Source organism: Motilimonas thetidivivens (assembly GCF_046452435.1).
GTDB lineage: Bacteria > Pseudomonadota > Gammaproteobacteria > Enterobacterales > CBDFNC01 > Motilimonas.
The window spans coordinates 1-57,671 of the sequence record NZ_JBKFDK010000001.1 but is presented as its reverse complement, the minus strand read 5'-3'; the positions used below and the strand labels follow the sequence as shown (position 1 = coordinate 57,671).

Annotated in this window: 57 protein-coding genes and 1 tRNA gene (1 of these 58 running past the window's edge); 16 read left to right on the top strand and 42 right to left on the bottom strand. The window is 43.7% G+C overall.

The window, feature by feature from the left end; all coding sequences use genetic code 11:
* The 21 genes from ACK8OT_RS00290 to ACK8OT_RS00190 form a co-directional block, all read right to left on the bottom strand.
* Window positions 1–171 carry the start of an FAD-dependent oxidoreductase gene (locus tag ACK8OT_RS00290; protein WP_410194511.1) on the bottom strand. 1,146 nt of this gene lie to the left of the window's left edge, so only the first 171 of its 1,317 coding nucleotides appear in the window; it begins with the start codon at window positions 169–171; its stop codon lies off the left edge, out of view.
* On the bottom strand, window positions 164–2,260 hold the full coding sequence (locus tag ACK8OT_RS00285) for a motility associated factor glycosyltransferase family protein (RefSeq protein WP_410194510.1): 2,097 nt from the start codon (window positions 2,258–2,260) through the stop codon (window positions 164–166). The genes ACK8OT_RS00290 and ACK8OT_RS00285 overlap by 8 nt, the downstream gene beginning before the upstream one ends.
* A 4-nt stretch (window positions 2,261–2,264) precedes the next feature.
* The gene (gene fliT, locus ACK8OT_RS00280; protein WP_410194509.1) at window positions 2,265–2,579 is read right to left on the bottom strand and encodes a flagellar protein FliT; all 315 of its coding nucleotides are present in this window, start codon (window positions 2,577–2,579) and stop codon (window positions 2,265–2,267) included.
* Complete coding sequence (fliS, locus tag ACK8OT_RS00275) at window positions 2,576–3,004, bottom strand: flagellar export chaperone FliS (RefSeq protein ID WP_410194508.1); 429 nt, start codon at window positions 3,002–3,004, stop codon at window positions 2,576–2,578. The genes fliT and fliS overlap by 4 nt, the downstream gene beginning before the upstream one ends.
* 20 nt (window positions 3,005–3,024) lie before the next feature.
* Window positions 3,025–4,407, bottom strand: a complete 1,383-nt coding sequence (fliD, locus tag ACK8OT_RS00270; protein ID WP_410194507.1) for a flagellar filament capping protein FliD — start codon at window positions 4,405–4,407, stop codon at window positions 3,025–3,027.
* Between the two features lie 33 nt (window positions 4,408–4,440).
* Window positions 4,441–4,884 carry a flagellar protein FlaG gene (locus tag ACK8OT_RS00265; RefSeq protein ID WP_410194506.1) on the bottom strand — a complete coding sequence of 148 codons (444 nt, stop codon included), beginning with the start codon at window positions 4,882–4,884 and terminating at the stop codon, window positions 4,441–4,443.
* 70 nt (window positions 4,885–4,954) lie between these two features.
* Window positions 4,955–5,770 (bottom strand): flagellin N-terminal helical domain-containing protein, encoded by an 816-nt coding sequence (locus ACK8OT_RS00260; protein ID WP_410194505.1) that lies wholly within the window; start codon window positions 5,768–5,770, stop codon window positions 4,955–4,957.
* 351 nt (window positions 5,771–6,121) lie between these two features.
* A complete protein-coding gene (locus ACK8OT_RS00255) occupies window positions 6,122–6,940 on the bottom strand; it encodes a flagellin N-terminal helical domain-containing protein (protein ID WP_410194504.1) in 819 nt (272 codons plus the stop codon).
* A gap of 58 nt (window positions 6,941–6,998) precedes the next feature.
* On the bottom strand, window positions 6,999–8,222 hold the full coding sequence (gene flgL / locus ACK8OT_RS00250) for a flagellar hook-associated protein FlgL (protein WP_410194503.1): 1,224 nt from the start codon (window positions 8,220–8,222) through the stop codon (window positions 6,999–7,001).
* A gap of 6 nt (window positions 8,223–8,228) precedes the next feature.
* Window positions 8,229–10,223 (bottom strand): flagellar hook-associated protein FlgK, encoded by a 1,995-nt coding sequence (gene flgK / locus ACK8OT_RS00245; protein WP_410194502.1) that lies wholly within the window; start codon window positions 10,221–10,223, stop codon window positions 8,229–8,231.
* A gap of 158 nt (window positions 10,224–10,381) precedes the next feature.
* Window positions 10,382–11,446: a flagellar assembly peptidoglycan hydrolase FlgJ gene (flgJ, locus tag ACK8OT_RS00240; protein ID WP_410194501.1), complete on the bottom strand. Its 1,065-nt coding sequence runs from the start codon at window positions 11,444–11,446 to the stop codon at window positions 10,382–10,384.
* Between the two features lie 10 nt (window positions 11,447–11,456).
* On the bottom strand, window positions 11,457–12,554 hold the full coding sequence (locus ACK8OT_RS00235) for a flagellar basal body P-ring protein FlgI (protein WP_410194500.1): 1,098 nt from the start codon (window positions 12,552–12,554) through the stop codon (window positions 11,457–11,459).
* A 15-nt stretch (window positions 12,555–12,569) separates the two neighbouring features.
* On the bottom strand, window positions 12,570–13,259 hold the full coding sequence (flgH, locus tag ACK8OT_RS00230) for a flagellar basal body L-ring protein FlgH (RefSeq protein ID WP_410194499.1): 690 nt from the start codon (window positions 13,257–13,259) through the stop codon (window positions 12,570–12,572).
* Window positions 13,260–13,269: 10 nt separating this feature from the next.
* On the bottom strand, window positions 13,270–14,058 hold the full coding sequence (gene flgG, locus ACK8OT_RS00225; RefSeq protein ID WP_410194498.1) for a flagellar basal-body rod protein FlgG: 789 nt from the start codon (window positions 14,056–14,058) through the stop codon (window positions 13,270–13,272).
* Between the two features lie 26 nt (window positions 14,059–14,084).
* Window positions 14,085–14,831: a flagellar basal-body rod protein FlgF gene (gene flgF / locus ACK8OT_RS00220; protein WP_410194497.1), complete on the bottom strand. Its 747-nt coding sequence runs from the start codon at window positions 14,829–14,831 to the stop codon at window positions 14,085–14,087.
* 138 nt (window positions 14,832–14,969) lie between these two features.
* Complete coding sequence (gene flgE, locus ACK8OT_RS00215; RefSeq protein ID WP_410194496.1) at window positions 14,970–16,313, bottom strand: flagellar hook protein FlgE; 1,344 nt, start codon at window positions 16,311–16,313, stop codon at window positions 14,970–14,972.
* 39 nt (window positions 16,314–16,352) lie between these two features.
* Window positions 16,353–17,141, bottom strand: a complete 789-nt coding sequence (locus ACK8OT_RS00210) for a flagellar hook assembly protein FlgD (RefSeq protein ID WP_410194495.1) — start codon at window positions 17,139–17,141, stop codon at window positions 16,353–16,355.
* Window positions 17,142–17,151: 10 nt separating this feature from the next.
* Window positions 17,152–17,574, bottom strand: a complete 423-nt coding sequence (gene flgC, locus ACK8OT_RS00205) for a flagellar basal body rod protein FlgC (RefSeq protein WP_410194494.1) — start codon at window positions 17,572–17,574, stop codon at window positions 17,152–17,154.
* A 2-nt stretch (window positions 17,575–17,576) separates the two neighbouring features.
* Window positions 17,577–17,972 (bottom strand): flagellar basal body rod protein FlgB, encoded by a 396-nt coding sequence (gene flgB / locus ACK8OT_RS00200; protein ID WP_410194493.1) that lies wholly within the window; start codon window positions 17,970–17,972, stop codon window positions 17,577–17,579.
* A 213-nt stretch (window positions 17,973–18,185) separates the two neighbouring features.
* Entirely contained in the window at window positions 18,186–19,040 is an 855-nt protein-coding gene (locus tag ACK8OT_RS00195; RefSeq protein ID WP_410194492.1) for a CheR family methyltransferase, read from the bottom strand.
* Window positions 19,041–19,057: 17 nt separating this feature from the next.
* Window positions 19,058–19,975, bottom strand: coding sequence for a chemotaxis protein CheV (locus tag ACK8OT_RS00190; protein ID WP_410194491.1), 918 nt, complete (start codon window positions 19,973–19,975; stop codon window positions 19,058–19,060).
* A 235-nt stretch (window positions 19,976–20,210) separates the two neighbouring features.
* Between ACK8OT_RS00190 and flgA the strand changes: the two genes are divergently transcribed.
* The 3 genes from flgA (at window position 20,211) to ACK8OT_RS00175 (ending at window position 21,719) form a co-directional block, all read left to right on the top strand.
* The gene (flgA, locus tag ACK8OT_RS00185; protein ID WP_410194490.1) at window positions 20,211–20,891 is read left to right on the top strand and encodes a flagellar basal body P-ring formation chaperone FlgA; all 681 of its coding nucleotides are present in this window, start codon (window positions 20,211–20,213) and stop codon (window positions 20,889–20,891) included.
* 73 nt (window positions 20,892–20,964) lie between these two features.
* Window positions 20,965–21,285: a flagellar biosynthesis anti-sigma factor FlgM gene (gene flgM / locus ACK8OT_RS00180; RefSeq protein WP_410194489.1), complete on the top strand. Its 321-nt coding sequence runs from the start codon at window positions 20,965–20,967 to the stop codon at window positions 21,283–21,285.
* Window positions 21,285–21,719 carry a flagella synthesis protein FlgN gene (locus ACK8OT_RS00175; RefSeq protein ID WP_410194488.1) on the top strand — a complete coding sequence of 145 codons (435 nt, stop codon included), beginning with the start codon at window positions 21,285–21,287 and terminating at the stop codon, window positions 21,717–21,719. The genes flgM and ACK8OT_RS00175 overlap by 1 nt, the downstream gene beginning before the upstream one ends.
* A 66-nt stretch (window positions 21,720–21,785) precedes the next feature.
* Here ACK8OT_RS00175 and ACK8OT_RS00170 read toward each other — a convergent pair.
* Window positions 21,786–21,862: transfer RNA gene (locus ACK8OT_RS00170), tRNA-Arg, on the bottom strand.
* Window positions 21,863–21,929: 67 nt separating this feature from the next.
* Window positions 21,930–23,090: a flagellar assembly protein T N-terminal domain-containing protein gene (locus tag ACK8OT_RS00165; protein ID WP_410194487.1), complete on the bottom strand. Its 1,161-nt coding sequence runs from the start codon at window positions 23,088–23,090 to the stop codon at window positions 21,930–21,932.
* A 339-nt stretch (window positions 23,091–23,429) separates the two neighbouring features.
* On the opposite strand from ACK8OT_RS00165, the gene ACK8OT_RS00160 reads away from it, so the two are divergent.
* Entirely contained in the window at window positions 23,430–24,230 is an 801-nt protein-coding gene (locus ACK8OT_RS00160) for a FlgO family outer membrane protein (protein ID WP_410194486.1), read from the top strand.
* A gap of 15 nt (window positions 24,231–24,245) precedes the next feature.
* On the top strand, window positions 24,246–24,698 hold the full coding sequence (locus tag ACK8OT_RS00155; RefSeq protein ID WP_410194485.1) for an LPP20 family lipoprotein: 453 nt from the start codon (window positions 24,246–24,248) through the stop codon (window positions 24,696–24,698).
* 159 nt (window positions 24,699–24,857) lie between these two features.
* Here the strand turns inward: ACK8OT_RS00155 and ACK8OT_RS00150 are convergent, their stop codons facing one another.
* Together ACK8OT_RS00150 and ACK8OT_RS00145 are read right to left on the bottom strand one after the other, a co-directional pair.
* A complete protein-coding gene (locus ACK8OT_RS00150; RefSeq protein WP_410194484.1) occupies window positions 24,858–25,718 on the bottom strand; it encodes a DUF2057 family protein in 861 nt (286 codons plus the stop codon).
* A 112-nt stretch (window positions 25,719–25,830) separates the two neighbouring features.
* Window positions 25,831–26,850, bottom strand: a complete 1,020-nt coding sequence (locus ACK8OT_RS00145) for a porin (RefSeq protein ID WP_410194483.1) — start codon at window positions 26,848–26,850, stop codon at window positions 25,831–25,833.
* Between the two features lie 566 nt (window positions 26,851–27,416).
* Here ACK8OT_RS00145 and ACK8OT_RS00140 point away from each other — a divergent pair.
* From ACK8OT_RS00140 to ACK8OT_RS00130, 3 genes are all read left to right on the top strand, one after another.
* Window positions 27,417–28,244, top strand: a complete 828-nt coding sequence (locus ACK8OT_RS00140) for an SDR family oxidoreductase (RefSeq protein WP_410194482.1) — start codon at window positions 27,417–27,419, stop codon at window positions 28,242–28,244.
* A 33-nt stretch (window positions 28,245–28,277) separates the two neighbouring features.
* Window positions 28,278–29,162 (top strand): TraB/GumN family protein, encoded by an 885-nt coding sequence (locus tag ACK8OT_RS00135; protein WP_410194481.1) that lies wholly within the window; start codon window positions 28,278–28,280, stop codon window positions 29,160–29,162.
* A gap of 118 nt (window positions 29,163–29,280) precedes the next feature.
* Window positions 29,281–29,484, top strand: coding sequence for a DUF3149 domain-containing protein (locus ACK8OT_RS00130; protein WP_410194480.1), 204 nt, complete (start codon window positions 29,281–29,283; stop codon window positions 29,482–29,484).
* A 103-nt stretch (window positions 29,485–29,587) separates the two neighbouring features.
* Here ACK8OT_RS00130 and cobC read toward each other — a convergent pair whose 3' ends face one another.
* The 6 genes from cobC to purL form a co-directional block, all read right to left on the bottom strand.
* A complete protein-coding gene (gene cobC / locus ACK8OT_RS00125; protein WP_410194479.1) occupies window positions 29,588–30,181 on the bottom strand; it encodes an alpha-ribazole phosphatase in 594 nt (197 codons plus the stop codon).
* On the bottom strand, window positions 30,163–30,951 hold the full coding sequence (cobS, locus tag ACK8OT_RS00120; protein ID WP_410194478.1) for an adenosylcobinamide-GDP ribazoletransferase: 789 nt from the start codon (window positions 30,949–30,951) through the stop codon (window positions 30,163–30,165). The genes cobC and cobS overlap by 19 nt, the downstream gene beginning before the upstream one ends.
* Window positions 30,944–31,975, bottom strand: a complete 1,032-nt coding sequence (cobT, locus tag ACK8OT_RS00115) for a nicotinate-nucleotide--dimethylbenzimidazole phosphoribosyltransferase (protein WP_410194477.1) — start codon at window positions 31,973–31,975, stop codon at window positions 30,944–30,946. The genes cobS and cobT overlap by 8 nt, the downstream gene beginning before the upstream one ends.
* Before the next feature lie 150 nt (window positions 31,976–32,125).
* Window positions 32,126–33,607, bottom strand: coding sequence for a cardiolipin synthase (gene cls / locus ACK8OT_RS00110; RefSeq protein WP_410194476.1), 1,482 nt, complete (start codon window positions 33,605–33,607; stop codon window positions 32,126–32,128).
* 124 nt (window positions 33,608–33,731) lie between these two features.
* Window positions 33,732–36,068, bottom strand: coding sequence for a putative bifunctional diguanylate cyclase/phosphodiesterase (locus ACK8OT_RS00105; protein ID WP_410194475.1), 2,337 nt, complete (start codon window positions 36,066–36,068; stop codon window positions 33,732–33,734).
* A gap of 459 nt (window positions 36,069–36,527) precedes the next feature.
* A complete protein-coding gene (purL, locus tag ACK8OT_RS00100) occupies window positions 36,528–40,415 on the bottom strand; it encodes a phosphoribosylformylglycinamidine synthase (protein WP_410194474.1) in 3,888 nt (1,295 codons plus the stop codon).
* Window positions 40,416–40,601: 186 nt separating this feature from the next.
* Between purL and mltF the strand changes: the two genes are divergently transcribed.
* Window positions 40,602–42,224, top strand: a complete 1,623-nt coding sequence (mltF, locus tag ACK8OT_RS00095) for a membrane-bound lytic murein transglycosylase MltF (protein ID WP_410194473.1) — start codon at window positions 40,602–40,604, stop codon at window positions 42,222–42,224.
* A gap of 19 nt (window positions 42,225–42,243) precedes the next feature.
* Here mltF and tadA read toward each other — a convergent pair whose 3' ends face one another.
* Window positions 42,244–42,762, bottom strand: a complete 519-nt coding sequence (tadA, locus tag ACK8OT_RS00090) for a tRNA adenosine(34) deaminase TadA (RefSeq protein ID WP_410194472.1) — start codon at window positions 42,760–42,762, stop codon at window positions 42,244–42,246.
* A gap of 158 nt (window positions 42,763–42,920) precedes the next feature.
* Between tadA and ACK8OT_RS00085 the strand changes: the two genes are divergently transcribed.
* The gene (locus tag ACK8OT_RS00085) at window positions 42,921–44,849 is read left to right on the top strand and encodes a methyl-accepting chemotaxis protein (RefSeq protein WP_410194471.1); all 1,929 of its coding nucleotides are present in this window, start codon (window positions 42,921–42,923) and stop codon (window positions 44,847–44,849) included.
* Window positions 44,850–44,986: 137 nt separating this feature from the next.
* On the opposite strand, the gene ACK8OT_RS00080 is transcribed toward ACK8OT_RS00085, so the two are convergent.
* From ACK8OT_RS00080 to ACK8OT_RS00065, 4 genes are all read right to left on the bottom strand, one after another.
* On the bottom strand, window positions 44,987–45,415 hold the full coding sequence (locus ACK8OT_RS00080; RefSeq protein WP_410194470.1) for a hypothetical protein: 429 nt from the start codon (window positions 45,413–45,415) through the stop codon (window positions 44,987–44,989).
* 48 nt (window positions 45,416–45,463) lie between these two features.
* Window positions 45,464–45,955, bottom strand: coding sequence for a hypothetical protein (locus ACK8OT_RS00075; RefSeq protein WP_410194469.1), 492 nt, complete (start codon window positions 45,953–45,955; stop codon window positions 45,464–45,466).
* Window positions 45,956–46,060: 105 nt separating this feature from the next.
* The gene (locus ACK8OT_RS00070; protein ID WP_410194468.1) at window positions 46,061–46,411 is read right to left on the bottom strand and encodes a hypothetical protein; all 351 of its coding nucleotides are present in this window, start codon (window positions 46,409–46,411) and stop codon (window positions 46,061–46,063) included.
* A 52-nt stretch (window positions 46,412–46,463) separates the two neighbouring features.
* Window positions 46,464–46,826: a hypothetical protein gene (locus ACK8OT_RS00065; RefSeq protein ID WP_410194467.1), complete on the bottom strand. Its 363-nt coding sequence runs from the start codon at window positions 46,824–46,826 to the stop codon at window positions 46,464–46,466.
* Between the two features lie 667 nt (window positions 46,827–47,493).
* Between ACK8OT_RS00065 and ACK8OT_RS00060 the strand changes: the two genes are divergently transcribed.
* Window positions 47,494–47,787: a type II toxin-antitoxin system Phd/YefM family antitoxin gene (locus tag ACK8OT_RS00060; RefSeq protein WP_410194466.1), complete on the top strand. Its 294-nt coding sequence runs from the start codon at window positions 47,494–47,496 to the stop codon at window positions 47,785–47,787.
* Window positions 47,784–48,194 carry a type II toxin-antitoxin system YafO family toxin gene (locus ACK8OT_RS00055; protein ID WP_410194465.1) on the top strand — a complete coding sequence of 137 codons (411 nt, stop codon included), beginning with the start codon at window positions 47,784–47,786 and terminating at the stop codon, window positions 48,192–48,194. Before ACK8OT_RS00060 ends, ACK8OT_RS00055 begins: the two co-directional genes overlap by 4 nt.
* Window positions 48,195–48,380: 186 nt before the next feature.
* On the opposite strand, the gene ACK8OT_RS00050 is transcribed toward ACK8OT_RS00055, so the two are convergent.
* Window positions 48,381–49,193: a GIY-YIG nuclease family protein gene (locus ACK8OT_RS00050; RefSeq protein WP_410194464.1), complete on the bottom strand. Its 813-nt coding sequence runs from the start codon at window positions 49,191–49,193 to the stop codon at window positions 48,381–48,383.
* A 116-nt stretch (window positions 49,194–49,309) separates the two neighbouring features.
* Window positions 49,310–50,437, bottom strand: coding sequence for a DUF3800 domain-containing protein (locus ACK8OT_RS00045; protein WP_410194463.1), 1,128 nt, complete (start codon window positions 50,435–50,437; stop codon window positions 49,310–49,312).
* Between the two features lie 679 nt (window positions 50,438–51,116).
* Here ACK8OT_RS00045 and ACK8OT_RS00040 point away from each other — a divergent pair.
* Window positions 51,117–51,476 (top strand): TraK family protein, encoded by a 360-nt coding sequence (locus ACK8OT_RS00040; RefSeq protein ID WP_410194462.1) that lies wholly within the window; start codon window positions 51,117–51,119, stop codon window positions 51,474–51,476.
* 242 nt (window positions 51,477–51,718) lie between these two features.
* Here ACK8OT_RS00040 and ACK8OT_RS00035 read toward each other — a convergent pair whose 3' ends face one another.
* Genes ACK8OT_RS00035 through ACK8OT_RS00025 form a run of 3 tightly spaced genes read right to left on the bottom strand, consistent with a single transcriptional unit; the run spans window position 51,719 to window position 53,551 of the window.
* Entirely contained in the window at window positions 51,719–52,471 is a 753-nt protein-coding gene (locus ACK8OT_RS00035) for an ABC transporter ATPase (RefSeq protein WP_410194461.1), read from the bottom strand.
* Window positions 52,461–53,309 carry a helicase RepA family protein gene (locus ACK8OT_RS00030; protein WP_410194460.1) on the bottom strand — a complete coding sequence of 283 codons (849 nt, stop codon included), beginning with the start codon at window positions 53,307–53,309 and terminating at the stop codon, window positions 52,461–52,463. Before ACK8OT_RS00030 ends, ACK8OT_RS00035 begins: the two co-directional genes overlap by 11 nt.
* A gap of 2 nt (window positions 53,310–53,311) precedes the next feature.
* Complete coding sequence (locus ACK8OT_RS00025) at window positions 53,312–53,551, bottom strand: helix-turn-helix transcriptional regulator (protein ID WP_410194459.1); 240 nt, start codon at window positions 53,549–53,551, stop codon at window positions 53,312–53,314.
* On the opposite strand from ACK8OT_RS00025, the gene ACK8OT_RS00020 reads away from it, so the two are divergent.
* From ACK8OT_RS00020 to ACK8OT_RS00010, 3 genes are all read left to right on the top strand, one after another.
* Window positions 53,529–54,827: a transcriptional regulator gene (locus tag ACK8OT_RS00020; RefSeq protein ID WP_410194458.1), complete on the top strand. Its 1,299-nt coding sequence runs from the start codon at window positions 53,529–53,531 to the stop codon at window positions 54,825–54,827. The two genes, ACK8OT_RS00025 and ACK8OT_RS00020, sit on opposite strands and share 23 nt — an antisense overlap.
* Window positions 54,828–55,383: 556 nt before the next feature.
* Window positions 55,384–56,643, top strand: a complete 1,260-nt coding sequence (locus ACK8OT_RS00015; RefSeq protein WP_410194457.1) for an AAA family ATPase — start codon at window positions 55,384–55,386, stop codon at window positions 56,641–56,643.
* Window positions 56,644–57,324, top strand: a complete 681-nt coding sequence (locus ACK8OT_RS00010) for an RloB family protein (RefSeq protein ID WP_410194456.1) — start codon at window positions 56,644–56,646, stop codon at window positions 57,322–57,324. It begins immediately after the preceding gene.
* A gap of 71 nt (window positions 57,325–57,395) precedes the next feature.
* Here ACK8OT_RS00010 and ACK8OT_RS00005 read toward each other — a convergent pair whose 3' ends face one another.
* Window positions 57,396–57,650, bottom strand: a complete 255-nt coding sequence (locus tag ACK8OT_RS00005) for a tyrosine-type recombinase/integrase (protein ID WP_486348271.1) — start codon at window positions 57,648–57,650, stop codon at window positions 57,396–57,398.
* Window positions 57,651–57,671 lie beyond the last annotated feature (21 nt).

Below are 57,671 nucleotides of genomic sequence, written 5' to 3'. Positions count from 1 at the left end.
GACATGGGTTCCATAATCAAAGTGACCAAACTCTGAAGGGATGCTTCTCAAAAGTCCGCCAGGGTGCTCATCGTTATCAACTAATGTCACCTGATGGCCGCGTTTGACCAAAGCATAAGCAGCGGTTAAACCGACAATGCCTGCACCAACAACTAAAATGTGATTATTCATCTTTAGTACTCATGTTAAATGTGGTTTGGCTTTCCCACTCTTTAGCCATCACAGTTTCATCTGGGACCAATAACGAATGCTGATATTTTTCTTTCATCCCCTCTAAATAGCGGCGAACAATTTCAAGCCCCTGCTGATGATAGGATAAAGCAATATCGGTATCCTCAGTGCTTTGTAACATACGGCTCAAAATAGTGTGCGTGTACAATATGCTGCCTCGGATCATGTCACGTAGGTACAAGCTTTCTTTTACTCCCCCCCCTTCAAGGTAGGCATATTGTTTATACAAGTTTTGGATTGCAGAAAAACGATCAGTCACAGGCTCATTTGTAATAGCAATAAGTTCGTTAATAAAATGCTCAAAATCCAGACTCTCTAGCTTTTCAAGAAACAAATCACTTACATGACGGCAATCCAAGCTGTAATGTGTAAAGCAGCGGTCTACAAGTTCAGATTTATCAAGCGATGGAGAGCTTATTGTGAGCTGATGTGGCTCTAATGGCTGAGCGCCCTTAATCAAAGCTCCATCACTCAGGTTAAAACAGCGAATATGTGGAGCCCGTGAGATGAAGGCAGTTATTGATTGAGCTGAATAACCAAACGCACTGCTGCTTCGTACTGTACCGCCAAAGTTGCCTTCTAATTCAATCGTGTCTTGACCTTTAATGTCAAACAAGGCGCGATCATCACCTCTGTCATCATAATAGACACTGTCTTTACTGTGGTGTTGCCCTGATGGAAACCCTAAATCAGTTCCAATAAAGTAAAATTCTCTAAAGCCTAATGCTTCTATTAGCGTCAGAGCACAGTTAGCAACCGTTGGATTACAATAAGCGACTCGCTTGATCTTCATCCCAACTTCACCCAGCTCTCGCGTTAATAAAGTAGAAGGTTCATCCGCTTTAAGCGCAAACATTCTCCGCTCAAATAGCTTGAATACCTCAGGGCTAATCGTGTTAATAGACAAAAAAGGAATTTTTTTGAGAATCTCTTTATCAACCGATAACAAGCGGTCATGAACTGGGCGGGTTCTTTCTTGCTCAACATGAAAGTCAGGTAATATACCATTACGCAATAATGTATCGATTGTGGTACCACAACTCACTACAAGCACTTGATGTTGATATTGCTTGATCAAGGCAATATTTTTATCTAAAGATGGACCATTACCACAGATAAAGACAGGAACATCTGCATTTTCCTTAAGGGGGAGTTTATTTTCTATTGCACTAGATGTGTCGAGATTGTGATAGTGATGAGCAACAGCCATTAACGCATCATCAAAAAAGCCGAAACCGTAGGCTAATTCATAAGACTTTTGTTCAAATAGGGTCAACGCTTTTTGAATAACGGGATCTTGATAATGCTCATAAATGAAGCTTTTAGAAATATCATAGCGACCTTTACGGAATAATTGATCTCCTAAATCAGCAAAAAACGCGTCTTCATTAGCACCAAGACAAAGATGAATAGATCCTCCGCGCTGGTCAATATGTTCAAGCATGCTACGCCAATCTATCAAATGCAGCGAAGCATAAAAGAAATCATGATTAGGTTCGTAAACATAAATACGATTTACATCGTGCTCAGACAATAGACGTTCAAGATAAAAGCCTGTTCCTAAGCCGAAACAAATCAGCATTCCAAGGGAATCAGGAAAAAAAGAACGTGCGCTTTGGTGTTTAGAGGATACTTTCTCTAGTTTTGCCAGCTCATCTAAATAAGTTAGATGAATGAAATTTTGACGATTTTCACCATCAGATTGTTTAACCACAAAGTTTGTTGCTTTCGGTGATTGCTTGTAATACTCAAAATCCATCAAACTAGTACGAAAGGCATCACCACCAAATACCAGAGTATCAGTCCCCATTATGGCAAGATCTACACTAAAATCCGTCGCCACTAGTTCAAATTGAGCAGGTTGATAGTCTCTAAATGCTTCAGCTATGTCTGGGATGTAGTCTTTAAAAGCAGCGATGTTTTCAGCAAAGACACGTTGATAGTCTTTGGCGATGTAAGGGATTTTTGCGATCCTTTCTTCAATCGAAGGGCTCACATCAGTGAAAGAGTCATTACACGATTCAACCATGGCTTTACCTAAATTTGTTTATCGCTATGTATTTTGACACCTTGGCACTGGCTAGCTTCCTTGCTTGCTCCTGTTGTTTTAATGCTCTTTTTCTTTCAGAAACTTGGCTTAGCTGCTCAGCATCTCGGGCCTGGATGGATAATAGAAATTCTTTAATTTCAGATGTTTTATCAGATTGTGAGGCGCTATTCCAGAGCCGTTCAATCAAGTTTTGACGTTGCGACAAAACTTGATTGAGCTCTTCGATATTATCCTCATGGATAAGTTGATTGGCTTGCTCGCTCAGATCATCAATTCGTTGGGTTAATTCCTCGATCATAAGGCTGTTGAGTTTTGTGCTGCGCGCATTTGTTCAGCTCTGGCTTTATCCGCTTCAGAAATACCTTCCCAAGCCTCTTTAATGGGGACGATCAATGAAACAACCTCATCAATTTGTTCACCCGTTTGATCGGCAGAAGCCTCACCAAGGCGTCTAATCATATAATCGTATAGTTGATAAAAGTTTTCACCGATCTCAGGGCTTTGCTTCATGTCGATACCATCTTGTAGACCAACAATGATGCCTATTGCTTTATTGAGGGATTTCGATTTTCCTTCAAAATCTTTCCTTAACAAACACCCCTTGGCGACAGCTAAAGAATCAACTAGCCCTTGCATGAGCATTTGAATAACGCGGTGCGGATCGGCTGCAAGCAACGAAGACTGGTGATTAGTATTATGATACTTTTTAAGATTAGCTCGCATTATGATTTACTCCTATACCTCTATTTCTTCTCCACAGGCTTCAACACACTTTCAATGTAGGCACTTGTGGCATTATATTGGGCAATAGTGACATCCAAAGCGGTATATTTTTGTCTCAGAGTAGCTTCGTAAGACTCAATATAACGACCCAGCTTATCCCTATCTTCTTGTACGCGAGTCAACGAGCTTTTCAAGGCCGCCTCACGCTCTTCCACCACACCACCAGTCTCTAAGTAGGTTGCTGTAAAATCACTCAGTTGCTTAGCGATGCCATCATCTCCTGCAAATAATGCGCCAAGATCTGACAAATTATTTGAAATAGCGTCTTCTAACCGCTGAGCGCCGCTTGGCTGTCCATTTTTCATGATGCTAGAAACTTCTAATTCTCCATCGGCATTCATGGTAATACCCGCGTCGTAAAGCATGGAGAGAGCACCAGAGGTACCACTGACAGGGGAGCCCGCTATCGACCTCAACTGCATTTCATAGCTTCGGATACTAGAATCAAATGCAAGAGGACCACTAACGGGATCAGATAGCGCACCTAGGGTACTTTGCAAACTGTTATAACCATCAATGAAGTCGTTAATCAGGTCATTAACACTTTCTGTATCAACACCTACGTTCAATGTCAGCTTTTCACCGGCTTGAGTCAAATTATTGACTTCTAGAGCAATCCCCGAGATAGCACTGGAAAACGAATTAGTCGATGACGTCACTGTTTGCCCGTCAATTTTAATTTCGGCATCCGTTGCGGTTTTAGCTGCTGTCATCCCAGTAGAGATAGCATCTAAACTGGCATTGTCATTAGTAACCGAGAGTTGGTTAGTGGAGCCGGTAACACTTGATGTATAGGTAAGGATGGGGCCTGCATCTGAATTAATAATATTGGCTTTAACACCAAAATTATCGCTCGCATCATTGATTTTCTTTTGAATATCTTCAAGAGTATCTGTGGCTTCAACTGTCACCTCGAAACCATTTGTACCAGCTCCGAAGATAAGTTTGCCCGCTCCGACCGTATCAGTGGATGCAGTAAAAGCGCCTGGGGACGAGTCAAGCCTTGAACCTTGAGCCAGCTTTAGCACTTCCACTTCAAACGTTCCACCCGTTACCACACCGTCTGTTGTCGCAGTTAAAATATCACTGCTATCGCCAGTTGTTCCTAAGTAGGAATATGTAGACTTGTTTTGATAAAAGGTATTGGGATCAGATAATTTTGCCAAGACATCTTGAAACTTGGATAGCGCAGCTTTAAGTGTGCCTACACCAGATAGTTCTTCGGTTGCATTTAACTCACGCTCATTAATCGAAGCTTCGCGAGTCCCCCGCTCGGCTTTGACAAACGTCGAAATAATGCTTTCAAGGTCAAGACCTGACCCAATACCTGCCAACGTTGCCATTTACAACCTCCAAACCTGATTACAAAATATTGATTAAGCCTTACTATCAATAAGTATACCAACTTTGTTGGTTAACTCTTGTTCTAGCTCTTTTATTTTTTCTGCAATCCTTAGCATTTCTTCACTGGGAAGCTGTCTCACTAATTCCTTTGTTTGAGTATCCGTTACTTTGATCACCGTTTTATCGGTAGAATCATCGATTGAAAAATTCACTCCGCGCTTATTACCATCTAAAAACCGCTGAACTAAGCTGACCGCTTCCTCTACCGACTCTTTTTCAACTTTCTCAGCTCTATTCCCTTGCGCAATTGATTCACTTTTTGAAAGCGCAGTATCATGTACTTTGAGGCTATTTCGGCTTTCATTTGTTACTAACGGGATATCACTATTGCTTTCACTTGGCTCTTCTTTCGGTAGTTTTACCGCAGAGTAAGATTCCAGGACAAAGGAAGCTGCTGTTGATTCATTCGCTTTCATAAAACCTCCTTATATCACAAAGCACCTATTAGATTATAGGTGCTTTATATGTGACCAGACCTAAAACTAATTATCCGATTAATGATAATGCAATTTGAGGCTGCTGATTAGCCTGGGCCAACATCGAACTTGCCGCTTGTTGCATTACTGTATTACGCGCCATGGCGGCCGATTCTGCAGCAAAGTCGGCATCCATAATACGTGATTTAGATGCTGACACGTTTTCAGCGATGTTAGTTAAGTTGCGGATAGTAGATGAAAAACGGTTTTGTTTCGCACCTAAGTCTGCACGTTTGTCGTTAACTGATGCTAGCGCAGAATCCAAATCAGCGATAGCAGTTTGGGCGAGCGCGGCTGTAGAAATCCCTGCGTCTACACCTAAGGTTGTCGCATCCATTGATGTCGATACACGAACGTCAATGGTTTGACTTTGGTCAGCACCTACTTGGAACGCTGCACTATAAGTACCGTCTAGCAACGTTACGCCACCAAACGTTGTGGTCGATGCAACACGGTTAATCTCATTTTGCAGCTCGGTGTATTCTTTGTTTAGCGCAGCGCGGTCAGCTGTAGTGTTTGAACCGTTTGCAGATTGTAGAGCCAATACACGCATACGTTGTAGCATGTTGGTGGTTTCGTCTAACGCACCTTCCGCAGTTTGCGCAAGAGAGATACCATCATTCGCGTTACGCGCACCTTGGTTTAGGCCATTAACTTGCGCTTGTAAACGTGAGCCGATTTGCATACCCGCTGCGTCATCTTTCGCACTGTTAACGCGTAAACCAGAAGACAAGCGTTGGAATGATTGCGCTAATGCATCTGTTGAGTTAGTAAGGTTGCGTTGTGAGTTCAATGATTGAACGTTAGTATTTACATAAAGAGCCATGGTATTTCTCCTATTAAGCCTTGGTATCCAGGGTCTGCTGCTTAAACTTGATGTTGCCACAGCCCTTTGTGTTTGTTTGCACCTTGTTTTTTGTGCTCATAAACTTTATCGGCGAATCAAACTTTTCCTTGAATATTTTTTCTATATTTTTCGCAAGAAAAATTTAAGACCATGAAATAAAAGGGTTAAATTGAAATTTTTGATACTAAAAAAAAACATTACAAGGTTAGTTAAAGTAAATAATGGAAGAAATAGCCCAGTAGAATGCTCAAGCTGAGGTAGGAGTTTAATAGTATTACGAGGAAAGATAAAAAGGGAGAAGCCCCAATAAATGGGGCTGAGGATTGCTCCTCACCCATTTAATAACGATAACGCAATTTGTGGCTGCTGATTAGCTTGAGATAGCATGGTACTTGCGGCCTGTTGCATAACCGTGTTTCTTGCCATCGCCGCAGACTCTTCTGCAAAATCTGCATCCATAATACGAGATTTAGAAGCCGAAACGTTTTCCGAAATGTTAGTTAAATTTCGAATGGTTGATGAGAATCGGTTTTGCTTCGCACCCAAATCTGCCCGCTGGTCGTTCACCGTCGCCAGTGCTGAACTTAAATCAGCAATCGCTGTTTGCGCGTTGGCTGCTGTAGATATACCCGCCGTAACACCCAAACTGGTTGCATCCATCGACAGACTGACTCGAACCGTGATGGTTTGGTTAGCATCTGGACCCACTTGGAATGCCGCGGTATATGTACCATCTAACAGCTTCACGCCACCAAAGGTTGTCGTTGAAGCAACACGGTTTATTTCATTTTGCAGCTCTGTGTATTCTTTATTTAGTGCAGCGCGGTCTGCTGTAGTATTTGAACCGTTTGCGGATTGCAGAGCAAGTACCCGCATACGCTGCAACATGTTAGTGGTTTCATCCAGAGCCCCTTCAGCTGTTTGCGCTAGAGAGATGCCGTCATTAGCGTTCCGTGCACCTTGGTTTAGGCCATTCACCTGTGTTTGCAAACGAGTACCGATTTGTAAACCCGCAGCATCGTCCTTCGCACTGTTGATTCGTAAGCCAGATGATAAGCGAGTAAACGAGGTACTTAGTTCGTTTGTCGCTCTGGTTAAGTTTCGTTGCGAATTAAGAGACGCAACGTTGGTATTTACATATAGTGCCATTTTTTTATCTCCATAATTTCCAACACTAATCAATTAGCAACATATGTGCCAATTATTTCTACACGTAATCAAACAGTGATAGGTTAGTGACTTTATTAAAGGTGGAATAAGCCACTTGCATGGCCATCTCTTGCTGCGCAAGCTTTGCCGACGCTTCTGCGTAATCGGTTTCCGACAGCCTAGCTCGCGCCTCTTGGTTCAAAATATCAAATGAGGCATTGGACGCTTCAACACGCTGCATAGTATTGATTCTTGAACCTATTTCACCGATCACACTGAGTGCAGAATCGGCTGTATTTTTTAACCCTACGGTGACATCTTTTAAGATTGGCTGAAGATCCGCTTGGTCAACGTTAGGATCCATTAGCGCGTTCTTAAAATCTTCTAAATGATTAAGCACATTTTCATTACTTGGTGGATCAAGGGAAATCACTGCCGTCGTTCCCGCTGCGCCATCAAGGGTTATGCTCATACCGGCAAACTCGATTGCCGCCCCTGGCACATAATTGCCAGTGACAGGAGGCACAAGGGGCAAGCCCCCACTATCACGGATCTCAAATGTATCGGGAACCCCTGCTGTTGTGATCACATTAAGTTGACTGGCTGCAGGGTTAGCAAAGTCATAATTAGCTTTGTGGTAGCTATCAAACTGATCTTGAGCCGTAATAGCTACCGATATATTTCCGGCAGAAGGCACCCCACTGGCGGTATAGCGCGCAGGCACTTTTTCAAATATATCTAAGCCTGAATCCCCTTGTTGCACAAATACACTGGGTGAAATCTGGATCTGATTGGTAAGGCCATCGCCTTGAAATACATAACGTCCCGTAGCGGCATCTTTAGCAAAAGACTGAACACTCGATTGACTACCAGAGAAAATGTAATCTCCACTGGCATTTCGTGCATTCATGAGATCGAATATTTCGTTTTGTAACCCTTCAACTTCGGTAGCAATGGATGCCCGCTCCTGAGACGATAAAGTACCGTTATTGACCGAAATAGCTAAGGTTCGGGCTCTGTCTATGGCAATCTGGATCTTATCCAGTGTCGATTCTTCGACACTCAAAGCGCCAGTCACCAGCGTCGAGTTTTTAATATATTGTTTATTTGACTCAATCACTTCTGATAGACGGTTGGTTTTGGCAAAGCCCGTTGGGTCTTCTGATGCCAGCTGATAGCGCTGCCCACTCGTCAATTGATGCTGAGTCTTAACTATGTTACTCGTGCTGCTAGCCATATTCGCGGTACTAGCATTAAAGATTTGGTTGGTTGAAATACGCATAATTTACTACCTCACCGAATTTAATAAGGTATCGAAAGTTGAACGAGCAGCACTGACAATTTGCGCGGCGGCACTATATGACTGTTGAAATTTCAGCAAGTTAGATGCCTCTTCATCCAGGTTTACCCCCGACACACTTTGATGCCAGTTGGTACTTTGATCCAGCTTGGCTTGGGCGGCTTGCGCAGCAACAATGGCATTACCTGTCCGCTCACCCACACTTGACTGCATCCGCGAAAAACCTTCATGAAAAGTCATTAAATTGTCGCCAGTGGCAATCACGTTTTTACGCATCAAGCTTTGGTTTTGTAAATCAGCCATGATCAAGCCGTTACTATTGTCAGCAAAACCATTGTCGTTAAAGGCGATTGAAAAGCTTTCACCATGCAGAGGCACACCAGTTAAGCTGATCTCATAGCCAGGATCTGTGATTGCAGGTACCGCATTTGCTAGTAAATTCTCGCCAGTACCCGGTGGGCTAGCCACGGAGCCCAATAAGTTCGGCGGGGCGTTACCGTCGTATATTTCATAAACCGTGTTGCCACCTGAGGTGTTAATGATGACTTGCTGCGGTGCCGCTGCAGTTAAACCCGTTGTGGCACCAAAAGCATAAGTGTCGGTGGCAGTTACGCCTTCTAGAGCAATCTTTGCTTTACTGGTATTGGTTGAATTGGCATCGACACGAATTGGCGAGGCTAATGCTAATTCCTCTGGACGTACCATACTGATATCGACTAAATCAGCGGCATCTAAGGTAGGCTGCACTAAGAATTTGTCACCCGCGACATATGGAGGCGGATCGAAGTCAAACTTCAAGCCATGGGACGGTATTTCAATGTTAGGAAATGTACCGCTTATCTCGGCTGCAGGGATTTGCGTGCGTTGGCCATTTTCAAGGGCGTAAACTTCAAATGTATTGGCACCTGTCATGATCACTTCGTAATCCGCCGCCGTTACCGAGCTCCCCAAGCCAGGCATAAAACTGCTGGTAATACCTTTTGCTGGATCGGAATTGTTGACGTAATTATGGGAAGTCGTCGTAGGCAACTTAAATATATCACCGCCGATGTTGCCATCTAAATCCATACCCAAGCGATTTTGAGTATTAAAAGCATCGGTAATAGCAATGGCCAACTGACCCATGCTATTGCGCACCTGCGCGATATTATCATCGCGAAAATCAAATAAAGCCCCCAATTTACCGCCGGTGGTAGTGCCATTAATGCCAACACTCACGCCTGCAATATTGTATTGAAGATCGCTTTTTCGACCATCAGGATTACCGGGTACAACGCTAAATTGAGAATATTCAATGCCGGTGACTAAGGGATCCCCGTTACGAAGCATCACTTGAACTGAACCACTCTTGCCATCAATGACCGTAATATCGACTTTTTCGGCCAATAGACGCACAGCTTCATCACGATGATCTAACAACGCACCAGAAGCGCCACCGGGTAAGTTATTGGCTTGCATAACTTCTTTATTTAATTCTCCCAAATTTCTGATTAACGCATTAATTTCAGAAACTTCGGTGCCAATCTCGTTATTAACGGTTTTTTGTTGCTCACTGTAGTTCTTAGCCAGCATGTTATAGGTGCTAACAAGGGACTTTAATTCCCCTAACATCAGTTGGCGGGTATCCAGTGAAGTCGCATCATCATTGGCGGTATGGACAGCTTGAAAGGTTGAGTCAAAAGCCGTACCAAGGTTATTGGCTTTATCACTCATCATGGCATCGGTGCGCTGCAGCTCAAAGCTCATCGCCTGAGCGTAGGCGTTAACACTACTATCTCGACGCATCTCGGCTTGAGCAAATTGGTCGAGTACTCGGCGATCGACAACCCGAGCAACCCCTGCATTAAATTGCTCAGAAACCGCAATATTGCGCTGACGGGTATAACCTTCAGTATTGATGTTTGAAATGTTATTACCTGTGGTGGCCAGCATACGCTGAAACGCATTAATGCCGGAGGTACCAATTTGTAATAAATCTGCCATAACAACCTCAGTATTCAATGGCAAGTGATCCACAATGACGTAAAACAATCACTTTTTAGGCACTTGCTAGGATATAAGAGGTTTAATGCATGAAGCGTGCCAAAAATTATTCGTGTCAATATGACGCACAAACACAGTGAGAACGGTAGGCTCTGAAGTTAAATATGGGACTCAACGCGTTTAAGCACGCTCATGACTTTATCGGCATAACGTGGATCGGTTGCATAGCCAGCTTTTTGCAGCTGACGCATAAAACGCTCAGGATCGGCGGTGGTTTTTAAGGCATGCTCATAGCGAGGGTTTTGCTGCAAGAAATGAACGTAATCAGAAAAACTTTGCTCAAAATCACGATAGACGCGAAACCGAGCGCGCTCGGTAACCGCAACACCATCATAATACTCTAAGGTATCCTTGTTAGTGTGTGCGCCTTGCCAGCGTCTATCGGCTTTAATATTAAATAAGTTAAAGCTAGAGTCCTGATTGCTGGTTTGAATGACTTTTTTACCCCAGCCTGTTTCAAGTGCCGCCTGCGCCACCAAGATAGCGGGATTGACGCCAAGGGCTTTAGCGGCTTTTTTAGCAAATGGCATTAAGGATTGCACAAACGATGCGGGACCATCAAATTGCACCGCCTTGCTCTGCTCAATTTTAGTCAAATCAGCTTGAGACAAGGCAGAGTTCAGTTCAGCGCTGGTGCCAGCAACAGGTAAGCGTTCGTTTGAATCCTCGGTACGACTAGGCTTAGGAAAGCTGCGTCTTAGAGGCACGCTGAATGCGTTTGTCTGCTCGACTGAGTCAGTTATTTGACGTTCAGACTCTGGCTGTCCCCCAGCAAAGGTCTGCAGCAAATCAAGACCACTAGGCATCTTCAACGGGCTGCCTTCTTCACGACGACTATGGCCATAACTGGGATCTAGCTGACGTGTTAATACTTCAGCTAGCCCCATAGTGCCAGATTGACTCAACTCCAAAGAAAGCTGTTGGTCTTGCATTTGGCGATAGAATTTAGTGTGACGATTATTAAATGGACTGTCGGTTTCAAACGCTTCGTTAGCTTCACGCATACTTTTAATCAGCATCCCTGTAAACATCGCCTCAAATTGTTTGGCGACGGCTGAGAGGGTACCCTTCTCGTCTTTTTGCGCAGCTTCACGCAACGAGTTAAGGCTTTGCACATCGTAGTATGCGTTGGCTTGTAGATTGGCTGCACCTAACTTGTCCATCATCTCACCATTAAATAATAATTAGCTCGCCTTGTAGCGCACCGGCTTGTTTTAGCGCCTCAAGAATGGCCATTAAGTCACCTGGCGCAAGCCCTACTTGGTTAACCGCTCTAACCAGTTGGTCTAAGCTCACGCCGGGGTCAAACTTAAACATCCTGCTGTCTTCTTGAGTAATATTTATCGTACTGTTGTCGGTAACCACAGTTTCACCACCCGCTAATGCATTAGGCTGCGAAACCGTTTGCGCCTCAGCAATCGTGACCGAAATGCCGCCATGGGTGATAGCCGTTGGCAGTAATTTCACATCTTTACCTACCACTATGGTGCCGGTGCGAGAGTTAACAATCACCTTGGCATTTTCAGCAGCAGGCTCAAAGTCTAAATTCTCAAGGGTCGCCAAATACGACACTCGCTGAGAAATGTCTCTCGGTGCATATACTTGTACCGAGGTAGCATCTATGGGCTTTGCAGTATTTGGGCCAACTAATTCGTTAATCCGATCAGCCATGCGTTTAGCTGTACTAAAATCAGGTCGGTTTAGGTTAAAGGTAAGATAATCCCCCTGACCAAAAGGTGACGCAATGGCGCGCTCAACAATCGCACCGTTTGAAATGCGTCCCACGGTAGGGGTATTGATGACCACTTTAGAGCCATCGGCACCTTCCGCGCCTAAACCACCAACGACTAAGCTACCTTGGGCTAAAGCGTATACGTTACCATCAACGCCTTTCAAAAAGGTTTGCAACAGCTCCCCACCGCGCAAGCTTTTAGCTTCACCAATAGCAGAAACCGTTACGTCAATTTTTTGACCGGGTTTAGTAAATGCGGGAAGCTCGGCTGTAATCGCAACGGGCGCGACATTTTTAATTTTTAATTTCACTCCCGTTGGCACATTAATGCCAAAGTTACGCAACATGGTGGCAAAAGACTGCTCTGAAAACGCACTGCTTTTTTCACCTGTGCCGGGCAAGCCCACAACGAGACCGTAACCCACCAGCTGGTTTGAGCGCACGCCTTGAACAGAAGAAACATCTTTAATTCGTACGCTATGCGCACTCATGCTAAATAGCAAAGCACCGCAAGCAATCAAAGCAAGTAAGCGTTTCATAATGCTGTCCTTAAATTACAGTGGCCAGTACGGGCCGTTAAAGAATTTGGTTAACCAACCTTGGCGCTGGGTATTGGCAAAATCACCCGTACCACCGTATTGAATACGGGCATTAGCAATGCGCATTGATGACACGGTGTTATCACTGGAAACATCTTGGGCGCGAACGATGCCTGTTAAACGAATAAACTCATCGCCATTATTTAACATGAGCCATTTTTCACCGCGCACCACTAGGTTACCGTTGCTCAGTACATCAACCACACTAACCGAGATATTACCGTTTAAGCTATTGCTCTGATCCGCTTGGCCTTGGCCACTGAAGCCGCTGGTTTGACCCATACCCAACTCAATGGGATTACCGCCAATTTTCGCCACCCCACCCGGAATGGTGAGTTGATCAAGGTTGAATTGATTGCTTTTGTCCAAATCAGACTTAGCCTTTTTCTTGGCCGAGGTTTGCTCTTCTAAATAGACCGTAATAATGTCACCAACGCGATGCGCTTTAATATCGGAATACAAGCTATTGGCATATTTCTCTTGAAATAGTGAGCCGGTTTGCACCACTTGCGTTTCTGTATCCGGTGGAATAACTGGCGCATAGGCCGGATCATTTTTAACCGGATCCGTTGGCAGTGACGAACAAGCCGCTAAGGATAATATCGCCAATGACAAACTAACTTGTTTAAATGTGCGCGTATTCATAATCATCTCCTTACAGCTGCTGACTCACGAACGACAACATTTCGTCAACGGATTTGATGACCTTAGAGTTCATCTCATAAACGCGCTGACTTTCAATCAAATTGACAAGCTCTTCGGTCACATTCACATTAGAGGTTTCAAGTGCGCCTTGAACGAGGGAGCCGATGCCATCATTGCCAGGCACACCTTGTAATGGAGCGCCACTAGAGCCCGTTTCTAAGTATAAATTTTGGCCGATGGGCTCAAGACCTGATGGATTAACAAAATCAGATAGGTTTAACTGACCGATAACTTGCGCTTCAGCCTGCCCAGGCACTTGCACCGATACCTCACCATCTTGTGAAATAGTGATAGATTGCGCATCTTGCGGCACTTGGATTTCAGGCTGTAATGGATAACCTGCCCCTGGGGTCACTATGGTGCCTTCATCATTGAGCATAAATTGGCCATTACGGGTATACGATGTCGTGCCATCTGGCATTAGGATTTCAAAAAATCCGCGACCATCTATCATCATGTCCAGGGAATTATCCGTGGTAAGGATATTTCCTTGGTCAAAATTTTTCTGGGTTGCCACCACTTTCGAGCCAGAGCCCACCATTAAACCCGAAGGCAAGCGTGTATCTTGCGAGGAACGACCGCCGGGTTGATTAATGGTTTGATAAAGCAAGTCTTCAAAAATAGCGCGGCTTTTCTTAAAACCAACCGTACTGGCGTTTGCCAAGTTATTGGATATCGTCGCGACATTGACTTGTTGCGAATCGAGTCCAGTTTTACTTATCCATAGAGCGGGATGCATAAGCGCCTCCGTTAAATTATCTGCGATTAAATGATGCGAAGCAGGCTATCTGACGCACGGTCAATATCTTCTGCTGTTTTCATCATTTTGATTTGCATTTCAAATTGACGCTGTAACGTCATCATATGGGTCATTTCTGAAGCGGCATTAACATTAGAGCCTTCAAGTGCACCTTGAACCAATTCAACCCCAAAAGCCGCAGCCTCAGGCTGTCCATCAGAGCGGCGAAAATAACCATCTTCACCGCGCATCAAATTTTTCACATCCGGTTTAACTGTTTTTATCGTCGCCAGTTCTTCCATGGCATTAGGGGGGGCCCCCTCTGGGCGAATTTCAACCATGCCATCACGACTGATTTCAATCTTCTCAACCGGCAGCGGGAAAATAATTGGTGTACCATTAATGCCAAGTACTGAATTGCCCTTCATATCCTTAAGCTCGCCAGTCACATCTATGGTTAACTTACCATTGCGAGTGAACATCTCCTCGCCAGAAGGACTTTGCACCGCAATCCAGCCTTGACCATCAACCGCGATATCCAAATTATTACCCGTGCGTTGCAATGGGCCAGCTTCAAAATTTTGCGAAGCTGTTTCGGTTAATGAAAACACGCGTGTAGGTAAACCTGGGCCAAAGGCTTGCATCGAGCGCGCTTGCTCTAAATCAGACTTAAAACCTGTTGTATTAACGTTAGCCAAATTGTTACCACGAACGGCAATCCCGTTCATATTTTCTTTAGCGCCCGACATGGCAATGTAGAGTAAATTGTCCATTTGCGTACCTTTAGTCAATTCTCTGGCAGTTAGCCGATAACCGAATTCATAAAGATAACGATGCAACCATGATGCCAACTTTTAAAAAGCATAAAAAAGGCCGCGGAATGCGGCCTAAAGGAGAGCGAAAAAAACGAATTATCGGATCTGAAGGATCGTCTGTTGCAAAGTACTGTTTACTTCTAAAGCCCTTGAGTTTGCTTGGAAGTTACGCTGAGCACTAATCAAGTCCACAAGCTCTCCCGATAGGTTAACGTTCGACTGTTCAATCGCAGAAGAGTTTATCTTACCAAAGGTACCATTGTTACCCTCACCCGCAATTGGCTCGCCCGAATTTTGCGTCGCTTGCCATGAGGTATCACCAATCTGCGCTAACCCTTGAGTATTATTAAACTTCGCCACAGCCACTTTACCCATGTAAACGGTCGAACCGTTACTAAAGGTTGCCTTCACTAAACCATCGGACGCAATATCTATACCCGTCAATTTACCGACAGTAGAACCGTTTTGCGATAAAGCAGACACCTCAAAAGGGGCACCATATTGCGTTGGGTTATTAAAGTTAAAAGTTAAGGTTTGCGTTGGATCAGCACCGTTTGTTGAACCCAGCGGAGCTGTCGTTATAGGTGACGGTGTTGGGTTAGTTGCTGGCGGAGTTGCTGGCGCAAGCTGACCATCAGTACCAAAAACCATTCGAGCCGAGGCAGGAATAGTTGGGTTTGGATTCCCTACACCTGGGGTATTAGCGGTACCACCGGTAATATCAACTGGCGCACCATCAACATAGGTTAAAATATCCCATGAATTCTCAGCTATGACAGGAGGGCCAACCGGATCAGGAATGCGTTTCACAAAGTAGGTTTGTGCCACATGAGGCTCACCTAAAGAGTCATAAACCGTTACCGAAGTCGATGAGGTATAGGTATCTGGATTAGTCGGGTCAAAATCTCCGATATCATGTTGGCTGCCGCCAGAAGGCAAGTTAAATGTCATATCCACTTGATCAGTTTTGGTTGGTGAGCCAACACTGGTACTGATTTGCAATGGGCGCGTTGCCGCCATACTAACCGAAGAAGGATTACCATTTTGATCAACTGGGTAAGCTTGTAAATATTGACCACTGGCATTTACCACATAATTGTCAGCATTAAGGTTAAAAGCCCCTGCGCGGGTATAGTTACGCGTCAAGGTCACGGTATCTTCAGCGGTAACAAAAAAGCCTTCACCCGTAATGGCCAAGTCAAGGGCGTTTTGGGTAAATTGCAAGCTACCCTGATGGAACTGCTGAGCAACTTGTGCGGTTTTTACACCATTACCCGAGTTGGTTTTGGCATTTGAGAAAATCGATGTAGCATAAACATCGGCAAATTCGGCTCGCGACTCTTTAAAACCAAAGGTATTGACGTTAGCTATGTTATTAGCGGTAACATCAAGGTCTTTTTGTGCCGCATTAATGCCGCTCAAAGCAATATTAAAAGACATAACTACTCTCCTATTTCAATCTTATCAAGCAAGCTAAGGTTAAATTCCCATTTGCGCTTTAAGCCGCGCAGCTGCTTGCTCAACAGTGTCACCTGAGTCAGTGTCAGGTGTTTCTGGTTTCGTAACTGGCTTGCTAGTCCCCACTTGAGACACCTCAAGCACATCACCAAGCAATACACTGCCAATACCTTGCAAGTTTAATACCACACCGTTTTTACCGCCGGCTAAACTGACACTTTCAACGTGACCATAGTTAGCCGTGGGTAAATCGACGCTTTCCCCATTCACTCTTGCATTTGCTTTAATTTTGTAATTGCCGGGCGGCATCATTTCGCCGGCCTCATTGGTGCCATCCCAGCTATATCGGACGTTTCCAGCTGGCTGATCGTTCATGCGAATAACTTTAACCAAGTTGCCTTTTTCATCTTCAACACGAACTGTCAGGTTTTGCATGGGTTGACCTGAAATCGCCACCCCTTCAAGGGTTTTACCTTCTGCAAGATGACCTTGCTCGGTAGGCACTAACACATTACGGCCAACCAAGCCCGAAGCTTGAAGTGCTTGCGTTGAGCTCATGATGGTGTTCATGTCCTCAAACTGTTTACCCATATCCGCAATACCTTCAGCGGTAGTAAACGAAGCCATTTGAGCAACCATTTGCGCGTTATCAACCGGTTTAAAAGGGTCTTGGTATGCAAGCTGCTGAGAGAGTAAGGAAAAGAAATCTTCTTGATCTAACTCTTTTTTGTTGGCTTCAGCAGCTTTATCGGAAATGCTCTTTTCTTCCCAATAAAGGCCATTGGCCGAGACATTATTAATCGTACTCATTTAATGCCCCCTACTGACTCTTACCCAATTGCAACGTTTTTGACAGCATTTGCTTTGCTGCATCCGCTATTTGCACATTGGTTTGATATGAACGTGATGCACTCATCATGTTGGCCATTTCTTCAACAACATTAACATTAGAGCGATAAATAAACCCATTATCATCTGCCATCGGATGCTCCGGCAGATACTCCTTAATCAGCGGTGCTTCACTCTCTACCACACCAAGCACTTTAACTTTCACGTTAGCACTTTGCTGACCTTGCGCCTTACTCAATTCTGCGGCAAAAACAGGGTGACGAGCCCGATAAGTTTTATCCACACTGCTGCTAACACTGTTGGCATTAGCCAAGTTACTGGCAGTGGTATTAAGTCTGACAGATTGTGCGCTCATCCCTGATGCGGAGACGTCTAATACTCTGAATAAGCTCATAATTATTGTCCTTTTATCGCTTTCTTGAGGGAGGCTATTTTACTGTTTAGAAAACTTAAACTGGCCTGGTATTCCATGGAGTTTTGCATAAAAAGGTTACGCTCAACTTGAACTTCAACCGTATTGCCATCCCCTGTATCAGGTTGAGTGGGGGTGCGAAATTTTATTCCCGGTTGGAGATTACTTTGCATAGAAAAATGACGCGTATTGGTTTTATCGAGTGAAAAACCGCCCCCTGATTTAGCTGCGGCAAGGGCATCAGCAAAATTAATGTCTCTTGCTTTGTAATTTGGCGTGTCTGCATTGGCAATATTACTGGCTAACATCTCAGAGCGCCTCGCACGAATGCCTAAGGTGTGCTGATGTATACCCAATGCTCTGTCAAAATTAATGGCCATAAGTCCTCCTGCCTAACTAACAAGAAACAAAGCAAACTGCGTGCCAAAAATACAAAGCACCTTTGATAAGGTATCCCCTTTGCAAATAATCAGAGTAAGCAATTGAAATAAAATGATTTACTAGCAGATGTGCATCTAAATAGCGGGATTGAAAAAATCGAGAGGAAAAGTGTTGCCATAAAAAAAGCGGCAATTTGCCGCTTTTACTTAGAGCTAGCGTCGAGGTGCTGGCTCCTTAAGTTTATAGACAATACCCGGATTACAGCGGATCATGTCATAACGATCTGTTAATCCGGTTAAAGACTCAGATGCCCCTAACATTAAATATCCGCCTGGGTTTAAAGCATTAGCAAATTGATTGAGGATCTTAGATTTAACCTCAGGCGAGAAATAGATAAGCACATTGCGACAGAAAATAATGTCAAACTTACCTAACAAGGTGTAGCTATCAAGTAAGTTGAACGACCGAAAGGACGCCAACTTTTTGACTTTATCTGATATCCGCATCCGTCCTGAGCCATCATTAATCGCCTCAAAAAATTGACGCTTACGCTCAGGCGAAAGCCCTCTAGCGAGCGCGAGAGAGTCATACTCGCCTTTCTTACAATGCTCTAGCATAGCACTCGATATATCCGTGCCAAGGATTTGAATACCATGGGGCATAGCGCCCGGCTTTTTCATTTGATATTCCAAAGTCGACATTGCAATCGAGTAAGGCTCTTGCCCAGACGATGACGCAGCCGACCAAATTTTAAGTGGTCGCTTATTGACGCTTAACTCCGGATATAATTTATCAACCAATAACTGAAATGGGTAAGTATCACGAAACCAAAGCGTTTCGTTTGTCGTCATTGCATCGATCACCGATGCTCTCAGGTCGCGCTCACGAAAGCTCATTGAACGCTGAATCAGCTCAGGGAGCGAATCCACCTTATATTGGCTTAATAGCGGAGATAAACGGCTCTTAACCAAGTACTGTTTATTTGCCCCTAAAACAATACCGCACTGAACTTCAAGAAAGTCAGAAAATTGTTTATATACTTCGTCAGACAACATTTTAGCAGTCAAATCAATGCCCTTAATTCTTAACTATTTACAGCTTCTTTCACAGCACTTGCTAATTCATCAGGATTAAACTTAGCGATAAAGTTGTTAGCTCCTACTTTGTTTACCATAGCTTGGTTGAACACCCCGCTTAATGAGGTATGTAAAATGATGTGCAAATCTTTGAGTGCGGGTGTTGCTCTAATCTCAGCGGTTAGGGTGTAGCCGTCCATTTCAGGCATTTCAATATCTGAGATGATAAGCGCAATTTGATCGGTAATCGGGCCATCTTTAGCCATTTCTTTCAGCATTACAAGGGCTTCTTTACCATCTTTAGCCAAAATGCACTCTACGCCTAATGAAGTAACCGCCTTCTTAACCTGATTACGCGCAACACTGGAGTCATCTGCAACTAAAATCTTACGCCCATGCACTTTTTCACTGGTATCCGGCGTCTTCAGCTCTTCGCTAACATCGGTATTAACCGGAGAGATTTGGTCTAGTATTTTTTCAACATCGATAATTTCAACCAGCTCATTATCGACTTCTGTTACCGCGGTTAAGTAACTAAAGCGCCCTGCGCCTTGCGGCGGAGGCATGATTGATTCCCAGTTCATATTAATAATGCGTTCAACTGAGTTAACTAAAAAGCCTTGCACTGAGCGGTTGTACTCAGAAATGATAATAAAGCATTTAGACAAATCTTCGATTGGGCGCCCGCCTGTCGCTAAACTCAAATCAATCACCGAGATGGTCTTGCCGCGAATATGAGCCACCCCACGAATAACCGGGTGTAACTTAGGCATGGAAGTCAACGGCGGGCATTGCAGAACTTCTTTTACCTTAAACACATTGATACCGTAACGCTGGCGTCCCATCAGCTTAAAAAGTAGTAACTCTAATCGGTTTTGCCCTACTAGCTGGGTCCGCTGGTTTACTGAATCAAGTAATCCTGCCATAACTGTCTCCGTTTATCATCCATCTGCATTGCAATCACTCACTATTGTGCGTACTGGCATCGAGTTTGCTTACATTCATTATTCAAGTACTAGCAAACTACTTCATTAATGAGTTTAGTTGCAAAGCACAATTTGCATGAGTTAAGTTTAAACCTTAAATCAAACCTAAGTTGAATTTTTCAGCCTAATTGACTGATTTTTTTATGTCTCAACCTATATCGACACCAGGAGTAAAATGCTAAAGCGATTATTTATTTTATTATGCAGTTTAGGTATTTATCAGGCTTTTGCTAGCCCAAACCCACATTTATTGATCGAAAAGATGGCAGAAGATGAAGTTGCCGCACAAATTCAGTCTCCCGCGAATGGAAAAGTAGACATTGTTGCATCACCTTTGGATTCAAGATTAAGCTTCACGCCTTGCCAACAGCCTCTCACTGCCGACATCGTCAATGACAAAATCAATAAGACCACGGTCGTTAAAGTAAGTTGTGATGACGCCTCGGCTTGGCATACTTATGTTCAGGTGAGAGTAAAGATAACAACGCCTGTGGTGATAGCCTCGCAACTGCTGGCGCCTGGTGCTGTTTTATCCGAACAAAACATTATTATTGATTTTGTCGAAGTACAAAATATCCGTGGTAATGTGATTGCCGATCCAACCCAACTTTATGGCGTCAAAGCAAAACGACGCATCCCGAAAGGCCGCATGATCAAAATGCGCGATGTTTGCTATATCTGCAAAGGAGATAATGTGATCATCAAAGCCAAAATAGATAACCTTGAGATCAAGACCAATGGCATTGCCATTTCAAGTGGCTCCCTAGGTCAAACTATCCGAGTCAAAAATGTGCAAACCAATAAAACAGTCGTCGGAAAAGTGACTGGTGTAAGCGAAATGGAAGTAAAGTTATAATTTCTGCTAAAGTTAATCCAGCATCTGCCGATATGGTATATTAGCGGCATCTTAATCTAGATAGGTTGTTATTATGGCTATAAATATGAACAATGTTGGCAGCAGGGCCAACTTGCAGGTTGAGCAAAAACAACAAAAACAAGAGCAATTAGCTAAGGCGACAGAACAAGCACCAAATCGACCAGCAACAGGCAAAGACTCGGTGTCACTCACGCCTCAAGCACAAGCTTTCAATAGCCTGAAAAAAGAATCGTCTGAAACCACGATCAATAGAGAGCGGGTCGAAACGCTGAAAAAAGCCATACTCAATGGTGAATACAAGATAGATGCAGACAAACTAGCCAAAAATATGACAGAATTTGAAGCTAAGTTTGGCCAATCACTTGGAATTTAATGAACGCATCTATTTTACAGCTACTTGAGCAGCAACTGGCTTACACCCAATCGTTAGTCGAGCTGATTAATGAGGAATACGAGACACTCATCAATCGTGATCCCGATCGCCTTGATCAGCTCGTTCATCAAAAACAGGTTTTGTTGCAACAAGTTGAAACCAATGATCAAGCCATACAAACTCACCCTGATTCGGCTCAATTAAGCGATGATTCCAACACAGAAATACAGACTTTAATGAGTGCAATCAAAACGGCATTTAGCACCTGCCAACAGCAAAATGCCGTTAATGGTGAAATCATTGAAATGAGCCTGCGCACAACCAAACATCTAACCAGTGTGTTAAATCAAGCTAAAGCAGCTAACTCCTTGACCTACAATGCAAAAGGAAAGACCCAAGGAGGTAATGCATTAGGAAAAGGCATCAAAGCGTAGTCGTACTTAATGAGTGTTATTGCACGTTAGAATGATTGGCAACTCGACTTTGTTGTAACAGAGAAATGGCGCTTCCTACAGGAATCGAACCTGTGACCTACCCCTTAGGAGGGGGTCGCTCTATCCTACTGAGCTAAGGAAGCGAAACTTGATTATATACAGTCGCTTAGCATATTTAAAGCGTTCAATTTTCTCCTCCCGCTAAACTAACTATTCCAGCAGAGCAAAGTCATTGAGCTGAATATTGCTGGCAGGCATTGAACCTTTAGCCTGCAAAACAGCCGAATCACGATACAACTCAACAACCTGAGTCGATATTGCACTTTGCTCTTGTCTAAATCTGGGGATACCAAACTGATCTGTGTAGCTTGAGTTGTGCGACAATTTAATCCGTTGGCCAATTTTCAAACCATTGTCACTGCCCAAGTTGATCTGAACTAGATCATCACGCACCGCGACAATTTTTGCCATCGGTTGCGCACATTCCAAGGATAAACTTGTATTGATAAGCACATCATCCATCACCTTAATCAAACGCTGACCATAAGCCGATGTCCAAAAATGCTTTGATGACAAATCTACTTGCTGCTGGCGAGAGTATTCCCATATAGCCTGCTCACGATAATGCTTAGTATCAAGTAACTCACCCGTCATGCCATCAAAAAGATAAGTCGTTAGAAAGAAGTTTCTTGGCGCTTGCTTTTCCGTTAGGTCAAAAACACTGGGCTTCTCACGCTCGATTGAGACATCTGAAATACTTCCCAACATAACAAACTGACTATCGGTACGACTGGCTATAGCCATTACCTGCTCTCTAACAGCTTGGTGACGAGCATCCAATAAATTAGGATCAAAATTAACGTTTTGATTGATATATTGACGAATATTGAAAGCCTGAGAATGAAGCTCGAGTAAATTATTCAACTTACCGGTGAATTCAACGTCTAACCCAAACAGGCCACCATCAATGGCCTGCTCACGATTTTGCAGCTTAAATCGAACCAAAGCCAAAGACTTGGCATATTTTTGTTCGGTGCAAGCTTGTTGTGTGTCAGGCATGACATCGACATGAATATCAACATAAAAATAACCATCCTCAATCCGCTCACTGGTCAATTTAATACCTTGAATTTCACCGCTACCCGTTAAAGCGACCTGCTGAGAAGCCAACACACCATTATCAATTTGCTGCAAACTACTGATGGAAGCGCCTGAATAGAGTAAAGCTTGACGGACTCCATCTTTGATAGCGTTATCTCTGGCTTGCTCTAAGTCACCATTAACGATAGGCGCTTGCCCTTGCGCTGCAAACCAAGCCCCCTGACAACCAAATGCCACCAATAATGCCAGCAACGCTATCATTTTTTTCATAATATCACCTCAGTTATCCTCATTACCGCCAGCGCTGTATGTCAGAATAAAAGCAAGTTTTAAGCCAACAAACGAGTATTTGTAAAAATAAGCACATAAGTTCGACTCAACATCAAGCTAATTGGTCTACATATTGCATATAAATTATTAATAGTCGCGTTAGGACAGGATCGGCCGCCATGATAACTTGGGCCATTCACTCAAGAATATGCTGTCAGGGCCGATACCTAAGTTATTAAGCACACTCACCCTGTATGCTTTGGCTAAATATACCTAAGCGTTTTTGAATTGGGAGTTAACATGTTGAAAAGTCGCGTATTCATATGCCCAACAAGCATAATGATTAGCAGTTTATATCTCACAGGTTGCGCAGCAACGAGCGATCAAACCGCGCTTGTGGTAGACCCAAACAAAACCCAAATGGTGATCGTTGCTGACAATCGGCAAAATGCTGCCACCGGGCAACCGCAAGTGTTCTATACCAATCAAAACCGTGGTGAAAATGCCAGTGCAACAGCCGCTAATCCGGCTACGAGCCAATATTATGGCGGGTTTGTGTCGCCTGGCTATCGCAGCTGGAAACAAGAGCCCAAACGACGTGAAGCTATGCCTGGTGACAGGGCATTAGAGTTAGATTACATCATTCGCGGTCTCGCTGATCAGCTGGCTTTAAATCGTGACCCGAATGCGAGTAAAACCCCTATCGCTGTCACCTCAATCACCAACATGGATGATCTGCAAAATACTAACTGGCTTGGCCAAGCCATTTCGGAAGCATTCATTCATGAACTGCATATTCGAGAATTACCTGTGATTGACTTTAAAACAACCGGAAAGATCAAGGTAACACCTGAGGGCGATTTTGTTTTCAGTCGCGAATGGGATCAATTGCGCAGTAAAATCCCTGTTTATAGGGTCTTCACCGGCACCATGTCACGAAATGACGAAGGGGTCATAGTTAATGTAAGAACCATCAACATGCAATCACTACTGGTTGAGTCAACTGGCAGAGCCTTTATTCCAAACCGCTTGCTGGTTGGGGCCCATAACAGCTTAAACCCCGCAAAAAATGATGCCTATATCCAGCGTCATAGCGTACCAACAGGCGTCGAAGGGCGCACGGTTGAATTTGTTAAATAACACGGAGAGCAGATAATGATAAAACAACTCCCAATCCTTATATCACTGCTCGTAACCGGATGCTCTAATGTGGCAAACACTCACATCGAGTATGAAGCAGCGAAACCAGAGCAATTTCCCACCCTCATCGCCGTAGGATATGCGCCAATTGAACTGCAGCCTGGTGCCAATAAGCAGCAAAAGATGTTAAATGCAATAAGAGCCTCGAAAATTGATGCTTACCGCGAGCTTGCAGAGCAAGTGTATGGTTTAAAAATTAGCAGCGGAAACAGCCTTAACAGTTTTGTTTTAGGCTCAGATAAAGTTAAAGCTCAAGTCGATGGACTAATAAAAGGCGCAAGAGTGGTACAAAGTTACCCGGTTGGCGAAATGTATGCCACAGAGTTAGAGTTAAACACAGAGCAATTATTTTACCTGAATCAACTTCAAACCCCAGCGCAAAAAATCAAGAAAGTGACTTATTATTAACCGATTTAATTTAAAGCTAGCTAGAAATATGGTTTTGGAAATTATGTAGCATTATCATTATCTGTAAAATAGCTTATGCTGGTTAAATAATATAATACACCAGCATAAGCTATCAGATAAATTTAACTACCACTTTTACCAAGTAATAGTAAAATGATTTTAATTAATGTTTTCTACTGTCCAAGTTAACAGTTCAGCTCTTTCCGCTTCCGTCGCTTCATTAAACCAATAGGCTAACATTTCCATCTCTTTCGATTGTGCATCAAGAGTCGATGTGACTTTCTTGCGGTTTTTTAACGCCCAAGATATAAACGCTTCTTGCTCTGCGCTTGACACTTTATTAAACCAGTATCGCGTCATTTCAACAGCTGTGCTTTCTCTTTTTTCTGCTACCGTCGAATTTGTCGCGGTTGACGATACAGCCGCAGTCGTCGCTACAGCAGCCGCAGTTTGAGGTTTATTACCGTATGTAAGATATACACCCTCTATACGTTTAACAATTCCTTGGATGTAATTTGGGGCAATGAGAAACTTCAGCCCTTTATTGGCGTGCTCTTGTCTAATTTCAAACGTCAAGCCTTTCTCTTGATTTTCAACTAACAAATCCGTTGGAACAGAAAATTTAAACCATTGGCTTAATGTGCAGTTTTCATTACAAGTTTCACTGGTTACCTTACGTGGTTTTAACTTTTCACGAGTGCCGCCAACATAAACATATTCATATTCGCCTGGCTGCTTGAAATATGAAATATCCATATATACTTCAGATAAGCCGACATCGTTAGTGTTTTTGGCAAAGCTAGACTGGATATAATATTCACCGCGCGTTAACCCGGGAGCAGATCCAGCTTGCGGTATCGCTCTGACTTTTTCACCCACAACATCGACGGTTGAAAAGCCATCTGAAACAGTTGTATTACTTGCAAACTCATCTGAACTTGTTTTATTGGGATTAGCAGCACATGCGGTCAAGGCAAGTAGGCTAATTAAAACTAAACTTTGGCTTTTGGATTTGATCATAGTTCATCCATAAATACTGAAAAGCGGGGTGACATTATAACACTAAATTAAGTGATAAAAACAAAAACGCCGGCAAAAGCCGGCGTTAGAGTTTTATCTAATATACGATATCTTAGAAACCGTATTCTAGACCAACACGTACAACAGTACCTTTAGTAGAGCTACCGTCTAGGTCACGTTGTGCAACACGTAGGTAAGGTACGAAACCGTTAACTACGTACATAACTTGACCAGAAAGTACATTGTCATCGCTGTCTTTTACTTTAGCGCCATCTAGCTTGTATTCTTCGTTAGCTGCGTAACCAACTTTAAAGCCTAGAGAACCAGCCCAGTATTGACCAATGATAGAGTAAGAACCTTGCTTACCTTTTAGGCCTGATGCTGCATGGTTATCGTTCTCACCGTACTTGTATGCACCAGCTAGACCAAAACCTGCAGGAAGAGCAGCTTCAAAACCTACGATGTAGCCAAATGTATCAGCATCTTTCACACCGCGGAAATCTTTAGCACTTTCAACACCACCGTGTAGAGTAACCATGTCAGCGATTGTGTAATGAGCTGATGCACCGCCGTAGTAAGAATCAGGAGTTGCATCGCCGCTTGGGCTACCATCACGACCAGCTGCTAGAGAGAAAGTTAGGCCACCTAGAGATGGAGAATCGTAACGTACTGTGTTTGATTGACGATCGTAGTTGAAAGAAACATCACCGCCCCAGTCAAATACACGACCTAGACCTGGGTTAGAGTAAGGCCAGTCAACGATTTCGTACATAGGAGTTAGCATACGACCGAAACGAACTTTACCCCAATCGCCTTTAAGACCAACGAAAGTATCACGAGCGCCTAGTGTACCACCCTGCCAGCTATCTACGTAACCACCTTCGATTTGCATGAAAGCTTCTAGGTTAGGAACCATTTCTTTACCAGCACGGAAACCGATACGAGATTCGTTTTCTAGAACGATACCAACTTTTTTACCGTCTTTTAGGTTAGCTTTACCGTAGTCAACAGCAGAGATAGCTGCTACACCGTAAACTTCTACACTAAAATCGTTGTTTTGACCGATTTCGTAAGCACTTGCGCTCATTGCTGCAGTTGAAAGTGCAGCTGCTACTAGCGTCTTTTTAAACATGTGTCTCTCCTTGAAATAGACTCAGCGTTTTTTTGCTTTTTGCCTTAACTTAGTTAGTTAAGGCTTAGCTTTTTATATATGCAGTTTAAACTGCTAAAATTTTTGCGACCTCTGATAATCCGTCTATCAGTGTCTACAAGACTCATACTACCTTCGCATTGCAAATTATCAATCTAATTTACTAAACAACGTAAAGAAAACAGAGTTTGATCACAAAAATAAATTGAACTTTTTTGAAATATCTTTAATAACAATGAGTTGCAATAACAAGAGTAACGCTAGGAAGTGAATTTTGCTGTAGAGATATAAATAAAGCTAAATATGATGGGGTTAACTGCACCTAGCTCATTTGACTTAACTATATAAAAAACATAGCTTTATCTGAAACAAACTGTATCTGAACCTATGCTGAACATAATAAGCAGTTTGACAAGGTTTTAACCGCTTTGAATTATAACTTGATATCTAAAGCAAGCAACTTTTCAGCGCGAATTATGTTTGACAGTTTGAGTTAGCTCGAAGTTTTGTTTAATTATTATGCGGCTTCAACAATAAAAAGGAACAACATGCGCCCTATTATCCTTATTACCGGTTGCTCTAGCGGCATTGGCTATTATTGCGCCAAGCAATTAGTCAGCGCTGGCTATCAGGTTTTTGCTACTGCAAGAAGGCCTGACGATCTAACTAGGTTAGCCTCGCTAGGCTGTCAGCCAATCCACATGGAAATGACAGATGAGCAATCCATCGAACAAGGGTTCCAGCAAGTATTAGCGGCCACTGGTGGCCGCATTGATATTTTGTTTAACAATGCCGCCTACGGCCAACCCGGAGCCGTCGAAGACTTACCTACCGCCGCCCTACGCCAACAATTTGAAACCAATTTATTTGGTTGGCACACCCTAACCCGAGCGGCAATTACCGTGATGCGTAAACAAGGCCATGGTAAAATCATTCAAAACAGCTCTGTATTAGGTTTAGTTGCCATGCCTTATCGCGGTGCTTATATAGCCAGTAAATTTGCCCTTGAAGGTCTAACCGACACCCTGCGCTTAGAGCTAAAAGGCACCAATATACAGGTCAGCCTGATTGAACCTGGCCCCATTACCAGCCAATTTAGAGCCAATGCCTTAGCAGCATTTAAACAGCATATTAATATCGACAGCAGCGCCCATGCGCCAATCTACCAAAAAACGCTCAATCGCCTTGGCGCCAGTAAAGGGGAAAACAGATTTACCTTAGGCCCGGAGGCGGTTTACCAAGCGTTACAAAAGATCATTAACAACAAACGGCCAAAAGCCCGCTATTACGTCACCACCCCAACCACCGTATTAGCAATTCTTAAGCGCATACTACCCAATCGTTGGTTAGATTATCTGCTAAGCAAAAGCGCCTAAATTAACGGATAACATTTACCAAAGGACAACACATTGAAATTACGACAAGCTTGCTTTTATATCTTAGCATTTTGTATGGCTATCATTAGCGCGTTGAGCCATGCTAAATCACACCCCGCTTTTTGGACCTTAACAAAACAAGGCCATGCTCCACTAACCGTCCTCGGCTCGGTTCATTTTGGTACCGATAGTCTCTACCCTTTACCAGCTACCCTAACTAAAGCATTCTTAAGCGCCTCAACCTTAGTGGTTGAAGTAGATACTCTTAATATGCCGGCTAATGAATTACAGGCAACAACCACACTGATCAATTTACCCAATAAGCAAAAGCTTGCTGACGTGATGCCCATTGAGCAATATCGTGATCTCAAAGCCACCTTAAAAGAGTTAAACCTTAATATACCTAGGGTAAAATCCATGCAGCCTTGGTTTGTGATCATGACGGCAATGCAACTTAAGCTGGATAAAATGGGCTATCAAGCCAATTTAGGTATCGATGTGCACTTTCTAAAGCTGGCTAAGCAACAAGCCAAACCTATCATGCAGCTTGAAAACATTCAGAAGCAACTCTGGTACCTATCTCAAATTGGCCAAAACCAACCTAACTTTATCGCCACTAGCCTAAATGAGCTGCGCGATTTAGGCCAATGGGCGCCGGGCATATTAAGTCACTGGGCAAATGGCGAGTTAGAAACGCTGCAAAAATTGCTGATGCCAGATCAAACCGCTAACCCTGAGGAAAATATTTTTAACCAAATAATGCAAGAGCGAAATCAAGACTGGCAGCAGCAACTACTAAAATTACCCGCCGAACAAAATGCCTTTGTGGTAGTTGGCGCCTTACACCTTACTGGTAGCAATAACCTGATTGAACTGCTCGAGCAAGCAGGTTATCAGGCCGAGCGACACCAATATTAATCATAATTAGTAATCTGAGCTTTAGATAAACTACAGCGAATGAATAAATAGCAAAGCAGTGGCTTGCGCCTATAACGCCACTGCGAATCGCTTGTTTGATCAGGATCATCACATCAAGATGCAAAGCTTTTTACACTTTGTTTACTTCGTACAATTACAGCAGGTAAAACAAATGGAACTTTGGATGGATCTACTTTTTGGTAACCCAGTTGGCCTAGCGTCTATGGCAGTGATAGGAACAACCATAGGTTTATGTACCTTTTATGCTATCTACTTCATCGTAAAAGTACGCAATGCTAAGCCACCCGTTGAAGGTCATTAATATGACGGGTTGGCAATTAGGTTGAACTAGTACATTTCTAGTTCAGCCTAATTTCATTTCGCTTTATTTTGATTAATTTATTGAAGTCACACCCAAATAGGCCTTATTCAGGGCAAGCTAGACGGTTTAGATAGCACAACTGCTGATAATCCCCATCAATCACCACCTTAGAAATAGAGCCGTAATCAAGCTTAATTTTAATGCTTTGACCGACAGGACATGCTAACAAATTGGCGATAATAGAACGGATAACGCCAGCATGCGTAACCAATACAAGGCGGGTATCAGCGTGCTGTGCTAGCAATTGCTGCCAAGCCTTAACCACCCGTAAATCAAAGTGCTTTAAATTATCCCCGTTTGGCATAGTGAAATGTAGCAAATCACGCTGCCATGCTTCTATTTGAGCTTGACCTATCTGTTGCCAACTTGTGCCTTCCCACTCACCAAAGTTAAACTCTAACCAAGCAGGGTCTTGCACAGGCGTAAGTTCACAATGTTCCGCTATTTGCTGCGCTAAGCGTCGACAACGCTTAGCTGGGCTAGTAATGATGTGCTGACATTTTTGCCGATGCAAGTAAGCAGCAATTGCGTTTGCCTCATCATTAAAGCGCTCGCTGACATCCACATCGAGACGACCATAACAGATGCCACTGGCGATATTGGGCTTGGTGTGGCGAACTAAATAGCATTCCAACATGTTGCCCCTAACACCAAATAAACCACCGCTTCACTGATTTGTTGGCTGGCTCCCAAGCAATCTCCGGTGATACCTCCCAGTACCTTATGAAACCAGCGATGAAGTAAATACGTTAAAACAACTATCACCAGCACTAAAGCAATCACTTGTTCAATTTCAACAAATAACAAAGGGAAAGCGGCAAAGCTCGCTGCAATCACCAATTCTACTCGACTTAATTTAAGCTCAGTGACGCCAATTTTACTCTTGGCCTGCTCACGCACGTAAGGCAATGAACTCATCAGCACCAAAGGAACAAAACGGCTTAAACTATGGCCAAGCCATAAACCGAGCAATAACTGAGGTAATAACAACAAAGATTGATATTTGAGTAGCAAAAGTAAACAGAGTCCAACACTGGCATAGGTACCAACGCGAGAGTCTTTCATTATGGTCAAAATGGCTTGCTGGCCATAACCCCCACCAAAACCGTCGCAAGTATCGGCAAAGCCATCTTCATGAAAGGCGCCGGTCAGCCAAATCGTGGCGATCATCGATAACAAAATCGCCACGGGTAACTGAAAAACTTGCAAACTAGCCACACAAACCAGAGCGGCAAAGCCTGCAACTAGCCAACCAATTAAGGGGAAAAAGACATTACCTCGAATAAGATCATGGCTATCAAAAGCCATGTTGTTAGGCCAAGGAATACGTGTATAAAAGGTGACAGCGTGGATCAGGCGTCGCCAATATGGATTAACCCACGCACCAAGGCCTTTTGTGCTAGACATTATCCACGCCAGCAGATTCAAACGAGGCCATTTCATTAATAAAATAAACCGCAGACGCGATAAGCGGGTATGCCACCGCAATCCCTGAGCCTTCTCCCAAACGCATATCCAAATCTAATAGCGCATCAACACCCATGGCCTTGAGCATTTTCTTATGGCCCTGCTCTTTAGACTTATGACAAAAAACAGCGTATTGCAAAAAGTTGGCTTCCATTTTACTGGCCACCAGCGCCGAACTGGATGCAATAAAACCATCAACTAAGACCACCATCTTAAGCTCAGCCGCTTTAAGCATTGCGCCACACATCATCGCGATTTCAAACCCGCCCAATTCAGCCAGCACATCTTGAGGTGCTAGCTTCTTACCTTTCAAACGCTTAAGGGCGCGGTTGATCACCTTGGTTTTTTGATCAACACCCGCTTTGTTCAATCCCGTGCCTGCGCCTGTGCAATCTTCTGCAGGCAATTTTAATAACTTAGCCATCAACGCAGCAGCCGAGGTGGTGTTGCCTATGCCCATTTCGCCAAAGCCGATAATATTAGCGCCGCGCTGATGACGGTCGGCGACCAACTCAGCACCTTTTAATAAGGCCTGTTCACATTGCGCAGAGCTCATGGCTGGCTCATTAACAAAGTTGCACGTGCCGCGGGCAATAGAGGCATTAATCAGCGCATTATCTTCCGGTAAATCACCGTTCACACCCGCATTCACCACGCGAAACTCAATACCGTGTTGACGGCAAAAACAGTTGATTGCCGCGCCCCCTTGAATAAAGTTGAGCACCATTTGCTGAGTAACATTTTGCGGAAATAAGCTCACGCCCTCTGCCACCACGCCATGGTCAGCGGCAAACACCAACATTTGCGGCTTGCTTAACTCTGGGGTCAAGGTTTGTTGAATACGACAAAGCTGAAACGCTAAGGTTTCTAACTTACCAAGGCTACCTTGAGGTTTAGTCTTATGATCTAAACAATGTTGGATGGACGAATCCAATTGAGGGTCAAGCGCAGATATAGTGAACATAGCGATACTGTTTCAAAAAAACGTTGAATATATCTCACTCGAGAACAAAAATCAGTGAAAATGAAACTAAAAATGACAAACAAACAGGTAAAAACTTGATTTATAATGGTTTTACATACCTTTTTAATGCCGTTTTTGGGATTTAATTCACTATAAAATGGGACTAAATAGATAAAACACGTTTTCCAAAAACCGTTTGCCCGCTGGTCGCTGGCGCCACTGATGTAAGTTTAACTTTTGCGATCCCAACATATACTGCAATTGCAGATTTAATACTTTGCCTGCAAAGTCCGCGTCATCAACCAACATAGTGACTTCAAAATTCAGCCAAAAGCTGCGTCTATCTAAATTCACCGTCCCGACCAAGGCAACACACTCATCCACTACAATGCTTTTTGTGTGTAATAACCCGTGTTCAAATTTGTATATCTCAACACCGGCGCTCAGTAATTCATCATAAAACGCACTCGCAGCATATTTAACCATGAGCGAATCATTCTGTGCTGGCAACACAATTTTCACTTTCACCCCACGGTGAGCAGCCGCTTGCAATGCCTTGTGTAAACTGTCATCGGGTACGAAATATGGCGTGGTTAACACCAAGCTATGCTTAGCTTGATAAACCGTGGTTAGCAGTATTTGATGAATACAATCGCCCCCAGGGAAAGGCCCTGATGGGATCAACTGAACCCTATCACCGCAGCCCCCATGATGCGTATCTTCAGCTTTCAAATCAGAGAGTAATCGCTCGCCAGTTTCGAGCTCCCAATCCCAACAAAGTAACGAATTGATCAGCGCGACAGCAGGGCCTTGAATTCGCACCATCACATCTACCCACTCACCGACACCGGCATCTTGTTTAAAAAAGCGCGGGTCAACCACATTCATGCTGCCAGTATAGGCAATCTCTTGATCGATACAAACCAGCTTACGGTGCATGCGTAAATCTTGACGCTGAAAGAACATACGTAATGGACCGCTTTTTAACACTTCCACAAGTTCAATACCTGCGGCGCGCATTTCATCGGGCACTTCAGAATCGAAAAAATCCTTACTCCCAACCGAATCAAGTAACACACGGCATTTCACACCGCGCTGCGCAGCGGCGCACAAGGCATCGGCGAGTTGGTCGGCCAAACCGCCTAAGTGCCAAATATAAAACTCCAGCATACAAGAATGTTTGGCATGATTAACCTTGTCGATCAGCTCTAATAAGATGGCATCTGCGCTGTCTAATAGGGTGAGATGATTACCCGAAATACTGGGCATCCCCAGCAGTCCCTCGATTAAATCATGCATAGGTTGGGCAGTTTCACTAACCTGTAAGGCACCAGCGGATTGTTTTTCACAGAAGAGTTCAATCGTTTGTTTCAAAGGGCGATACATTGCAGCGGCGCGCTGTGCCCGCTTTTTGCCTAGATTTAATTCACCAAACAAAAAGTAGCAAGCAACACCAGCAAAAGGAAGGGCATAGATAATTGATAGCCAAGAAAGAGAAATACCAATTTCACGGCGCTTCATCACAACACGAAGCGAAACAGATATGATGATAAAGCCATGTAATAGCACCGCACCCCAAGCAAGAATATCTCGCCAAGAAGCGCCCAGCCAATGAGTAATAGCCTCTAGCACCTAACTCCCCTTCAATAAGATGACAACCGAAGATTAATCATACTCTTATACCCAACCAACTTGAAGATGTATGTTTCAGCGCATCTCTAGGTTGATTGAGTATTGAGAGAGTTGGGTTGACTCTTTAACGATTACAACGAAGAAAGAAGGTGGCTTTAGCTTTGCGCATAGGCTCTGAAAAATCATAGCCCTGAGCCAGTTGGCAGCCCAAATCAGCAACATATTCAACCTGCATCTGGGTTTCTGTCCCCTCTGCAACGACCTCTATCCCCAAATTGTCACCTAAGGATACGATGGACTTAATGATCGCTTTTTCAATCGGGTCAACATGGGCTTGACGAATAAAGTCCTGCGCAATCTTGATCTTATCGACACGGATCTTCTTCATGTTATTTAACGATGAACGACCCGTACCAAAATCATCTATCGCTAGTGCAATGCCTAGCTTACTCAGGTTAATTAAGTTTGAACGAACGACGCAAGATTCATCGGACAACACATCTTCTTGCACTTCTATTTCAAGTAGCGACGCTGGGCATCCTGTATCGCGCAAATACGACATAACCTGACTGACGAGCCCCTCTTGCATTAATACACAAAGAGACAAGTTTACTGCCACCCGACCAAATTGAATGTTTTGCTCTTGCCATTCAGCCGCTTGTAAACAAGCTTGCTCTAACACCCACATATCAATATTTGCCATTAGCTCACATTCTTTAGCTACCGACAAAAATGACAGCGGTAAGATCACTCCATTAGTGGGGTGATTCCAGCGCAACAAGGCCTCAACCGCAACGACTTTGTTGTTTTTCAGACAGACTTGAGGTTGATAGTAAAGTTCAAATTGATGGCGACGCAAAGCAAATCTAAGCTCAGTTTCAAGTGAAAATTGACGCTGTGCGGCTAATGTCAGTTCCTCGGTATAAAACTCGTAATAGTTGCTGCGGTCTTGTTTCACACGCAATAACGCCGCTTCGGCATTGGATAGCAAAGAGTCAACGGTTTCGCCATCATCAGGATACAAACTAATACCGATATTAACGTTCAGATAAACCATTTCGGAATCGACCACTAGACCACAAGACAGTGCTCTAGCCAAACGTTTAGCTGCCGCAGCGGCATCTTGCTCGTAAATCATTTCATCGATCATGATGGCGTATTCATCACTGCCAAACCGCGCAATCACATCTTTTTCCGAGAATAATTCTTGTAGCTTATTGGCGACTTCTTTTAATACACGGTCACCAAAACTATGGCCTAGGTTCTTATTAATTCGGCTAAAGCGGTCTAAATCAATGTGCATAACCGCAAAACCATGACCATTGCGCCTTGCTCTTTGTACGCTATCTTCTAAACGATGAACAAAAAACAAACGGTTACCTAAACCCGTTAAGCTGTCATGATATTTAATGTATTGCAGCTTCTCTTCAGATTCTTTCAATTTACTTAGATCGGAAAACGTCGCGACATAGTTAGTCACCGAGTTGTTCTTATCTTTAATCGAGCTAATGTTCAGCCACTGATGATAGTATTCGCCATTCTTGCGCTGGTTAATAATTTCACCGTGCCAATTGCCCACCGAATGAAGCTGGTGCCAAAAAGACTGATAAAATGCTTCGTCGTGCTTGTCAGACTTAAGCAAGGCTGGTGTGCTACCTAATGCTTCATCCTCACTGTAGCCTGTGATTAAACTAAACGCAGGGTTTACCGACAAAATAATCCCTTTGCTATCCGTGATTAAAATCCCCTCTTGGGTATTCTCAAAAACAATAGCAGCACGTTTTAAGCGCTTTTCCGCTTTACGTTTTTCGGTAATATCACGGCCAATCCCCACCAAGCCGAGGACTTGCCCATTATCATCATAAAATGGCACCTTAAACATATCGATTAGGTGCTGTTCGCCGTTGTGATAAGTCAAAATCTCTTCTGAAGTCAGCATATTACCCGACTCAACGACATACTTATCCTGCTCTTGGCACATCAAGGCTTGGTTAGGTTCAAAAAAATCATCATCTGTATGGCCAAGGATCGCACTGGCGGGTTGGCCCGCAAACACTTCAAACGCTTGGTTACAACCTTTAAAGCGGCTTTGTGGGTCTTTAAAGAAAATTAAATCAGGGATGGTATTCACTGTGGTGCGTAGCAGTGATTTAAGCTCGACCAATTGCCTTTTCAAATCGGCATTTTGTGCCGTTAACGTCGAACTATTTAACGCAACGGGCTGAGCTGCGAAACTGATGGTATTAACGTTAGGCGCGAGATCATGCAGTAAATTAGATTGTGCATCCGTCGGCGCATCTTGGAAAATGACTAAATCCCAAGATTGCTGCAGTACTTCTGCAAAATCCAATTCTTGAGTGACATTCGATACGCAAACCGCCGAATCATTAAACATGGTTTCAGCAAATTGCTGTGCCAAGGGCAAATTGTCACCATAATAAAGGACGTTAATTGGACTCAAGCAAACCACCCTGTGATAAAAAGGCAATTAAAACCACGCGATCACCCTACCGACTTATCTTTTGGCAGTTAACCTATATGGTTACCCCATTGGACTCACCGTTTAAGCAAACGTTTCTTGGCTTTAATGCACAAACAAAATTACAAAAATTAGTGAGTTACCGACGCTCAGCAGTAGGCATTTTTTATGCTTATACACCTTGTCATTGTCTGAGTAAGTAACTGACTAACCTAGGCAAACTAAAACCTGCCTAAAATAAATATAGAAAAAGGGGGGCAGTGTTAAGTATTCACTGTACACAATTGCACATTTATCAAGCCCTCATCTAACAAACAGATTATGAAAGATATGGGTTTAGACAGGTCTCAAATAAATATCTAGATTGAAAAAACTGAGATCGAGTTCAAATTATGGATAATAAAAAAGCCGAAGTCGCTGACTTCGGCTTTCAATTTGAGATTAACCTAGATTAACCCGTGCGTTTCTAAACATACGCATCCATGGGCTATCCTCGCTCCAATCATCTGGATGCCAAGAGTTTGCCACCGCTCTAAACACACGCTCAGGGTGTGGCATCATGATAGTGACGCGGCCATCTTGCGTAGTTAAACCAGTAATACCGTTTGGCGATCCATTCGGGTTAGCCGGATATTGCTGCGTGGCTTGACCATAGTTGTCAATAAAACGCAGTGCGACCGTACCAGATTGCTCAATCGCCGCTAGTGCGTCAGCACCCGCTACTTCCACACGGCCTTCACCATGAGAAACCGCGATAGGCATACGTGAGCCAGCCATACCTTGCATAAAGATAGACGCCGACTCTTGTACTTCTACTAGGCTAAAGCGGGCTTCAAAACGCTCTGAGTTGTTGCGTACAAAACGTGGCCATAGTTCAGAGCCTGGAATAAGCTCTTTCAGGTTTGACAACATTTGACAGCCGTTACACACACCTAGGGCAAAGCTATCGTTGCGGCTAAAGAAGGTTTGGAATTGGTCACGCGCACGCTCGTTGAACAAAATAGACTTAGCCCAACCTTCACCCGCACCGAGTACGTCACCGTATGAGAAACCGCCACACGCCACTAGGCCGGCAAATTTATCTAGGCTAACTTCACCCGATAAAATATCGCTCATGTGCACGTCAATCGCCGAGAAACCAGCACGGTCAAATGCCGCTGCCATTTCTAGGTGAGAGTTAACGCCTTGTTCACGCAAAATTGCCATTTGCGGCGCAACACCTTTAGCAATATAAGGCGCAGCAATATCTTCGTTGATATCAAAGCTTAACTTAACCGATAGACCCGGATCGGCGGCATCGGTTTTAGCATCAAACTCTTGCTGAGCACACTCAGGGTTATCACGCATCGCTTGCATTTGGTACGTGGTTTCAGCCCAAATAGTACGTAGCTCGTTACGAGACTCGGCTAATACCGCTTCGCCATTACGGGTAAAGCGCACCACGTCGTCACTATTTAATGTACCAATCACATGGCTGTTCGCCGCTAGGCCGTGGCCCGCTAGGGTATTCAATACCGCTTCTTTATCGGCGCTACGTACTTGGATTACCGCACCTAGCTCTTCGCTGTAAAGCACGGCTAAGTCATCGCTGCCTAGCGCATCTAGCGCAACATCAACACCCACATGGCCAGCAAATGCCATTTCCACTACCGTGGTGAATAAACCACCGTCACTGCGGTCATGGTAAGCCAGTAATTTCTTATCAACCACTAGGGCTTGAATCGCATCGAAGAAGCCTTTTAATAGTGCTGGGCTATCAACGTCAGGGACGTCATTACCCAGTTGCTTGTAAACTTGCGCCAGTGACGAAGCACCAAGACGGTTTTTACCTGCGCCTAGGTCGATTAAGATCAGCTCACTGTCACCTTGGTCGGTGCGCAGCTGCGGCGTCACGGTATCGCGAATATCTTCAACGCGGGCAAACGCCGTGATCACCAATGACAATGGCGAAGTCACTTCTTTGGCTTCACCGTCTTGTTGCCATTTGGTCTTCATCGACATCGAGTCTTTACCCACAGGGATAGTAATATCCAGCTCAGGACAAAGCTCTTCACCTACCGCTTTCACCGCTTCGTAAAGACCTGCGTCTTCACCTGGGTGACCTGCAGCAGCCATCCAGTTAGCAGATAATTTCAAACGATTAAGTTCACCGATATTGGTTGCCGCAATGTTAGTAATGGATTCTGCTACCGCTAAACGCGCAGAAGCACCAAAGTTAAGTAGTGCGACTGGCGTACGCTCGCCAATCGACATGGCTTCACCCGTGTAGGTGTCATAGCTACTTGCGGTTACCGCACAGTTCGCCACTGGGATTTGCCATGGGCCAACCATTTGGTCGCGCGCCACTAAACCGGTTACGGTGCGGTCGCCAATAGTAATAAGGAAGGTTTTTTCTGCAATCGCAGGTAAACGCAGTAAACGATGCGCCGCATCTTTTAGGGTAATACCTGAAACATCAATCGCTTCACCTTGCGCTTTTAGCGAGCTGACGTCACGGTGCATTTTTGGCGGCTTGCCAAGTAATACATCCATCGGCAGATCGATTGGCTTATTGTCAAAGTGAGAATCCGTTAAGGTTAAGTGACGCTCTTCGGTGGCTTCACCTAATACCGCAAACGGAGCACGCTCACGTTTACAAATGGCTTCAAACACCGCCATGTTTTCAGGTTTGATCGCTAATACATAACGCTCTTGCGACTCGTTACACCAAATAGCGTGTGGTGCCATGCTTGGTTCATCATTAGGGATAGCACGTAAGTTAAACTTACCGCCACGGCCGCCGTCATTGACTAACTCAGGCATTGCATTCGATAGACCGCCCGCGCCCACATCGTGGATAAATTGAATTGGGTTGTTGTCACCCATTTGCCAACAGCGGTCGATCACTTCTTGACAACGACGCTCCATCTCTGGGTTTTCACGTTGTACCGAAGCAAAATCTAAATCTTCAGCCGATTGGCCAGAGTCCATTGACGATGCCGCGCCGCCGCCCAGACCGATATTCATCGCCGGGCCGCCCAACACGACTAGCTTAGCGCCCACTGGAATGTCTTTTTTCTCAACGTGCTCTTCACGAATGTTACCTAAACCACCCGCCAACATAATTGGCTTGTGGTAACCACGCACTTCTAGACCGTTGTGGCTGTTAACTTGCTCTTCGTAGGTACGGAAGTAACCTAAGATATTTGGACGACCGAATTCGTTGTTAAACGCCGCGCCGCCTAATGGGCCTTCTAGCATAATATCTAATGCAGAAACGATACGACCCGGTTTACCAAAGTCGGTTTCCCAAGGCTGCTCAAAACCCGGAATGCGTAGGTTAGATACGCTAAAGCCCACCAGACCCGCTTTTGGCTTAGAGCCCACGCCCGTTGCACCTTCGTCACGGATTTCGCCGCCACTGCCTGTTGCCGCACCCGGCCAAGGAGAAATAGCAGTTGGGTGGTTGTGAGTTTCAACCTTCATCAAAATGTGAATGTTTTCTTGATGGTAGTTATATTCGCGATTGTCGATATCAGGGAAGAAACGACCCGCTTTAGAGCCCACCATCACAGCTGCGTTGTCTTTGTATGCTGAAAGTACGTTGTCGCTGTGATTTTCGAAGGTGTTTTTAATCATCTTGAACAAAGATTTAGGCTGTTCAACGCCATCTATTGTCCAGTCTGCATTAAAGATCTTATGACGACAGTGCTCGGAGTTTGCTTGAGCAAACATCATCAGCTCGATGTCGTTTGGATTACGTTGCAGCTTAGTGAAGTTATCCACTAAGTAGTCAATTTCGTCTTCGGCTAATGCTAAGCCTAGCTCAACGTTGGCTTGCTCTAGCGCTTGGCGGCCACCCGATAATATGTCAACACTGGACATTTCGCCCGGCTCGGCATGGGCAAATAATTTGTCTGCTTGAGCCAGCTCAGAGAACACGGTTTCCATCATACGGTCGTGCAGTAAATCAGCCACTTGCTTCAGCTGCTGCGCCGATACTTCGCCTTCAACATAGTAAGCAACACCGCGCTCTAAACGTTTAACCTTAGTTAGGCCACAGTTTTTGGCGATGTCGGTTGCTTTTGACGACCAAGGTGAAATCGTACCCGGACGTGGGGTGATTAAAATCAATTGCCCCTTTGGCTCGTGCTCAGGAATACTCGGTCCGTAAGTTAATAATTTTGCTAAAACCGACAACTCAGCTTCAGTTAATGATGCCGACACATCGGCAAAGTGCATGAATTCAGCGTAAATATCGGTCACAGGCAGTTGTGAATCACGGCAGTTTTTCAACAACTGGTTCACTCTGAAATCAGACAGTGCGGGTGCACCTCGCAAAATTTCCATCAACAGCTCTCACTCTTAATTTGTGGGTGGGGTTTGAATCGCGCGTATTATAGAGAAAAGGTGCCGCCAAGGCTATACGGCAAATAAGATTAGGCCAGCTTCAAAGCTTTATTTTGATTCTGATGACTCACCTTGGCATTGCTGGTATAAAGACAAAGATTTTTAAACCTAAGGCAGTATGTAAGTTTGAAGCACCATTTTATCTATCCCTTATTGCTTGTTGTATTTGGTCTAGTGCTGAGCGCCTGTGAGCCGCTTCGTGATTACAGCCAGCTACAGCAAATTCAGCAACGTGGCGTACTGCGTGTTGGCACCTTAAACACCCCTGTAAGCTATGCTTATGACGGTGATACCTTGTCTGGGATGGATTATGAGTTGGCCAGCGAGCTTGCTAGCTACCTTGGTGTACGCTTAGATATGTCGCCCGCCTATTCATTAACTGAGCTATTTAATGAGCTAGACCAAGGTAATATCGACTTTATTGCGGCGGGTTTAACCCTAACCCCAGAGCGCGCCGAAAAATATCGTAGTGCCCCACCTTTATACAATGTCTCTCGTACCTTGGTGTATCGCCAAGGCAACCCGAAACCGAAAGACTTTTCTGAGATAAACGATCCTATCTTGGTGTTAAAAGATTCTGGCCCTGAAGAGTTATTGCGAAACAAAAAAGTGCAATACCCTACCTTAGAATGGATTGCCATTGATGACGAAGACCCGGTTGAGATTTTGCGCATGGTGGCCAATGAGGAAGCCGTTTATGCCATGGTTGATGACAAGGTTTTAGCCAGAGCACAGCGTTATTACCCTATTTTAACTGAAGGCTTCACCCTAGAGAATCAGCTTCCTGTTGCTTGGATGCTCAACAAAAGCATCGATGATAGCCTTTATTCGGTGTTAATTGAGTTTATCGGCCAGCATCACCACAAAGGCCATATTAGCAAAATGGTTGAACGTTACTTTGGCCACATTGAAAAATTCGACTTTGTCGACACCCGTAGTTTTTTACAGCGCGCCGAAACCGTGCTGCCTAAATACCAATCGCTGTTTGAAAAATACCAAACCGACCAATTTGATTGGATCATGTTAGCGGCAATAAGTTATCAAGAAAGCCATTGGCAGCCAGATGCTCGAAGCCCCACTGGGGTACGCGGCATGATGATGTTAACCAATGATACGGCCAAATTTATTGGCGTAGACAACCGCTTAGATCCCGAGCAAAGCATTCGTGGCGGCGCTCAATATTTAACTTATTTACTGGGGCTAATTCCTGACAGTGTCCATCAAGAAGAGAAAATTTGGTTTGCCTTGGCCGCTTACAACCTAGGGTTTGGCCACTTAATGGATGCGAGGCGATTAACCCGAGCCATAGGTAAAGATCAAGACAGCTGGACCGATGTGAAAGACGTACTGCCGCTACTGCAACGTAAGCAATGGCACCAACGCACACGTTACGGTTATGCACGAGGCGGTGAAGCGCGTCATTACGTCAACAACATTCGCCAATATCAAGAAAGTCTAACTTGGTTGGTTCGTGAGCAAGCCAAACAGGAAATGCTCACCCTAGAAGAGAGCAATGCAGAATCAGCAGCAGTGGCTACCGACACAATCGAGGATACCTCGGCGCCAACTGACGTATCAATTGAGCCCATTTCACCCGCTGCCACAACGCAGCCGAGCAGTGAGCCAGTTGAAGTGAGTCCGAAAACGAGCGAAACACCACCATCTTCAGCTGTTAGCGTTGAACAAAGCAGTGACTCAAACCAAGAGAGCCAGCTTGATAAAGCTGAAACAGCATTGCCGACACCTTAGCACCTCGATTATCAGCACCTTAATCTTGCGGCTTTTGCTCTGCTTCAGCCGCTTGTTTTAAGGCTTGCTTGATGGCTTTTTTCTCGGCTCTGCGATGGCGAAAAAACGCACTGATTTTTTCGCTACACTCATCGGCTAATACATCAGGCGTCATCGCTAAACTGTGATTTAATTGGGGATTGGCGACCAAATTAAACACGCTACTAGCGGCCCCCGTTTTTGCGTCCGGCGCACCATAAACCAAACGCCCCACTCGAGCATGTACCATAGCGCCTGCGCACATCGGGCAAGGCTCTAACGTAACGTACAAAGTCGTATCCAATAAACGGTAGTTGTTTAGTTTTTGGCCTGCTTGGCGCAGCGCAATAATTTCAGCATGGGCACATGGATCGTGCTGGCTGATGGATTGATTCCACCCTTCACCGACAATCTCATCCCCCCGCACCAGCACTGCACCCACAGGCACTTCGCCAATGGCTTGCGCTTTATCGGCTAATGCCAGCGCATAACGCATCCATTTTTCATCGTTTTCAGTCATAAACACTCCTCAAGCGGGGCGATTATGGCGCAAGCACTTTGGTCACACAAGAGCCCTTCCCCCCCTGAAGAAGCAAATGCAAAAATAACATAGAGTTGATAACGACTAGGCAGGAATTGCTAAACTCGAATAAGTGCAGTTAAAAAATTGGGTGTGTCATGGTGGTAAAAATCCAACAATCTTTGTTGCTGCAAGTGATGCTTGCCGTACTTGTCGTTGTCGCACTGCAAACCCTTATCACAGTCAGTGCAACTAAAGGCAGTATTGAAAACTTAGTCGAAAATCTAAACATCGAATTTAACAATGGAGATACAGCAACACGAGACACCCTAGCTAAAGCACAGCAACTGATTAGCGATGCCATGGCGCAAAGTACTCAACTAAGCCAGCAAACCGTCGCCAAAAGCCTCTCCCACGGCTTTGATCAAGCGCAACAAGAAACCGAGCAGCGCATTACCAGCAATGAAATCCAAAGTGCAAAAGCGCAAGCTCAACTACTCGTGGCAGTCGCGCCTCCGTTAATTTGGGACAAAGACGTACCCCGGTTAACCGAACTCATTATCGCCGCCCATCAAAATCCTAAGGTATTGTTTGCGGTTTTTTATGATGCGGATGGCAAGTACTTAACTCGGCATATTGATCGCAGCTCCGCTAAGGTGCAAAGCTTGATAAAACAAGGTAAAGGCAAGCGAAAAATGGATAAGCTGATCGATGCCGCCACCCTAGACAAGCAAGTTTACATCGTCACCATGGACATAAACCCTAAGGGCTCAGTGATAGGTAAGCTCGTGATGGCGGTAGACACCTCTGAACTGGTTAGCATCAAACAAGCATTAACCAACCAATTTGACCAACTTACCCAAAACAGCAGTCAACAAGTCAGCCAAGCCATTGACCAACAAGCAGCACAAAGTAAGCAAGCGCTAACACAATCGTTAGATTTAATCGCCCAAGGCAACAAAACAACGGCTAACAACATTCAGCAAGCCGTGTTCACCAACAGCCAAGACTTAGTTAACGACTTATGGTTAATCCTGCTCATTTCCTCGCTCGTCCTGTTGATTGCGCTCGGCGTTATTCTTGGCAATCGAATACTTAAAAAAATCAACCAACTGACTCAATCCTTAGTGAACTTAGCCAGTGCAGGGGGCGATCTCACCCAACGCATTCCGGTGCAATCAAAAGATGAGATAGGCAAAATGGCCGATAGCATTAATGCCTTCTTGCTCAAAACGCGCAACTTAATCACAGAAGCCAATCACGCGGCCGACCAAACATCAGCCCAAAGCCAGGCCATGGAAGCAAAATCAGAGCAAGCATTAACCGCCCTTACCCACCAGCGTCAAGAAGTCGACAACGTCACCCATGCCATGACCCAAGTCGTCGACACCATCGCGCAGGAAAACAGCCAAGTAGAAGCCGTGATGCACAGCATCGACCAAGTAAAACTAGACAGCGAACAAAACAGCGCAACCTCACAACAAGTTAAAGCTTTGATTGAGCAATTGGTCGAACGAGTTAATGCCTCCAACCAAAATGTCGGCCAATTTGAACAATTAAGTAACCAGATAGGGAATGTGATCGATGTGATCCAAGGCATTGCCGAACAAACCAACTTATTAGCACTTAACGCCGCTATTGAAGCGGCCCGAGCAGGTGAAAGTGGTCGCGGCTTTGCCGTCGTCGCCGATGAAGTAAGAACCCTAGCCAGCCGCACCCAAAGCTCAACCCTTGAAATACAGCAAAGTATCAATGCCTTACAACACCAAGTTCAGACTCTGGTTGAGGAAATGAAATCCACCGCGCAATGTGCTCATGAAGGCATAACGCAACTTAATCAAGCCGATGAATTACAAGCCGGTATTTTCACCTCCATCGCCAGCTTATATGCGATGATCGAGCATATCGTCACCCTTTCACAGCAACAAACGCGCGTCACCCAAGATGTACAGCAAAGCACCCAACGCATGCAAAGCGCTTGTCTCGACTCCGTTGACACCGTCAGCCAAGCGCAACAAATGAGTGTTCAGTTAGCCACTCTATCCAGCGCGCTAAAACAAACCATGTCGCAGTTCAAGGTGGAGTAAATATGAATTTGGCTAGACGCAGCAGTCATACTGCGATTGAGGTGCAATAATTTTCACGGATAAACGTGTCTGCCTGTTCAATTTATGGATCCGTTCACTAAAAGTGACAGAGGAGGTTTGCCCGACGCAGTCGCTTGTTACAAGTTAGTGCATGTAAAAAACTCAATTACAGGTCTATCTTTAGTAACAATATGATCCGTAATGTGATAAACATCTTTAATCCAAGGGTGCTGAAGAGCCTCTTCGCGGTTAACTATTTTGCCAAGGAACTCTACATGACTCCAAGGCGATTCATCTTTATCAATGACAGTTACAGCCCAATTGTCATCATTATCCCAGATGTTGACAGCAAACGCTGTACGCATCTCAGGTAAACCATTCTCGCCCCACTCACCCAAACCAATTAAGGAGTAAGCAACTTTATCCTCATGGCCATCAGTGAATAGAACATAATAAACAGCGAAAGCATCACCATCTTGGTATACGAAGCGGGTTAAGCGTGTAGTGGCATTCCCACAACACTCGCATGCGTCTAGTTTTGGTTCTTCAAATTCAATTTCGATCATGGCTCAATAGTTAAGACTTGTAACACCGCACTCAGCAACAGATCCATGCTAGGCATTTCCCAATACTCCTACTCGGTTGCTAAGCCAACCAGATTTTTCCTCACTTGCGATATATGCATAAATCATAGCTTGATCATCTTTTGGTATGGAAGCAAATAACTTATTGAATAAGTTAATTGTTGATTGATATTCAGTATCTTGACCATTGGCAATTGCAACCAAGAAGTCACCAGCCCAATCGGGAAGATCTTGTATGAGTCGAGGTAGCTCATGTAATAGAGATGCACAAAAGGCTTCTTCTCCAAACTTCCACGCTACTTTACCTGCTGTTTGGTATGCTCCATAATCATCAACAGCCTGTATGGACTGAAAAATTGCCAGTGCATATTCACTACCTTCATTGCCAGATAGTGAATCAAGCATTTCAATATATCGATTGAAGCGCAACTCTGATTCACCGCAACTTACGGAATCATCTGAATCTTGGACAATATTTCCAACAAATAGTAATTCCTCTTTCCATTTTGCGAAATTATTCATGCTCTCTCTAACGTGCGTCTTCCCTGGCTCATCTGTGAGTAAAACTGACAATTTTTGGTCGTTTTTGGCCAAAAATAGACTGCTCGATTCCGTTGCAACCATTGGTTACATTTTGGTTAGCCTTGAGCATAAAACCTCGACTACCCCAGCGGCATTAAAATTAAATTTGTAATGATGCCAACTTTCATCATTCCATGCCTCACCTTGCGTAAAATGCTCTTTTACCCACTCAGAATCATAAACAATATGGCAAGAATCAAATCTTTCACTATCAGATAGTTGATACTTTGCGTTTTGAAACTTGAAGCCTAATGTATTCTCGCATTTGATAGAAATGTGTTGTTCTCTCCAATCAATGAATTCCAGAACTAGATCTGAGCCATCAAATCCAAATTTGATGTCTTCACCGTCCGCAACTGAAAAGCCTAAGTCCACTATTTCTACGACTTCACTCATAACACTCCAAGAAACTTAACACTCGCATTTGTGGTGATTTTGTAGCGCGGAATTAAATGCTCGATGACAGGTAGTCCGCATATTCATCTTGTACCATACCTTGATTAACAAAATTAAAATTATCTACTTTTAATGCTAATGCAGCTGACTTTAGATTTTCAGCTGTCACTAACTTTGTTGGCTCATCGTATTCTCCAGATAGAGGATCAAATGTATAAACATCTAGATAATCTATGGTGCCTTGATCGAAAGCTTCCCATAACGAGCCAGTAATGCCAGAAGCACTTTTAGAAAAGGATACCCAGCGAATACATTTCGCAGAATCATGGGCAAAAGAGCCAAGAAATACCTCTACGGTTTTCCCCCTATTTAGCGAGGACTCAGCTTCTTGAAGTGTTAAATATCTACGACTCATACTCTACCTTGAGCATAAAACAGCTTATTAGAGCCCATAATTGGGGATAAACATACCCTCGATATTCACATCATTTTTATCTTAGGTAAACAGTTGATTACCGTACAAGCTCACGATCCGATACAAAAACCTGACACAACGACGACTAATAATGTGATGCGACAAGGGCTCTTAATTTTGTGTGATTATAGGGTAAACAACACTCAAGGGTGCTCGTTCCTGCACTTGGGTTGATTCGTATTTGTTGTGGGACCTGAGCTCAGGGAATCGGCGGAGCTATTCGCCGAGCAAGCTCGGCTCTTACTGCAAGATCAATTACCACAAAAAAAGTCCGCAGTTACGCGGACTTAAGTTTAGTTTATTGCTTGTTTGTGCCAGTACTTGCTAGACGATTCTCAACGGAAGGATTATTCCCACTCTATTATCAACCAGCACCTTAACCCCTTTAAATTCAGCGAGTTAAATAAAGCCTGATATCCAAAACCATGATTTGTACCATGCTTAGAAAATTTGGTGATTATTTTAACTTAATCACACATTTTCAGTTATGCGGCGCTTAATCTCCATAGGCGCGGTTAACATCGAACACTTCAAATAACTTGATTCTGTACAAACATGCAATGGGAATATACAATATTAAGTACACAATTAAGTACTCAGGTGTATCATGAAAACAAGTACAATCTATGCAGAAAAAGCCGTGTCATCAAGCGAAGCTAGAAAGCATTTTAAAGATTGCTTATCAGGGGAGCCTGTCGTGGTTTTATCGAACAATGAGCCAGCTGGTTATATGATGAGCGCGGCTTTTTTTGAAGGCCTGATGAAAGCTTTAGAAAGCAAGAATACTAACTCTGTTTCATCATTTAGGCCAATGAGCGCTCGCTTAGAAGCCATTGCTCATCTGAATGCTCAAGCATTAACAGAGCTTGATGAGAGTGTTTTGGGTGAGTTTCAAGAGTGAGTAAGTCATTAAATATTCGTGTTTTTAAACATAAGATCTTAATTGATTCACTTACTGAAAATGAGCTTCAATCTTTAACTAAAGACTTTAGACACTATAAAGAGACAGGTCAAAAACCAGATTTTTTTGGTCGAGATGAAGCTTATGATCACCCCAATACATTACCGATCTTGAAGTCGGAAGAAGTTAAACACATCCACTTAGCTGCTAGTGATGCGCCATTCTTAAGTTCTATCCAATTTTACCAAACGAGTGATAAGCACTTAGTGTATTGTCAAGGATGGAATGATGTTAACTGTTTTCTGTTAATCGCCATCCTTGCGCCTGACGCTCATGAGCAAGCCCGTAATCGAACAATCATGCATAACTTGGGTTTAATAGCCGAAAAATTTAGGCAACAATTCTAAATTAGTTTTCATGTTTACCAGCCTGCTAACGCTTGGCGCATGAACGGTCACACACAGCGAATAGAGATCATCCACCCCTGAAGATTGCAGCTTAAATTCTACTAAAAGATGCAGTTATAAGTGGGAGGATTACCCGTAGCGGAAGCCGCGCCTCTTTTTGCTGCCCGAGTACATGTAATTGTTAACCTAATTTTTATTGTAGCCATGTACTCTGCTCAATAGCACGTTTTTCCAATGGGACTCCCTCGATATAACTGTTTCATCTGCTACTGACATGGACATGGTTTCAACTAATGAAAGCCTGAAGTTTTCACGAGCGTATTCAATAGATTTTTCATTGATTAATTTCGTTAATTCATCATTCCATCCGTGCCCCGTGCCAATATAGCAAGACCACCTTGACCAAACGCCCATATCACCATAGGCGGAGCCAACATACTGCTTCCCATTATGTTTGTCTGTTATTACATAAACACCTTTTACGCTCGATAAAGCAGCTTTCCAATCAGACCTTTCAGAATGGAATATTGGTTCTAGCACACTAAAGTCATGGCAAATCTGTTCGAAACCGGGGAAACTTTCACCGCTGTATGGGGAAGGAAGAATCTCGACAACCTTGAATTCATTAATGTAATTCTCTAGATAATATGCTCTTCCTCTCATTCCTTGATATCTGTGAAACGAAAGAATTACACGACCAACAAATTTCTTATATTCCTCGATTTCTTCCAGAACATATTTATCTTCATGCCGTTCCAGAACCCTAAATACACCACCAAACAGCCATGAGTCCGGTCTTGGGTAAAACTCCATTAACGAAAAAATAAATTCTCGCGTCCAGTCGTTTCTATTTCCTCTCCACTCATTCCAGCCAAGCCAGTTAGTCTGATCTGACACATATTCATCAAGTGGACTAACCCAATCTTCGTTGCGGCATGCTAAATGAAGCTTATATTGGCCTGGCTTATCTAGTTTGATGATATCCGATAGCTGTATCAACGGAGACTCCTTTTAAGGCTAGCGCCTAAATAACGGGTTAAGAAAACTTGGCTAGAATTGACGACCAAAGGGAGGAAAGCCAAGTTTTTTGTTTCCCATTGATTTGTTTGTTATATTCACTTTTCCATTGCAGATTTTTGATTAACTTCAATTTTTTTGTTTAGTTTTTTACCTGCCTCGATCATCTCAGGAGTTAGCTCTTCCTGCATTAATTGAAAGTAACGAGCTTCAATAATTGCTAATGACATTGCTCTTGAAATAACAAAATCATCAGAGTTATTCAATATCTTAGCTTTAGTTTCTGCAAGGTTTTTATCTGTAATGTCTCGTTGAATTAACCATAAGAAAAGATCTGCTACCTGTAAGCCATATGACTTTTTTGAAGACTCTAATTTGAATTCACCTAAGTCGTATTCGACCTGTTTAAATTGAGGGATGCCACCAAATTTATCTTCTTCAAAATCAACACCGAAAAACATACGGTGATACTCTCGCATTGTACCTTTGAATTCGTCACTTTGATCATGAACAAGCTCTGAAACTGAAACTCCATATTCTTTACAAAATCTATGTGTTGCGGTTAATAAGCTAGAAAAGGCAATTATATTTGGAGTTTGTTTTTTATAAGCACTTTTACCTTTGGCTGATACAAGTGTGAAAATATCAGGGTTTTCTATCGCGTAACTTAGCCCTGCTGTGACAACTTCACATGCTCTTTTATCGTAAATATATGGTGCCTTTTCCAGCAAGACTTTGCAAATCTTGATAAGACCATCTAGATCGTCTATTAAGTAATAATTCCAAAACTCAACATCTAGACCTTCTTCCATCATGTCGTCTATTAATACACATAATGTATGTCTGAATAGTTCGGTCGTATACCAAAATGGATGTACTGCGGGGTTGTCCCAACAATCAAATACTGTATCTACAAATTTTGTAGGTGCAATATATCTTTTTTGAAGAATCGTGTAATGAAACTTCCACTGTGTGCCATCTAGGGCTTCTAGTAGCTCTAAGCAAAGGCTATTTACTCTCTCTTCTCCAAGTTCATATCCATGCAATCTATCTAGTCCATTCTCAGTGCAATACTTTTGAATTATTGGTGCTACTTTAGTTTCTATTTCACCTATGGAGATTACCGCACCTTGATAATAAATAGGTGACTTCTCATTAAAGATCTCTTTGCCTGAGTGCCCTGACTCATCAGCATATATGAAAGCACCTTCTTTCCCTATACTCATAACTACCCTTATGGGACGAAGCTAGGTTGTGAATATAACAGCTTCTTACATCCCCGAATGGTTGAATAAAACAATCCAAAACGTCATATAAAACATCCCCCTCGATAATCACATCATTTTTATCTAAGGTAAACAGTTATTTAGCGCTAGAATGACTTGGATAAAGTAGCTTGCGCTCAAACATCATCACTCTTTGCTACAACCAAACCAAAGCATGTTTAAAAGCCAAAAGCGTTTTAACGCCATAAAGAAAATCTATCTCCCCCCTCCCCTATTCGGCTGTACTTAGCCCCTTCATGTGCCATTTAGCATTGGTTGTAGTGGCATAGTGGTTGGGGATCGCGGTAGCGATATTTAGCCTCGCAGAGCAGGATTTCGTTGAGCACCTTGGTGCGAATAAGCAAAAATGTGAAGAGGTACAACAAATTTATTTGTGGGCCTACTTCACCTATCCTGCCCAGAAATCGGCGTAGAATAAACCGTAATTCCTCGGAACAAAAAGCGTAATTTTCGCGTAATTAAAGCGTAAGTAGATATCTCACCATGTTGATTTTAAAGAAATAAACAAAAATACTGCAAAAGTAACCTAAGTTATGACACGGCAATGACATAACTACGTTAAAGCATTGCTGAAATCAGCAAAAGTCTCGTATCGATAAACAAAAGTAAGGTGAAAAGTATGTCGAAGTTTACTGAGCGGTTAAATGAATGGCTTGAACAAAAACGTAAAGATACCGGTCATCAAAAAGGTGATCACAAAAGGATTTTCTTAACCCTCAAGGACGATATTGCCAATGCACTCGACAATGGCTTTTCCTGCAAAGACATACATAGCCATTTAACGGCAACGGATCTCATCCAATGCACCTATCAAACCTTCTGCAAATATGTGAACGTTCATATAAAACACCAAGATAAAGCCACTAAAGCAACACGCCAGAACAAGTCAGATGCTTCAAGTGATAACAAGGCTTTAGCCACCGCAAAACCAAAAAACTTTAGCTTCAATCCAAACCCAAACAGCGATGATCTGTTTTGAACTCTCGGGCCAATGATGATGCGAATAGAGCCAATGTAACGCGTATCCTAAATCATGGCGTTAAACCATTAGCCGCAGGCCAATACAAAACCAAAAGCTTTATACCTCAAAGTATAAAGCAGGCGGTAACGCCGCCTGAAGATCCTGATAGATCCTGAATATCCTGCTAAAAGGGCAAAATATCGGGCGGGTGTGCCACGCTACCGGGCGGGTGTGCCACGCCATCGGGCGGGTGTGCCACGCTATCGGGCGGGTGTGCCACGCTTTACTTTATTATCAGGGGTTATTTCGATACCAAGTATCTGCAATCCACTCGCATCTTTTTTTAGCCGTCTTCGTCTATCTCGCAAAGTTTGGCTACTTAATCCCTCACCACAGACGGCACCAATCAGCGTATCTAAATACCAGCCTCCCAATGGCGCATTCTTATGGCTTAACACATGGCGAGCCACCGCCTGACTGATGCCGTAATTCAGACGAGCAATTGCGGTGGGCGGGTAATGTAACGAAAAATCGTGCTCCAGCAGCATTACAAGAGCTTTTCCTAGCCTCACCCGCCACAGATTACGCTCACCCTGCTTTAAAGGGTCATAGCGCGTCATAGGCGATGGAATAACATGATCAATCAAGCCCCCGATGATCGGAAAATCAAACTGGGTGACTTCGATGCTAATGGTTGCAGCCCTTAGTTCGGTTAACAGCTTCTCAAGCTGTGCCATGCTGTATTGGTTATCAGAAAGCACTCGGCGCAACTTAGCTGGATCAACCAAAAGCTCAACCCCGCCATCGGATACATCACGCTTTTTTTCAGCAACGTAAAGCATTCCCTCAATCACATCGGCATGGCGCTGGCCAAGCCTGCCCGTTACTTTACAGCGACCAAAGCTGGTTTCCATCCAATGACCTTGGCGTTCACAGGGCCGCTGCGTAGGTTGATAAAGTCTTAAGCGCGCTTGTAATGCCGTACTGGTTGGTGCCACCTTATTACCAGTCATCGTCGCCCCAAGCCGCCGCTTTTAGCTTAACGGGTGGTTTTTGTATCTTTCGCTCTAGTACGGCAGGTTTTAACACCCCGCCCTCATGACGCCTCAGCCAACGCTCAGGGAACGGAGCGCCATAGTTAGCCTTGCTTATACCAAAGCGCACGAAAAAGCCTCTACGAGCCTCACAGACGCCCCATTGCTCAGATTCAGCTAAGGTCATACTCGATAAGTAAGCTTGCCAACGAATGTTATCAACCAACACACTGCTACCCCGACTCGCTTGCTGCTGATCGCCAGCTCCCATCGACACGGCCCCTTTATTCGAGTGATGCAAAAAAACAATCGAGCAGCCCGTCTCAGCTGCTATGGTTTCCATCCGGCCAATCACTTGCGCCATCGGGCCGCTGGCATTTTCGTCTTCAATGTGAAAACGCCGTAATGTATCTAAGAACATCAAGCGCTTACCCTCAGCAACTTGCTTAATGCCATCAAACCAAGCCATCGACATAATATCTGGGCACCGACCAATCAAAGGCTCAATCAATAACCCTGCGGCAATCCTACGATGTTGATCGCCAGTCAGCATGGCACCAAGCGCATGCAAGCGATGATAAATGGCAACGGGCGGGTCTTCAGCGGGCAGAAAAACCGTAGGCCCCTTGGTTAGCTCCCCCAAACCAAGCAGATCTGGCCCTCCGGCAATTTGCGCAGCCAGTTGCAATGCAAACATAGACTTACCCGCGCCACCTGGCGACACAATTGCCCCAACTGTACCCGCCACCATATTTGGCAATACATAATCAATCTCAGGCGGCCGTTGCTGAAACGCCTGCAACAAATCAAGGGCCATAATTACCACTTCCCAGAAATCATATTGCCTGGGCGGATCGCTTGGATTGAGGCTGATTTTCGCTTTTCAATCCACTGCTCTACTTCAGCTAAATCCCAAGCCACATTACGGCAGGTCAACACAATACGACGAGGAAACTCACCGCGCAGCTCCAGGTTGTAGATGGTTCGATCAGACAAAGGGATCATAGCAAGCAACGTCCTTCTGTTAATCAATGTTTTGCTTGAAATTATTGGTTTCATCACACATCCTCATCAGTTGCATTTGCTAGATAATCTCAGTTATTGCCAGTCAATACGGCATATCCTTTGGACGATTTTTATGAATGTGAAAAGAGTTGAAGCAAAAATTGAAACCGAAGAAAAAATACGCGAACGCTTAGGGCCGTTTTACATATCGATATGGAAAGGCTGCGACCCATCTGTAGCAGCTGCGATAGCCGCATTTAGGGAGTCATGGCACAAATATTCAGAAGCATCGAACACAAAAAACTTGGTGCGGTTAGTAAAAGAAATCATCGATCCTGCTATAGCAACGTTTATGGCTAAACTTCCAGCGCATTACATGGCCCAAACGCCGGTATCACTGCCTAACATAAACCTCAGCGATATTGTAAAAGCAGTTGGGTTTCGCAAAACCGTGGACTTGATTACAGCTCACTTGGGCAGATTCATAAACCAGTGCGAATATACCAAACAAGACAAGCAATTTATTGCAACACACGAAGCCCTTAAACACTTCTGCACCCGTTGCGATGGAAAAAGACCGCAGAGATCAAAGCTAACCTCAGGCGTTGCCATCAACACAGAAAGACCAGAAGGGTTATGTGCATTTTGTGGTAATCAAACTGAATTTACCACCTTCATAACAGCATGGGCGCAACAACACTACCTAGAAGATGAAATAAAGAATGATCATCCAGACATACCGCAAAATACAAAAAAACGTCCCGATCTTAGCCACACCTACTGCCCTAACCACAGGCCAATGAACCATGACGGCAAATGGAATTCGCAGTACAAAAAAGCCAAACGCACCGCTGAGCAATTTGAGATAGAAGTATCGAGGCTACGTTGGCAAATAGCCCAACCAAACCAATACCATGCAAATTCAGGCGATGCTCTAATCGATGAGTATTTTTATCACTACCTAAAAGATAAAGCACTTAAGCCAGAACAAGTTGATGCGTTGTGGGATTTAGTTAATGCCAACTTTCCAAATCCGCATATTTGGGATGATGAAAAACTCGACTTGTTCGATAAGCTCTCAAATGAGATGACAGATACCGCAAATGCACTAAGGCCAGATAACATCAGCGAACTACGCAACCTAGCCCGATACATGGTTGACCAACGCCTAACAGACGACAAGAAAAGAATGCTAGTGCTGCGTAAACGAGGGCTAACTCAGCGAAAGATAGCAGAAGAACTAACGGCAATTTACGGTAAGAACTTCACTCACCAAGGCGTTTCGCGATCCTTGGCTGCGGTAAGTAAAGCGTTTCGGTTGGACGACTAGGGAGAGCTAAAAATTTTAGCCGCTAAAATTTTTGAGGCGCTCATGACAGCTTTGTTAGTGAACTAGCCAACCTAGCCCGCAATATGCTTGGCCAACGCCTAAAAGTCGACAAAAAATGAATGCTAGTGCTGCGGAAACGACGTCTAACACAACGAGAAATAGCCGAGAAGCTAACGGTGATTTTTGGCAAGAACTACACTCACCAAGGCGTTTCGCGATCCTTGGCGGCGGTAAGTAAAACGTTTAGGTTAGATGATTAGGGGTGGCTAAAAATTTTAGCCGCTAAAATTTTTGAGTCGCTCATGACAGTTTTGTTAGTGAACTAGCCAACCTAGCCCGCAATATGGTTGACCAACGCCTAACAGCCGACAAAAAAAATGCTAGTGCTGCGTAAACGAGCGGTGACACAGCAGAAAGCGCATATCTACTTTATAGAAAAAAGACTAAACAATGCCGCTACCCCCTCACTTTTAACATTATTTGTCGATTTAATGGACTTTTTTACATGCAGGTGCAATTATTGTTCCGTTTCATCAATAATAATGGAGTAGCGTAAATGATCATTCGGCTAGCAGTAGAGAACTATATGTCTATCTGCTCAAAACAAGTCTTAGACATGGAGCCAGGTTCATACACTGAAAAATCTGACACAAACACGTTTGAATGGGCTAATGAAAGCGACAGCCAAAAATTGCTGCATACTTCAGCTATCTATGGGGCGAATGCTAGTGGCAAAAGCAACCTTATCTCAGCATTAGCAACAATGAGAAATATTGTTGCTAAATCAGCTCAATGGCAAATCGATAAAAAGCTTCCTTATCGCCCATATAAGCTATCTCAAAAAAATAAAAACAGTCCAACAGAATTAGAAGTTGAATTTATTGCAAATAATATCAGGTTCGTTTACGGATTTTCTTATGACCAATCACGCATTTTAACAGAGTACCTTTTCGCATACCCCAAAAAAAAACCTCAGAAATGGTTTTTGCGAGCTTGGAACGGTAGTAATTACGAATGGGAATTTGGTCGCAATTTCACAGGTGAAAAGCAAACATGGGTAAACTCAACAAAAGATAACTCGTTATTTTTATCCACTTCAGTACAGCTAAATAGCTCACAACTGAAGGTGGTTTTTGATTGGTTTATCAGTAAAATTGCAATTGCAGGCATTGAGGGCTGGGATGTTAGTTATACATCGGAGCAATGTGAAAGAAAGAATGAAAAAGAAAAGATTATTCAACTACTAAGAAATGTTGATATTGTAGTTGATGATATTCAGGTAAAAACAGAAGAGTTTCATATTGACAAATTGCCTGACGAAATGCCCTCTGAATTAAAAGAACAGATTGCTGAAAAGCTTAGTGGTGAAGTTCTTTACGAAACTAAATTTGTTCGAAATGATGAGGATGGAAATCCAGTTACTTTTGAAATGGATGAAGAGTCAGATGGAACAAACCGCTTTTTTTCTTTCGCTGGACCTTGGCTAGACGCTTTAAAGTGTGGAAAAACGCTTTTTGTAGATGAATTAAATTCCAACTTGCATCCACTATTAGTTAAGCATATGGTTCAACTTTTTCATTGTCAGAAGTCTAACCCAAACAATGCTCAATTGATTTTTACCACGCATGAAACCTCTATTCTGAACCAATCTGTTTTCAGAAGAGATCAAATCTGGTTTGTACAAAAGACAAATAACAAGAGTGAGTTGTATTCACTTAGCGAGTTTAAAGTTAGAAAAGGTTATGAGAATTTAGAAGAGAGGTACCTCACTGGTTCTTACGGTGCTTTACCTTTCATTTTTTGGGAGGAATGTTAAGTGGGTAGTGATGATCTTTTCCATAAAATAAAAGCCAGAGCGAATAAATTAAAAAAAAGAGAACATAATAAAAAAGAACCTTACCCTAAGTTTCTTATTGTCTGCGAAGATACTGTTTCCGGCTATTACTACCTAACAAAAGCAGTTAAACACTTTAGGCTTTCTAGTGCTAACTTTTGCATCGTAGGATTGGGACAAGATCCAATGAGCATAGTTCTAGAAGCAGAAAAACGATATAACAATGAAAAGTCCTCTCATAAGCCCGATTTTGAGCAAGTATTTTGCGTTTTCGATAAAGATAATCATGCAAAATACTACAATGCAATAGATAAAATAAATGCCATAAATCGTTCACTAGGTGAGATTGTATTTAAAGCCATAACAAGTGTACCTTGTTTTGAAATTTGGTTGATTCTTCACTTTACATACACAACAAAACTCTATAGCGATAATCAAAGTAAATCCGCAGCAAATCAAGTTGTAGCAGATTTAATAAAAATCATGGACTCTTACAAGAAAAGTAGTTCAGATGCATTTGAACAAACCATAGAGCATTTGCCAGTGGCTTTAAATAACGCTAACAAGCTAGGTAGCTATTGTAAAAAAACCAGTTCAGAGTCTCCATCAACAAGAATGAATGAACTGATGGAATTTATTAGCAAATTAAACAACAATATTTAGCAATTAAATATAGGGCCTAAGGAATTATGTTCCCCACTGCCCTAGCATCATGCATTTCAAGCCAATAGGGCCTATTTATATGCGTTCCACTCATCAATCATATCAGCCCAGTCTTGCAGCATTGCGCTGCGTTGCTCGCGGTATTCGGCCTTGTTATACACTGCCCTGACGCCCTTTTGTTCATGGGCTAGGCATTTTTCAATCCAGTCAGTGTTGTAACCCGCCTCGTGCAATAAGGTACTGGCGGTGCGGCGCAGATCATGGGGGCCAAATTTAGCGAGGTCTTGACCATCTTTTTGCGCCGCTTTGTAGGTCAGCGTAAGCACTTTGTTGAGGGTTGGTTAGAT

What these genes read in the sequence shown, in the direction of transcription:
- ACK8OT_RS00285 (WP_410194510.1), bottom strand. Translation starts at nt 2,260, where the DNA reads ATGGTTGAATCGTGTAATGACTCTTTCACTGATGTGAGCCCTTCGATT.
- fliT (WP_410194509.1), bottom strand. Translation starts at nt 2,579, where the DNA reads ATGATCGAGGAATTAACCCAACGAATTGATGATCTGAGCGAGCAAGCC.
- fliS (WP_410194508.1), bottom strand. Translation starts at nt 3,004, where the DNA reads ATGCGAGCTAATCTTAAAAAGTATCATAATACTAATCACCAGTCTTCG.
- fliD (WP_410194507.1), bottom strand. Translation starts at nt 4,407, where the DNA reads ATGGCAACGTTGGCAGGTATTGGGTCAGGTCTTGACCTTGAAAGCATT.
- ACK8OT_RS00265 (WP_410194506.1), bottom strand. Translation starts at nt 4,884, where the DNA reads ATGAAAGCGAATGAATCAACAGCAGCTTCCTTTGTCCTGGAATCTTAC.
- ACK8OT_RS00260 (WP_410194505.1), bottom strand. Translation starts at nt 5,770, where the DNA reads ATGGCTCTTTATGTAAATACTAACGTTCAATCATTGAACTCACAACGC.
- ACK8OT_RS00255 (WP_410194504.1), bottom strand. Translation starts at nt 6,940, where the DNA reads ATGGCACTATATGTAAATACCAACGTTGCGTCTCTTAATTCGCAACGA.
- flgL (WP_410194503.1), bottom strand. Translation starts at nt 8,222, where the DNA reads ATGCGTATTTCAACCAACCAAATCTTTAATGCTAGTACCGCGAATATG.
- flgK (WP_410194502.1), bottom strand. Translation starts at nt 10,223, where the DNA reads ATGGCAGATTTATTACAAATTGGTACCTCCGGCATTAATGCGTTTCAG.
- flgJ (WP_410194501.1), bottom strand. Translation starts at nt 11,446, where the DNA reads ATGGACAAGTTAGGTGCAGCCAATCTACAAGCCAACGCATACTACGAT.
- ACK8OT_RS00235 (WP_410194500.1), bottom strand. Translation starts at nt 12,554, where the DNA reads ATGAAACGCTTACTTGCTTTGATTGCTTGCGGTGCTTTGCTATTTAGC.
- flgH (WP_410194499.1), bottom strand. Translation starts at nt 13,259, where the DNA reads ATGAATACGCGCACATTTAAACAAGTTAGTTTGTCATTGGCGATATTA.
- flgG (WP_410194498.1), bottom strand. Translation starts at nt 14,058, where the DNA reads ATGCATCCCGCTCTATGGATAAGTAAAACTGGACTCGATTCGCAACAA.
- flgF (WP_410194497.1), bottom strand. Translation starts at nt 14,831, where the DNA reads ATGGACAATTTACTCTACATTGCCATGTCGGGCGCTAAAGAAAATATG.
- flgE (WP_410194496.1), bottom strand. Translation starts at nt 16,313, where the DNA reads ATGTCTTTTAATATTGCTTTGAGCGGCATTAATGCGGCACAAAAAGAC.
- ACK8OT_RS00210 (WP_410194495.1), bottom strand. Translation starts at nt 17,141, where the DNA reads ATGAGTACGATTAATAATGTCTCGGCCAATGGCCTTTATTGGGAAGAA.
- flgC (WP_410194494.1), bottom strand. Translation starts at nt 17,574, where the DNA reads ATGAGCTTATTCAGAGTATTAGACGTCTCCGCATCAGGGATGAGCGCA.
- flgB (WP_410194493.1), bottom strand. Translation starts at nt 17,972, where the DNA reads ATGGCCATTAATTTTGACAGAGCATTGGGTATACATCAGCACACCTTA.
- ACK8OT_RS00190 (WP_410194491.1), bottom strand. Translation starts at nt 19,975, where the DNA reads ATGGCAGGATTACTTGATTCAGTAAACCAGCGGACCCAGCTAGTAGGG.
- flgA (WP_410194490.1), top strand. Translation starts at nt 20,211, where the DNA reads ATGCTAAAGCGATTATTTATTTTATTATGCAGTTTAGGTATTTATCAG.
- flgM (WP_410194489.1), top strand. Translation starts at nt 20,965, where the DNA reads ATGGCTATAAATATGAACAATGTTGGCAGCAGGGCCAACTTGCAGGTT.
- ACK8OT_RS00175 (WP_410194488.1), top strand. Translation starts at nt 21,285, where the DNA reads ATGAACGCATCTATTTTACAGCTACTTGAGCAGCAACTGGCTTACACC.
- ACK8OT_RS00165 (WP_410194487.1), bottom strand. Translation starts at nt 23,090, where the DNA reads ATGAAAAAAATGATAGCGTTGCTGGCATTATTGGTGGCATTTGGTTGT.
- ACK8OT_RS00160 (WP_410194486.1), top strand. Translation starts at nt 23,430, where the DNA reads ATGATTAGCAGTTTATATCTCACAGGTTGCGCAGCAACGAGCGATCAA.
- ACK8OT_RS00155 (WP_410194485.1), top strand. Translation starts at nt 24,246, where the DNA reads ATGATAAAACAACTCCCAATCCTTATATCACTGCTCGTAACCGGATGC.
- ACK8OT_RS00150 (WP_410194484.1), bottom strand. Translation starts at nt 25,718, where the DNA reads ATGATCAAATCCAAAAGCCAAAGTTTAGTTTTAATTAGCCTACTTGCC.
- ACK8OT_RS00145 (WP_410194483.1), bottom strand. Translation starts at nt 26,850, where the DNA reads ATGTTTAAAAAGACGCTAGTAGCAGCTGCACTTTCAACTGCAGCAATG.
- ACK8OT_RS00140 (WP_410194482.1), top strand. Translation starts at nt 27,417, where the DNA reads ATGCGCCCTATTATCCTTATTACCGGTTGCTCTAGCGGCATTGGCTAT.
- ACK8OT_RS00130 (WP_410194480.1), top strand. Translation starts at nt 29,281, where the DNA reads ATGCAAAGCTTTTTACACTTTGTTTACTTCGTACAATTACAGCAGGTA.
- cobC (WP_410194479.1), bottom strand. Translation starts at nt 30,181, where the DNA reads ATGTTGGAATGCTATTTAGTTCGCCACACCAAGCCCAATATCGCCAGT.
- cobS (WP_410194478.1), bottom strand. Translation starts at nt 30,951, where the DNA reads ATGTCTAGCACAAAAGGCCTTGGTGCGTGGGTTAATCCATATTGGCGA.
- cobT (WP_410194477.1), bottom strand. Translation starts at nt 31,975, where the DNA reads ATGTTCACTATATCTGCGCTTGACCCTCAATTGGATTCGTCCATCCAA.
- purL (WP_410194474.1), bottom strand. Translation starts at nt 40,415, where the DNA reads ATGGAAATTTTGCGAGGTGCACCCGCACTGTCTGATTTCAGAGTGAAC.
- tadA (WP_410194472.1), bottom strand. Translation starts at nt 42,762, where the DNA reads ATGACTGAAAACGATGAAAAATGGATGCGTTATGCGCTGGCATTAGCC.
- ACK8OT_RS00085 (WP_410194471.1), top strand. Translation starts at nt 42,921, where the DNA reads ATGGTGGTAAAAATCCAACAATCTTTGTTGCTGCAAGTGATGCTTGCC.
- ACK8OT_RS00080 (WP_410194470.1), bottom strand. Translation starts at nt 45,415, where the DNA reads ATGATCGAAATTGAATTTGAAGAACCAAAACTAGACGCATGCGAGTGT.
- ACK8OT_RS00075 (WP_410194469.1), bottom strand. Translation starts at nt 45,955, where the DNA reads ATGAATAATTTCGCAAAATGGAAAGAGGAATTACTATTTGTTGGAAAT.
- ACK8OT_RS00070 (WP_410194468.1), bottom strand. Translation starts at nt 46,411, where the DNA reads ATGAGTGAAGTCGTAGAAATAGTGGACTTAGGCTTTTCAGTTGCGGAC.
- ACK8OT_RS00065 (WP_410194467.1), bottom strand. Translation starts at nt 46,826, where the DNA reads ATGAGTCGTAGATATTTAACACTTCAAGAAGCTGAGTCCTCGCTAAAT.
- ACK8OT_RS00060 (WP_410194466.1), top strand. Translation starts at nt 47,494, where the DNA reads ATGAAAACAAGTACAATCTATGCAGAAAAAGCCGTGTCATCAAGCGAA.
- ACK8OT_RS00045 (WP_410194463.1), bottom strand. Translation starts at nt 50,437, where the DNA reads ATGAGTATAGGGAAAGAAGGTGCTTTCATATATGCTGATGAGTCAGGG.
- ACK8OT_RS00040 (WP_410194462.1), top strand. Translation starts at nt 51,117, where the DNA reads ATGTCGAAGTTTACTGAGCGGTTAAATGAATGGCTTGAACAAAAACGT.
- ACK8OT_RS00035 (WP_410194461.1), bottom strand. Translation starts at nt 52,471, where the DNA reads ATGACTGGTAATAAGGTGGCACCAACCAGTACGGCATTACAAGCGCGC.
- ACK8OT_RS00030 (WP_410194460.1), bottom strand. Translation starts at nt 53,309, where the DNA reads ATGGCCCTTGATTTGTTGCAGGCGTTTCAGCAACGGCCGCCTGAGATT.
- ACK8OT_RS00025 (WP_410194459.1), bottom strand. Translation starts at nt 53,551, where the DNA reads ATGAAACCAATAATTTCAAGCAAAACATTGATTAACAGAAGGACGTTG.
- ACK8OT_RS00015 (WP_410194457.1), top strand. Translation starts at nt 55,384, where the DNA reads ATGATCATTCGGCTAGCAGTAGAGAACTATATGTCTATCTGCTCAAAA.